Genomic DNA, 55969 nt, shown 5'->3' with positions numbered 1-55969 from the left:
CGTTGTAGAACACGACTTCGCAAGCCATGCCGTCTTCGAGGTAGTTCAGCGCTTCGCCCATCATTTCCGCTTCGACTTCGAACTGGTTGTAGTCGGCGTCCATGAACACGTACATCGGATCGGCGAAGTACGAGTACGTCACTTCCTTGCGGTCGAGCACGACGACGTCGAACTTGTCGTCAGCCTTGTAGACCGCTTCCTGGCCTGCGTTCGTCAGCAGGTTCTTCATCTTCATCTTGACGACGGCGGAGTTACGGCCCGACTTGTTGTATTCAGCCTTGGCGATGACCCATGCGTCGCTGCCGATCTGCACGACGTTGCCTACGCGGAGTTCCTGTGCGGTTTTCATAAAAAACTGTCCTGATCAAATCAAATAAATAGGTGCCTGAGCGTTGCGCAACGGCTGACGGCGCAAGCGGTGCGTTCCGGTGGACGCCAAAAGCGAGCGCTTGCCTGGTCAGCCGTCGGATAACCGCTTATTTTAACTGAGATTTTGCGTATTCCGCCAGCTTTCCGGCGAGATCGCCGACGGCCGCGAGCGCATCGGCCCAGCGGACCGCGTTGGCGTCCAGTGCGGCGCGGTGCTGCCAGAAATCGGCCCAGTCGGGCGTGCCGACGCCGTTCCATGCGTGCCAGAACCGCTCGAGCGCCGCGCGCGGCGCGTCGGCGAGGCCGGCCGACAGGTGGGCGAGCGCGGCGTCGAGCTTCGGCAGGTGCACGTCGTCGGCCTGCGGGTAGATGTGCCATACGAACGGTTTGCGGGCCCACTGCGCCCGGACGAACGAATCCTCGCCGCGCACGAAATTGAGGTCGGCCACCCACAGCAACGGATCGTAGTCGGCCTGGGGGACGAACGCGAGCCCGTGAGCAGTCAGGTTGCCGCTGCGCGCGTGCGTGCCCGCGCCGAACGACTCGACCCCGAAAAAACGCGCGACGGCAGGCGACACGCGACCGGCCGGCACGAGTGCGACGACCGGCGTCGGGCCGTCGCGCCACTGCGCGAGCAGCGCGTCGACGGCCGGATTCTCGTACGCGAACAGGCTGACGACGGTCGTGCCGGCGGTGGGCGGCGCGCCGCCGGTCGCGCGCTGCCACCAAGCGTCGCGCGCCGCCGCATCGGCTTCGAAGGTCGTGCGGCGCGCATCGAGGTCGTGTTCCTTCAGGACGCCGCCGGTGCCGGCCGACAGGCCGGGGAAGAAAAACGTCTTCAGCAGCGGGTAGCGCGGATGCGGCGACGGCCGCAGATGGAAATCGGCGACCCAGTCCTCGGCGCTCAGGTATTCGAGGTTGATCCACACGGGGCGCCGTTCGCGTCGCGCCATCGCCGCGAGATACGCGCCGGGCAGCTCGCACGCGAACGCTTCGATCACGACGTCGGCGATCTCCAATGCGTCGCCGGCTTCCGCATGCCAGTGCTCGATCACGATCGCGTCGACCGTCTGCCGCCCCGCGTCGGGATCGACCCCGGGCAGCAGGCGCGCGAACGTGCGCAGGTCGTCGACGAACAGGCGAACCTGCCAGCCGTGCTCGTGCGCGAGCTGGCGCGCGACGCGCCAGCAGACGCCGATGTCGCCGAAATTGTCGACCACCGTACAGAAGAGGTCGCAGGCGATCGGTTCGCCCGGCGCGAGCGGCGCGGCGGGCAGGGGGGCAGCGGTGGTGCGGGGCATCGAAGCGGGCCGGTGAATGCTCTAAACTGGCGATTCTAATAGACCCGTTCCGCGTTACAAGGCGCCCGGATCACGCATGACATCCCCTGAAGCTTCCGATACCCCGTTCGAACCGAAGAAGATCCTTGCGCAGTTGCCGCACATGCCGGGCGTCTATCGCTACTACGACACGGCGGGCGCCGTGCTCTATGTCGGCAAGGCACGCGACCTGAAGAAGCGCGTATCGAGCTATTTCACGAAGACGCAGCTGTCGCCGCGCATCGCGATGATGGTCACGCGCATCGCGCGCATCGAGACGACCGTCACGCGCTCGGAGGCCGAGGCGCTGCTGCTCGAGAACAACCTGATCAAGGCGCTCGCGCCGCGCTACAACATCCTGTTTCGCGACGACAAGTCGTATCCGTACCTGAAGCTCACCGCGCACCGCTTTCCGCGGATGGCCTACTACCGCGGTTCGGTCGACAAGCAGAACCAGTATTTCGGGCCGTTTCCGAGCGCCTGGGCCGTGCGCGAGAGCATCCAGATCCTGCAGCGCGTGTTCCAGCTGCGCACCTGCGAGGATTCGGTCTTCAACAACCGCACGCGGCCGTGCCTGCTGCACCAGATCGGGCGCTGCACGGCGCCGTGCGTCGGCGCGATCTCCGACGAGGACTACGCGATCGACGTATCGAATGCCGCGCGTTTCCTGCTCGGCCGGCAGTCCGAAGTGATGAAGGAACTCGAGCAGAAGATGCACGCGTTCGCGGCCGAGCTGAAATTCGAACAGGCGGCGGCCGTGCGCAACCAGATGAGCTCGCTCGCGACGGTGCTGCACCAGCAGGCGATCGAGGTCGGCAGCGACAGCGACGTCGACATCCTGGCCGTCGTCGCGCAGGGCGGGCGCGTGTGCGTGAACCTCGCGATGGTGCGCGGCGGCCGGCATCTCGGCGACAAGGCGTATTTCCCGACGCACGTCGAAAGCGCGTTGACGCTCGCCGAGGGCGGGATCGGCGACGACTCCGAACTGGCGGAGGCGGCCGATGCGTCCGCCGATACATTGCCCGACCTGCCCGCGGAAGAACCCGGCCGCACGCGCGGTGACGCGGCGGCGTCGGTCGAGGCCGAGGTGCTCGACGCGTTCATCGCGCAGCACTATCTCGGCAACCGCGTGCCGCCCGTGCTGGTCGTGAGCCATGCGCCCGCGAGCCGCGACCTGCTCGAGCTGCTGTCCGAGCAGGCCGGCCACAAGGTGTCGCTGGTGCGGCAGCCGCAGGGGCAGCGGCGCGCGTGGCTGTCGATGGCCGAGCAGAATGCGCAGATCGCGCTCATGCGGCTGCTGTCCGAGCAGGGCTCGCAGCAGGCGCGCACGCGTGCGCTCGCGGAGACGCTCAGCTACGAATGCGACGATCTCGCGACGCTGCGGATCGAATGCTTCGACATCAGCCATACGATGGGCGAGGCAACACAGGCGTCGTGCGTGGTCTACCACCATCACAAGATGCAGTCGGGCGAATACCGTCGCTACAACATCACCGGGATCACGCCGGGCGACGACTACGCGGCGATGCGGCAGGTGCTCACGCGTCGCTACGAGAGGATGGTCGAGCAGGCCGCGCAGGCGGCTGCCGCCGACGATGCGGCCGGCATCGACGGCGAGTCGACGCGCCAGGCCGAGGCATCGAGCCTGCTGCCGAACATCGTGCTGATCGACGGCGGCAAGGGTCAGGTCGAAATCGCGCGCCAGGTGTTCACCGAGCTCGGTCTCGACACGTCGATGCTGGTCGGCGTCGCGAAAGGCGAGGGCCGCAAGGTCGGCCTCGAGACGCTCGTGTTCGCGGACGGCCGTACGCCGCTCGAACTCGGCAAGGAAAGCGCCGCGCTGATGCTCGTCGCGCAGATCCGCGACGAGGCGCACCGCTTCGCGATCACCGGCATGCGTGCCAAGCGGGCGAAGGCGCGCCAGACGTCGCGGCTCGAGGAACTCGAGGGCGTCGGGGCGAAGCGTCGGCAACGGCTGCTCGCGCGGTTCGGCGGGTTGCGCGGGGTGGTGGCCGCGAGCGTCGAGGAACTCGCGAGCGTCGAGGGCATCTCGCACGCGCTCGCCGAGCAGATCTACAAGCAGCTTCACTGACGCGGCCGTGCGGCCGGCAGCCTTGCCAGCGTTCTTGTGGCAGGCCGGTCGACACGGCACAATTGCGAATCCTTTACTGTCCCGCATGCCATGCCGTTCAATTTCCCGATTTTCCTGACGTGGGTACGAATCGTGCTGATTCCGCTCGTCGTCGGCGTGTTCTATCTGCCGGACACGGTGATGGGCGGCGCGCATCGCAATCTTGCGGCGGCGGCGATCTTCATACTCGCGGCGCTGACCGACTGGTTCGACGGCTATCTGGCCCGCAAGTGGAACCAGACGTCGTCGTTCGGTGCATTTCTCGATCCGGTGGCGGACAAGCTGATGGTGACGGCCGCGTTGTTGATCCTCGTGCAGATTTCGCGGGTCGACGCGGCGATCGCACTCGTGATCGTCGGCCGCGAAATCGCGATTTCGGCGCTGCGCGAGTGGATGGCGCAGATCGGCGCGTCGAAGAGCGTCGCGGTGAACCAGCTCGGCAAGTTCAAGACCGCATGCCAGATGGTCGCGATTCCGATGCTGCTGTTCTACGGGCCGCTGCCGCTCGGCGTCGCGACGATCGACACGCGCGTGTGGGGCGAATGGTTGATGTATCTCGCCGCGGTGCTGACGATCTGGTCGATGCTGTACTACATGAAGCTCGCATGGCCGCAGATTCGCGAGCGCGGCGGCGCGTGATGCGTGCAGTCGAGCAGGTTTTTGTAAAAAGGGCTGGAAAAGCCCTTGACACACGAATGTGCCTTCGACATAATCTCGCTTCTCCGCTGCACGACGAAGTAAGTGTGTGACGGGGAAGCAGTAGCGCAGCAATACGCGGGAGTAGCTCAGTTGGTAGAGCGCAACCTTGCCAAGGTTGAGGTCGCGAGTTCGAGACTCGTCTCCCGCTCCAGATTTTCTCTGGCAGCGTGTTGGTCGGCAAAGCGCTGCAGATGCAGGACACATGCGGGAGTAGCTCAGTTGGTAGAGCGCAACCTTGCCAAGGTTGAGGTCGCGAGTTCGAGACTCGTCTCCCGCTCCAGATTTTTCTGGCAGCGTGTTGGTCGGCGAAGCGCTGCAGATGCAGGACAATGCGGGAGTAGCTCAGTTGGTAGAGCGCAACCTTGCCAAGGTTGAGGTCGCGAGTTCGAGACTCGTCTCCCGCTCCAAGTAATGGGGAAGCCACGCTTCCCCTTTTATTTGATGGACTTTCAGTCCTCGAATAAAAAATCTGTCGCTTGCCTCACGGCATTCGCACAGTCCGCTTTTGGCGCGATAGCAAAGCGGTTATGCAGCGGCCTGCAAAGCCGTTTAGGCCGGTTCGACTCCGGCTCGCGCCTCCAGATAAAGCCCCGCTTCGGCGGGGCTTTTCTTTTTTCTGCGCCCAGCGCCACTTTCCGCGACGTTGCAACCGCCAAGCGTCCGATGTTGGACTGCGGATTGAACATGAGTCGTCTGGAACGAAATTCACGTATGCGTTGCGAGACTGAAACGGAAGCATTCGTTGATGCGACGAATGACCTGACGCACGCGAAATTGTCTGCGACAGTGCGCATCGTACCGATGGTGTTGCGCAACCTCGATTGAGTGCCTCGCGCGAAGCAGGCAAGTGGCCGTATCCGATCGACGTCAGCTTGGAAGAACGTCCGCATCACGCGTCGTGCCGACACGTTCGTCACGATGTCGACGACAGCGTTGCAGGTCTGAAACACTTCATGCGATCAACACGACGGCGTTTTTTTTGCATACGCCTGACGTGTAATGACGGCGGGCGCTTGCTTCACATGGCACGCCGTTTGCGTTATCGAATTCAGAAATCGAAAGGCTCAAGGCGCGCCATGCGACTTCGGCGCCGCCTGGCCCATCGACCAGGCGGGGGACAGTTCAATGAAGTCAAACCGACGAGCGGACAGTGCGCGCGTACCGATCCGCAGCACGATCGTCATCGCAAACGGCTGCCGGATCCCGGCGGCCGGTTTCGAACGCGCGCCGTCACGAGAACCGTCCGGGGCAGGGCCGTATCGTGCCGACGACGATTTTCCGGTTGCCACGGCTCGCTTCGGCTAAGATCCAGCCACCGTCCCGATGCCGCTCATCATGACTGCACGTTCCCGCAATCGTCTGGCAGCGTGGCTTGGCATGTTTGCCATGCTGCTCGTCGTCATTGCGCCGCTCGTGAGCCATGCCCTGGTCTCCCATGACCAGAATGCGCCAGTCGCATCGATCTGTTCGGCCGACGGACAGCCCGACGCAGACAATCACGCACTTGCCGCTGACCATTTCGCGGCTTGCGGGTATTGCGACCTGCTCGTGCATCATGCGCCTGCACCGTCACCGTCCTTGCCGCAATGGCTGGCGGTTCCCGGCTATGCCGTCGCGCATCCACCCGCTTCACGCCCGTTTGTCCTTCGGGATATCCCCCGGGCGGGCCGGCCCCGCGATTCGCCGTTCTACCTCTGACGTAGTCACTCCAGCAGTTGATCCGCACAGGCTCCCCCCGCGGCGCGTGAAACGCCCGCGGCCAAGAGCCGGCAATCGGGTCATCTCGCACCGCGCGTCCGCCATGTTGCGGATAACGCGCATGCATGCACACGACATGAGAGGGGAACGACATGCGAATCGAATCGAAGAAGACCGTCGACGCGGCGTTGGCCGCGTTCGCCTGTCTGACGGGCTTGACCCTGCCGGTTGCCGCCCACGCCTGCGCGACCTGTGGCTGCTCGCTGAGCACGGATGCCGCGATGGGATATTCGGCCATGCCGGGCTGGCGTATCAGCCTGGACTACACCTTCATCCCGCAGAACCAGTTGCGCAGCGGAACGCATGCGGTTTCGGCCGTCGTACCGGCGGCGATCAATGCGGCAGGCGGCAGCCAGGAGGTCGAGAACCAGACGATCAACCGCTACTGGAACCTGGGCATCAGCTACAGCCCGAACCCCAAGTGGAACTTCAGCGCGATCGTGCCGTTCGTCGATCGGGGCCACTCGACGTACGGGAATGCCACGCCGGACCAGCTCACACCCGACAATCTGAGCGGCGTCACCAGCAAGGGGCTGGGCGACATCAAGCTGATCGCCAGCTATCAGGGCTTCCTGCCGACCCGCAATCTCGGCGTGCAACTGGGGGTCAAGCTGCCGACGGGAAAGTACGGCGGCCAGAACGTGCTGACGGGCGCCAACGTCGGGCGTAGCCCGGTGTTCTTCTCGTCAGGCCCGAACAACGCGAACGGCCAGGCCCTCGACACGAGCCTGCAGCCCGGGACGGGCAGTACCGATCTGATCGTCGGTGCGTACTACTATCAGCCGATCAGCCAGAATTTCGACGCGTTCATCAACGGTCAATTCCAGGCTGCGGTGGTCGAGAATCTTCGCGGCCTCGGCGAGGACTTCCGGCCCGGTAACCAGGCGACGGTCAGCGTCGGCCTGCGTTACGAGGAGAACCCGAGGATCGTGCCGCAGCTCCAGATCAACGTGACGCGCAAGAGTTCGGACCAGGGGGCGCTCGCCGACACCGGCAACACGGCCGGCACGGTCGTTTATCTGTCGCCCGGCGTGACGGTGAACGTCATGAAGAACCTGAGCGTCTATGCGTTCGTCCAGAAGGCGCTGTACAGCAGGCTCAGCGGCTATCAGTTGTTCCCGCGCTGGTCGGGCACGGTGGGGGCGAGCTATGCGTTCTGACGGTTTGGGGGGAAGCCGCGGGCGTCGCCGGGCGAGGCGCGACTGGCTGCGCATGGCTGGAGGGCTTGCACTGGGCGCCGGCGTCGGCGGATGGCTGCCGGCCGCACAGGCCGGCAGTCTGACGGTCGGCCGTCCGGCGCCCGGCCTCGTCCTGCACACGCTCGACGGACAAAGCATCGCCAGTGAGGATTTGCGGGGTAATGTCGTCATCCTGACCTTCTGGGCCACATGGTGCGAGCCCTGCCGGACCGAACTGCCGCTGTTGTCCGCGTATGCCGCGCGCCATGCGGCGAACGGCCTGCGCGTGCTCGGCTTCAGCCTGGACGGGCCGGACAACCCCGCGGAGGTGCGGCAGGTGGCGGCCGGCCTGAGCTTTCCGGTGGGGCTGTTGGGGAGTGCCTATGCCGGAGGCTACGGGCGCATGTGGCGGATCCCGGTGAACTTCACGATCGACCGGAACGGGCTCCTCGTCGACAATGGCTGGGACGATCCGCAACCGTCGTGGACTGCCGAGCGCCTCGAGCGCGTCGTTGCGCCGCTCTTGCGAAGATAGAATCGGTATCGATCACATTGTCAGGCGGCTCCCCGCCAGTCGCTATGCACCCCGACGGGACGCTTTCTCGTTCGGATTTGCACTGGCGGGGATAGGTCGCAAGTGATTGAATAAGCCTTGCGTTTATAGTTCCCTCCCCTGAACTACAGGAGGGACGGATACGTCATTCAGGCAGCAGCAGCTCGAGGACGGACTGGAACGTGTCGCGTTCTATGGGTGCAGAGTTTCGCGGATGCACGATGAAGCGCAAGTGTGCGTCACTTGTGTACTCTTGTTTCAGCGTGGCTAGCCGCTGTTGCGCTTTTTCGATGGGGCTCTTTGGTGTTATTTCGCCAGCGTTCTATACCGGAATGCGTGACACATTCACTGAATATTCGTCATCCAGTGCTGGGGATTCGATGCGAACAACAATTGAGCTTGTACGCTGCTCCTCGGCGAAGTCACAAGCCATCATGATATTTGTGCTGCCGTATTGGGCTATCGCATTGACCTGCGATGCTTGCACCGTAAAGCCACTGGCCTCCATGTGGGCCCTGAATAATTTCACGTAGTCGGAAAACAACTCATCGGCTGCCTGCCGAGCGCGAGAGTTCAGTGCCACTTCGAGTTGCTTTGCTTGCCGTACCAGATCGTCTAGTTGTTTCAGTCCGCCCATACACTGGAAAGGCGGTTAAGTTGGGCCGTTAAACATAATAAGTGATTGATATGAAATAAGATGTGACGGTCTGCAAAGCCGTTTAGGCCGGTTCGACTCCGGCTCGCGCCTCAAGGTAGAACGAGATAAAACCCCGCTTCGGCGGGGCTTTTCTTTTTTCTGCGTCGCTTTCGTCCTTGTAACGAAGTTGTTCAGAGTGGTAAAGAGTCGCCTGCAATCAACTAAAAACCGACGCCAACCATCCGTCAATCGGCTAGTTGGCAATCGAGGCGAGTTCATCTGGGCATGGCGAGCAAACGACTGCGGCCGTCCGGCACGAGGGATGCCCCATCAAGCGGGCGAACCTGCTACCAAAAGCCACTTTCCCAGACCTTTGACACTGAGGAAGAGGGCGACGCGTACGTTGACCTCCACCTGTAGTGGTCGACTCGTTCCGGACACTGCGTTAAGTTTTTCTTCCGCGACAGCCGGTGCCAGTCCGCCATTCGATCTGTTCTAGAAATCCAGGCGGTTCAGACCGCGAGCATTCTCACCTAAATCAGTGTCCGGATTCATTTGACCACTACAGTCGGCGGAGCTGATCGTTGCCGCGTTGTCGACAGTTCGGAAGCGGAGGCTCGGCACGATCCTTATCAGCATCAAGGATGAAGTGTTCTCGGCCGACAACGACGAACTGAACAACATTTCACGACTTCGGGTGTCGTACCCAACAAGCGAGAATGCCCGGCTTGTCGCGAGTTTTACATGCGCCGCTTAGAGGCGCCGGCGCAATCCGCAGATGGGGACGTGTTCGCAGCCCAGTCAAACTGGAACGCGTCCTCATATTCGAACGACATAGGACCGAACGCACCGCGCTGCGAACCTTCATCCCTCGCGAGCGAATGGCTCTCGAAGCCCTCGTCTGATCGTGTTGCTGGACAGCCCGGTACGTCGGGAAATATCCCGGAGAGGGACGCCATCGGGAAATGCTTTCGCCGGATTTTGGCCAACATGCTCACCGCAAGCGCTCCGGTTTTCCTGCTTGGCGTCCCAAGCCGGCATTCGAACATGTGGGCCTGTTTTCGATGAAAAAACCGGCTGCAAACGGAGCGGTTTTGCTCGCCTATCAACAGTTGAGATTCATTGTGAAGACTGGGGGGCGGAAATGGTGCAATTGCTAATGTAGCCGTATCCCTCTGTGCTCGCTCTTCCATTCGTTTGAATGGTTACGGGGCGGCCGGAATAGAGGCTGGCCATTAGTGCAACGTAAATGTGATCTATTGCGGATTGACCTCTTGATGGGTCGGCCAGAAATTGAAAATGGATTTCGTCGCCGTTTCGCTGGGCCAGTGTGGCGAGCAGATTGTTGGTGTAGATATTCGGACTTGCCTCGATCCGAATGACTCTTGCGTCTTTGTAAATTTCGAGAATATTCGGTTTGATCGTTTCCATTTTCGATTCCTTTCGATTGTTGATGAGGTGAAGCTCAGAATGATTCTAGATGATGAAAATGTTTCGTCAATCGAAGATCTCGTTTGATCGAATTTTGTTAATTGTCGGGTTAATTGATTCTTTTCGAGGGTTGATGGATGTTATTGGCTGTAATTGAAATTTTCATTGACGGGGTTAGTATCGACGGTGCAGGAGTTGTTTCTGGTTGTGGCGGGTATTTGAGGTTTGGAGTGGCTGCTTTGTGGTGATTTTGGCTCGAATCAATTTATGATCTATTTTTTATAAATGAGGGCGTCATGGCAATCCGTTATGTTCTGGTGGTCGTCAATGTTAGCAAGGCTCTTCAGGAGAAGAATCTTGCCAAATACACGTATATGATCGATTCGACCGGGTACGTTGGAGTCAATGGAGAGGGCGGGAATGAGTTGCAGACGACATGCAAGGTCAAGGATACGATTCAATGGACTGTTACATCAATTAATCCTGGGAATGATGTTTCAATAGCTGGAATTAACGGGCAGGCTGTAAATTCTGGCATGATCAATGTTGATCATATCCCGCCGGGTGGCGTGACTAGCACACAGGCGTATGTTGCGAAGGCGGGTACCAAGGTCCAATATAGTATGAGTTTGATTCTTGATGATTCGCCTCCTATGAGTTTCGATCCGTTTATTACTGCAACTCCTCGCGCGTCCGAAGATGAGAGCGAGTAATTGAATTGACGACTCTAATTAATTGCTGATCGCCAAAATTGGTTGCTTGTCTTGAGTTGGGGCGATGTGGCGTGGCCCGTCAAGTTGTTTTGACGGGCTAGCAGTGTGGTGGCGAGCATAGCCCGCCAGCGGCTGGCGGCGATGAGTCAGTCAAATCTCGCGAACCTGCAGAAAAGTTGCTTTGGCGGGAAACTGGGGGCAGATGTTCCGGACGCGGACTGAACGTCCGCCGGCTTCGAATCCGTTGCGTTTGGAGGCGGAATTGTCGGTCGCGCATCTGCCGCTCGCGAGCGATTACCTCAGTCTCAACGACCATCGGTCGCTTTACCAGAGCCGACGTCGTTGAACGTTGCGGACGACCGCGATGCGATCGGCGTCGCTCCGCATGCGGCTTTCATGCCATCGATGGCGGGTTCCCGGCCATTGAACGGGCGAGAGTAATGCCACCCTGTGACCGGCAGGACCGGAAAGGCGCTGTCGCCCCGCGGGGAAAAAGTACTTGTGGCCGACGCCGGTGTGGGCTTTCCATCAATGGTCGCCGTCGTGCGGCCCTCCAACGTTCGGTGCACATGCACGCGTTCCGGCACGAAGCGTTGTTCGAGCGTCATTTCCTGAAGGTGGTTGTGCTCCAGGCGTCGAGCAACTCGTCCTGTCCCACGCGTTGGCGGAATTCGGGCAACTCGTTTGGAAGGCCCGCCTATGGCATGACCAGACCGTGCGACCGTAATATCGGAGGACACTAAAAAACCCCCTGCCACAACGAGGGAAGTGGCAGGGGCTGCGAACGCACCGTTCAGGCACGAGGTGAAGGTGCGTCATAAATATAAAAGCAGTTGTTGGGATGTTAAATAATTATGCGATTCTTCCTGCTATTACCTCGTGTGACGAGGTGGACTCGTTTTTAGAGGCGATTGCCCCATCAATCGTTCACATTCTCGCAGCTCTTCGGGCCTTCGCCCCAGCTCTTTCCTCCTCCGTTCGTGCATTGCCGCTTGGTGTATTGCTCGGGCAACTGACCTTTCGGCAGCTTTCCGTCGGCAGGACAATTGTGATGGTAATAGCAGAAGGATTTTTCGGCGGCGCCGGCTTCACCGTTGAAAAAAAGGCAGGCCATCAAGGTCGGAAAGAGAATCTTGGCAATGGTGCGCATATCGATTGTCTCGGTCGAAAAGTAATGGGTAACAAAATAGGCACCGTTACGGTACTTATCTCTCGCATAACAATGGCACGCAGCCATTTAGTTACCGTATTCGAGCAAAATCCCGGACCGCGCTGGTTGCGCAGCAATGATTCTTTCCGCCACATTATTTTCGACAGCAACTTGCTGGCCGTATGTGACGTTGAGCTTGATCGTGTTGCCGTCCATGTATGCGTTGACAGTCGCGAGATTCTGCCCGCTAGGGTAGGACAGCTGTAGCGGACCCACCACGACATTGCTTGAAATCACTTCGCCGAGGACGAGTGAATTGAACAAGCCGACCCAATAAGTCGGTGTCACCTGGAACTGAGCCGATGCGCCGCTGACCACGCCCTTCTTGAACACCGATCCCTGACCGCTCATGCCGATGCCAAGGTTCGCGAGATTGGTCGACTTGTTATTGATCAGGACGGAATCTCCCGGTACGGAACCGGACCCCGGCACCAATTGCTGGACGTTATCTTGGAAAATGCAGTCCCATGCCGTTCCCAATTCCGTCTTCAACGTCTGACTGGCTTTGTAGACTCCAATACCACCGATCTGCTGGTAATTGGCAATGGCGACGTTGTAGAAAATATCCCACGTCACACCGCTGGCGCCACTTTGAGGGACGGTCGTTTGCTTCCACGACACGCTCTCCAGTCCAATTGAACTCGGCAGGGTCTGGTATACAGCCATAGTCCAGGTCTGCTTGGTATCATTGTTGAAATCAACATAATAAGAAGTCATTTTCTGTCTCCACGATGAAAGATGGATTTTGTGCCTCGCTGCACTGGGTTCATGGGTGGCTTGATTTTTTACATAAATGTCTCCGTAATCTGCGATTGACGGTCTGATACTCTTTGGTAGACAAAATCTACAGCGCCCGGGATTCGGGTTGTATATTTTTTGACAGGCATCCAGTGCTCGTGCTCGGAATGTTTGTCGTCGGCAATAGGTCTTTCCGCCCCATTGGCGACTGCCGGAGGCTCTGGTGAAATTTCTCAATAGTTTTTAAAAAAGAAGTGCCGTAATGATTTTCCGGTGGCAGGAAATAATCCAGTCCGTCATCCCCGTTAGATCATCTTAGGAAATTTCCTTAAATAAGGTGTGGTAAACGATTTATCGTTTACCCTTAGGTGTCAATTTTATGATTTTATATTTAATTAAATTGAGCGTTTCTCTGTTGGCAATAGCGGATGTTTTTGTCAGCGCCGAGCGTTGTAGTTTCGGTTTCGGATCCGAGTGCCGATCACGATGAATATTCGGTAAATGAAACTACGGCTGCCGTTACCGCTCTACTGCAAATTGCCCGTTCCGCTCGCGCCGGGTTGTTACATAGCGCGTCGGGAGACTGGTAAGGGGAGAGCGTGCTCCGCGGCAAAGAGGTGCGGATTGAATTGATTCACGAGTACGCACCTGATGCTCGGGGAACAAAGTTCTTGGTTGCCGCGAAAAGGCGGTTGGAGGAATGCGGCGTTGAGCTCGTTGCAGGAAATCTACCTAGGGCTATTGAAGGGGCGCAGCCGCAGTGTATCTGCGATGCGCTCAACGATTGCTTCGAAGGTCTGCGCCAGAGCGTTGCGGGAGACCGCAGTGGGTCGGCAACGGCTCGTCCCCGAAAAGGCGGGCGTAGGTCGCGGCGTCGCTTTAGGCGCGAACCTTGTCAGACAGGGCGCAGGCACTGTTGCACCATCGGGGTGATGATTGCAGGTGCCGCGGGGGTTGCGTGCTCATGTGACCGGGAAGTGCTTTGGAACCCGAGTTGCCCAGCGGCCCTGACGAGCAGGCGAGAAGCGCGCTTTTTGGGCCAAGAAGAGGAGGTGGCGGCACGCTTGCACGCTACACGTCTCCGCATCGCTTGGTGGCCGACGCGCACGGCGCATGCAACGGCCTCCCGCCGATCACCCATCCACCGGCTGCGCCGGCGTGTCGAGCGTCAGCTGATAGAACGCCGCATCGAGCCAGCGGCCAAACTTGAATCCCGCCTCCGCGATCGTGCCCGAGTGCACGAAGCCCAGTTTCGTATGCAGTGCGATGCTTCCCGCATTGGTCGCATCGATGCAGCCGACCACCACGTGTACCTGCGCTTCGCGCGCGCGCCGGACCACTTCGCGCAGCAGCACCTCGCCCAGCCCCCGGCCGCGCTGGTCGCGATGCACGTACACACTGTGTTCGACCGTGTACTTGAAGGCGGGAAACGCGCGGAACGTGCCCCAGCTCGCAAAGCCCAGCAGCGTGCCCGACGCATCGACCGCGCCGATGACCGGGAAGCCGCCCGCGCGCTTCGCCGCGAACCACGCGACCATCGCTTCCGGTGGACGCGGCTTGTAGTCGTACAGCGCGGTCGAGTTCGCGATCGCGTCGTTCAGGATCTCGAGGATGGCCGGCGCATGCTCGGCCTCGCTGCAATCGATCAGGCGCACGTCGTCGCGCTGTTTCGGGGAATTCATATCGGCTCCTGTGGGCAATGGATAGGGCGCGCGCACGGCAACTGCGACGACGCGTTCATCAGAGGTTCCGCACGCCGGCGGCGGCAGACGCATCGCAGATCGCGACGACATAGCGGGCGGCATGCGACGACGGATTGCTGAAAATCAGCGGCTGGTCGAGCCGCATGGCCAGGCAGTCGCCTTCGTGAAGTTCGTGAAGCGTGTCGCCGAACGTGACGTCGACGCGGCCGCTGATGACCCACACCTGCTGATGCAGCGCGCTTTCGCGTCCACCGCTGTCGTACGCGACGCGTGCGCCGGGCGGGAAATCCACCTCGACGAGCTGGATCGGCGACGGCCAGCCGGCCGGGGAGAGGTTGCGGCGCACATAGCCGGACGCCGGATCTCGCCATTCGGCCTGCTGCGCGCGGCGGGCCAGCGGCTGCGCGGGCGTGTCGTCCGGATCGCCGCCGAACAGGCCAGCCAGCGATACGCCGAGCCCGGCCGCGAGCTTGTCGAGCACGACGGCCGTCGGGCTGGCCGATGCGCGTTCGATGAGCGAGATCATCGAACGGCTGACGCCTGAGCGCGCGGCCAGCGCATCGAGCGTGTAGCCTCGCCCGGTGCGCAGGTCGCGTACGCGCCGGGCGATGCGTTCGTTGATGCCGGTGTCGTCGGTAACGGCGGTCGCTGGTTCTTTCATGATGGATTTATTTTCCAGCAAACTGGAATTTACTGTCAACGGGATCGACCTCAGACGCTCGACGGAATTCCAACGGCTTGCCCGGCAGTCGTGCGCGGCGTAATATACGAATCGACTACGTTTCGTTTAATTGGGGATATATGGGCATCATCAAGATTTCCGAGCACATGCACGAGCGGCTGCGCTCGACCAGCACGGCGCTGAGCCGCTCGATCAACGCGCAGGCCGAACACTGGCTGCGCGTCGGGATGCTGGCGGAACTCAATCCGGCGCTGTCCTACGGTGACATCTGCCGGATGCTGATCGAGGCCGAAGCACGGGGCGGTGAGACGGGGCCGGCGGAACCGGTCGAGCACGGCATCGAGCAGGTGGCGTAATGGCGAAACGAGAAATCCCGATCCGCGGCGCCGCGGAAATCGCCAAGTCGCGCGAAGCCGCGAAGCTCGCGTCGCAGGTGCTGACGATGATCACCGAGCACGTGAAGCCGGGCGTCACCACCGATGATCTGGACGCACGCTGCCGTGAATACATCGTCGACGTGCTCGGCGCGATTCCGGCGAACATCGGCTACCACGGTTATCCGAAGACGCTGTGCACGTCGGTCAACCACGTGGTGTGTCACGGCATCCCGACGTCGCGGCCGCTGCGCGACGGCGACATCGTGAACCTCGACATCGCGGTGATCAAGGACGGCTGGTTCGGCGATACGAGCCGCATGTATTTCGTCGGCGAACCGAACGAGCTTGCGCGGCGCCTCGTCGCGACGACCTATGAAGCGATGCACGCGGGCATTCGCGCGGTGCGTCCGGGCGCGACGCTCGGCGACGTCGGCTACGCGATCCAGCAGGTCGCGCATCGCGAAGGATTCAGCGTGGTTCGCGAATACTGCGGGCACGGCATCGGCGATGTCTATCACGACGAGCCGCAGGTGCTGCACTACGGCCGTCCGGGCACCGGCGTGCCGCTCCGGCCGGGGATGATCTTCACGATCGAGCCGATGCTCAACGCGGGCAAGCGCGACACGCGCATGCTGGCGGACGGCTGGACGGTGGTCACGAAGGACCATTCACTGTCGGCGCAATGGGAGCACATGGTCGTGGTGACGGAAACGGGCTTCGAGGTGCTGACCGAGGACGCGAAGCCGCAGGCGTTCCCGGCGCTGTCCGGCACGCACGCTGCGTGATACCTGCCGTGCGCCACGAAGGGTGGTGCAGCGGCACAGTGAAACGGGCCCCTTTGCGGGGCCCGTTTCACTTTCGTTCGACGTTGCGCGGCGCGCGCGATTGACGCGCGAACGCGGCGACCGATTGCTTGGTGGGGGAGCGCGGTCTGGCCGCCGCTCAACCGCGCGCCTTCTGCCATGCGTGTTCGACGAACACGCGGCACAGCGCTTCCATCCCCTGGCGGTCTTCGTCGTCGAAGCGCGCGGCGACCGGGCTGTCGACGTCCCACACGCCGATCAGCGTGCCGTCGGCGGCCACCAGCGGCACGACGATTTCCGACTCCGATGCGGCGTCGCACGCGATATGGCCGGGGAAGTCATGCACGTCGCGCACGACCTGCGTCTCGCGCGTCTGCGCGGCCGTGCCGCACACGCCCTTGCCGAGCGCGATCCGCACGCAGGCGGGCTTGCCCTGGAACGGCCCGACCACGAGTTCCGTCCCGTCGAAGAAGTAGAAGCCGGCCCAGTTGAGACGGTCCAGCGAGTGGTAGACGAGTGCGGCGAAGTTGGCCGCGTTCGCGGTCAGATCGCGTTCGGATTCGACGAGTGCACGCGCCTGCTCGACGAGCGTCGCGTATTGATCGGCCTTGGAGGCGTTGGGGTCGTTGGACAGCGTGAACATGGCGGGAAAGCGATCAGGGTTGTGGAATGCGCGATGCGCGTACCGCAGTCTACGGCACGCGCGCAGGGTTTGCAGCGCCTGGTCACGCGTGAAGCGGCGCGCTCAATCGGGTTCGAGTTCGGCAAACCGCTCCGCGAGAAAATCCAGCAGTGCGCGCACCGCGGGCAGCAACCCTCGGCGCGACGCGAACACCGCATGCACGATCTCGCGGCGCGGCGCCCAGTCGGGCAGCACGGTCACCAGCTCGCCGCGCGCGACCTCATCGCGCACCATCATCGTCGGCAACTGCACGATGCCGACGCCCGCGACGGCCGCCGCGCGCAGCGCGAGCATGCCGCCCGTCACGAAGCGCGGCTGGTGATGAATTTCCGCGTGCGCGCCGTCGGGCCCGCGCAGCCGCCACACGTGCGCGGACTGCGGGGCGCCGTGATCGAGGCTCGGCAGGCGCGCGAGATCGGCGGGAACGGCCGGGACGCCCTGCTCGCGCAGCAGCGCCGGGCTCGCGACGAGGCACTGGCCGCGCTCGGCCAGCACGCGCAGCGCGAGATCGCTGTCTTCGAGCGGCGGCGGGCGTACACGGATCGCGACGTCGATCCCTTCGCCGACCACGTCGACGCGCCGGTTGGTCGCTTCCAGATGAATCTCGACGCGCGGGCACGCGACCATGAACGCGGCGATCATCGTGCCGACCAGCGAATCGAGCAGCACGATCGGGCAACTGACGCGCACGATGCCGCGTGGCTCCTCGTGCAGCAGCGCGATCGCCTCGTCGGCCGCATCGGCTTCGACGAGCATCGCGCGGCAATGCGCGTAATAGGTCTGGCCGACGTCGGTGACCGTGAAGCGGCGCGTCGAGCGCTGGATCAGCCGCATCCCGAGCCGCGCCTCGAGCAGCGCGATGCGGCGGCTCAGCTTCGATTTCGGCATGTCCAGCGCCCGCCCGGCCGGAGCGAAGCCGCCGTGTTCGACGACCTGCACGAAGTAATAGAGATCGTTCAGATCCCGCGCTTTATCGTTCATGAAATGGAACGCTGAGTGCGATTTTGGCAGTCTACCGGATCGATCGTTCCACCACTATATTTCTACCCAGGATGCGAAACACGTGTTTCGCCGCAATTCGGAGAAGGCAATGAAGAAGATCCAGGGTGTGTACAGTGCGCCGCGCGGCCATTGGGTCGGCGACGGTTTCCCGGTGCGTTCGATGTTCAGCTACCAGTCCCACGGCGCGCACCTGAGCCCGTTCCTGCTGCTCGATTACGCCGGCCCGACCACGTTCGAGCCGGGCTCGGCCGCGGCACCGCGCGGTGTCGGCCAGCATCCGCACCGCGGGTTCGAGACGGTGACGATCGTCTATGACGGCGAGGTTGCGCACCGCGACTCGACCGGCGCGGGCGGCGTGATCGGCCCGGGCGACGTGCAGTGGATGACGGCCGCGAGCGGGATCCTGCACGAGGAATTCCACTCGGAAGGGTTCACGAAGCGCGGCGGCCCGCTCGAGATGGTGCAGCTGTGGGTGAACCTGCCCGCCGCGGACAAGATGGGGGCGCCCGGTTACCAGACGCTGCTGAACGCCGACATCCCCGTGGTCGAGCTGCCGGGCGGCGCGGGGCGTGCGCGGATCATCGCGGGCGAACTCGACGGGCGGCGCGGCCCGGCCCGCACGCATACGCCGATCGACGTGTGGGACGTGCGGCTCGTGGCCGGCGGCCATGCGCGGTTCCCGGTCGCCGAAGGGCGTACGCTCGCGGTGGTCGTGCTGAGCGGTACCGTGCAGGTGAACGGCGAGACGGTCGCCCGCGAAGCGCAGTTCGTGCAGCTCGGCCGCGACGGTAGCGACGTCGAGATCGAAGCGAACGGCGACGCGAAGCTGCTGATCCTGAGCGGCGAACCGATCGACGAACCCGTCGTCGGTTACGGGCCGTTCGTGATGAACTCGCAAGCGGAGATTCGTACCGCGATCGAGGACTTCAACAGCGGCCGCTTCGGCCAGATGCCGGCATGACGGACAGGCCCCGCGCAATGCGGGGCTTTTTTGTGCGCGGGCAGTCGGTCGCGCGGCGAGTGCGCTTCGAGGCATAATCGTCGATTGCCGCGCGCCGGCCGGCGCGCCCGAATCAGGACCGACCATGAACGCATCCGCTGCATCCCCGAGCGCCGCCGATCTCGACTGGCGCTGGAAATTCTTCGACGCGCTGACGGCGCGCGAAGTCTATTCGATCCTCGAAGCCCGCAGCGCGGTTTTCGTCGTCGAGCAGAACTGCGTGTATCGCGACATCGACGACGCGGATCAGGCCGCATGGCACCTGGCCGCCTTCGATCCGGCTGGTCGCGTGGCCGGCTATCTGCGTGTGCTGCTGCCCGATGCGCAGAACACCGACGTACGCATCGGCCGCGTGCTGACGACCGCCGCGTTTCGCGGCGCGGGCCTCGGCAACGGGCTGCTGTCGCGTGCGCTCGAGCATATCCGCGCGCAGTGGCCGGATACGCCGGTGAGCCTGCATGCGCAGGCCCACTTGCAGCGTTTTTACGGGGCATTCGGCTTTACGCCGAGTTCGGACGTGCACGACGAGGACGGCATCCCGCACGTGTGGATGAGCAGCGCACGCGCGTAATGCGCGATGCGCCGCCCAGCCGTCAGTGGGCAGTGTGCGCCACCGGCGGCCGGGCCGCGCGCTGCGCGGCCCGTTCATCGATCAGGCGGCCGCGCGCGGACAGCCGCAGCCAGTGGCGCAGCGCGATCAGCGCGCCGATCACGCTCATCATCGAGCCGGGAATCCACAGCAGCAGGCCGCCGATCTGCTGGTCGCGCAGCGGGCTCAGCCATGTGAACGCACGGCCGCAGATCGAATAGATCGGATACAGCTCGTGCGGCGTGAAGAAGATCAGCGCGCCGAGCGCGATCTGCGGCGGGATCGCCGCGACGACGATCAGGATCCGGCGGCCCGGCGACAACCGCGCGGGCGGCGCGGGACGCGGATCGACGACGAGCCACCAGAACAGCAGCCCGTCGATCACCATGCTCCAGTTCATCACGCGATAGAGGCGCCAGTCGAGCATCGCGATGAAGTGGATCGGCGACAGCAGCCAGAAATAGATCAGCCCGACGAACAGCACGACCGCGACGACGGGATGGAACACCACGTCGAGCGTCGCGCGCACGGGCGCCCACGCGAGCGCGGGACGCACGAAACGCTGCCGCCAGCGGAACGGAATGCCCGCGCGCATTGCGGCGCCCGGATACGACAGCGCAATGAAGAACGGCCCGAGGTGGTGCAGCACGAGGTGCTGCGCGCGGTGCAGGAAGAACTCGTGCTCGAAGAAATAGTCGAGCCGCGTATGCAGCGCGATGTAGAGCGCCGTCAGCCCGAACCAGAACGAGAACTGCCGCAGCGGCGACACCTTCGCCTTCTTCGCGCCGCGTGCGAACAGCACGGCGGCGGTCAGCACCGCGATCACCACGGTGGGAGACGGTTCCCACGGATCGAGCCAGTACAGGAGGTTCATCGCGCGCGCATCACTTCGCCTGGGCCGGCGATTTCACGGCGAACGGCGCATCGACCGTTTCGCCGTCGGAGAACTTCAGGCGCAGGTGCACGGTGTCGCCCGGCTTGATCGCGTGCTTCGGCTCCTCGAGCATGAAGTGGTAGCCGCCCGGCGCGATGTCGACCTTGCCGCGCGCGGGGATCGTCAGCTTGTCGACCATTTCCATCTTCTGCGTCGAGCCGTTCGAGACGGTCTGGTGCAGCATCGCCATCCCGTAGTCGGGGCTGCCGACGTCGACGAGATCGACCGGCTTGTCGCTCGTGTTCACGAGCGTCACGTAGCCGCCGGCCGGCAGCTTGTTCGGCAGCCAGCGCACCCAGGCGTTCTGCGCGGTGATCGCGCCGGCGGCATACGCATGAGCGCCTGCGCACAGCGCGGCGAGGAGGGCGAGCGTCTTGAGGGTCGTTTTCGTTTTCATGTCGGGATGAATTCAGGTAGTGGAGGCGGTGTCGATGATCCGGCGCAGATCGGCGGCGATGGCGTCGGGCGAGTCGCGGTCGGTCGCCAGCAGGCGGGCGCGGCCGCTCGCGTCGAAGATGTAGACGGCCGAGCTGTGCGTGACTTCGTAGCCGCCGGACGGATCGCGCTTTTCCATCTGGTACGCGACGCGATAGCGTTTCGCGAGCGACTCGATCTGGCGGTCGGTGCCGGTCAGGCCGCGTGCATGCGCGGCGTCGAACGCGGCGACATACGATTGCATTGCCTGCGGCGTGTCGCGCGCAGGATCGACCGAAACGAACAGGATGCGCACGTTGTTGGCCTGTGGGCCGAGCTTCGCCAGCACTTCCATCAGCCGCGCCATCGTTTCGGGGCAGACATCGGGGCAGTGCGTGTAGCCGAAGTAGACGAGCGCGACCTGGCCCTGGAACGCATCGGCGTCGACGGGATGGCCGTCGCCGCCCGTCAGCGTGAACGACAGGTCGGGCAGGTGGCCGGTAACGTTGGTCAGGTTCCAGCGCGGTTCGTCGTGCGTGCACGCGGCGAGCGCCACAGCGGCGGTGAGGGCCGCGGCCGTGCGGATGAGGCGGGAGAAGCGCCGGTGCGGCGTGGTGCGGGCAGACGACATCTTAGGGACTGTTTCCATATGGAACGCGCATGCGTTGCCACGAGAACGGCCGCTCGCGAGGCGCGCGACGCTGCGAATACTGACGTATTCGCAAGGAGCGCAACGCGGCGAGCGGCCGTTCTCGTGGCAACCCCAAATTAAAGAAAATCATGTCACGGGAATGCCCGAAATCGCCCGTATGGCGGCGTCGCTCGTCGCTTGTTTGGCTCGGCCAAACGGCGCTCCTCACTCCTTGCCATACGGGCGATTTCGGGCATTCGCATGTGCGTTCCATATGGAAACAGTCCCTAAGGCTCGATCAGACGAAATGGTGGCCGGTGGCGCGGCGCCATGCGTCGCGCGGCAGGCGGTTGCGACTGTAGCGCAATTCGCGCGCCCGCGTCCTTTCGAAACCCGTACGCCGCGGGCGAGCGGGGCAATATGTCGCAGTTGACGCGCGCGGCGGCGCGGCGCCGGCGCCGCACCGGTTTCGCCCATCTCGATGCGCAGGCGCGGTAAGATGCGCACAATTCCATTCGCGCAGCGGCCGCCCGGTGTTTGCCGGCCGGCCCTCACACTATCGAATCGATGCAATCCGTTCCGGCTTCCCTGTCCCTGACCGACACCGCGTTCTTCTTCGACTTCGACGGCACGCTCGTCGAACTGGCGCCGACGCCCGACAGCATTCATGTTCCGCCGTCGCTGCTGACGCTGCTCGACGAGCTGCAGCGCCGCTCGCACGGCGCGGTCGCGATCGTGTCCGGGCGCGGCATCGACAACATCGACACGTTCCTGAAGATGCCCGGCATGCCGATCGCCGGCCTGCACGGCGCGGAGCGCCGCGATGCGAACGGCGACACGCAGCGCATCGGCTTCAACGACGAACGCCTGCTGCGCATCGAGCGCGAGCTGGCGGCCGTCGTCGACCGTCATCCGGGCATGCTGCTCGAAATCAAGGGCGCGGCCGTCGCGCTGCACTACCGCAACGCGCCCGAGCGCGAGGCGGCTGCACGCGCGGCCACCGAGCGCCTCGTCGCCGACTACGCCGATGCGTATGTGCTGCAGCCCGGCAAGATGGTCTTCGAGATCAAGCCGAAAGGCGTCGACAAGGGGCGCGCGCTCGCTGCGTTCCTCGACGAACCGCCGTTCGCGGGGCGTATGCCGGTGTTCGCGGGCGACGACCTGACCGACGAGAAGGGCTTCGCGGTGGTCAACGCGCGCGGCGGCCTGTCGATCAAGGTCGGCGCGGGCGAGACGTCTGCCCGCACGCGGCTCGATTCGGTCGACGCGCTGCATGAGCAGATCGCGCGCTGGCTCGGTGCGGGGCAACCGGACGCATGAGTCGCCTCATCATTGTTTCAAACCGCGTCGCGCCGATTTCGGAAGGCGAACCGGCGGCGGGCGGTCTCGCGATCGGCGTCTACGATGCGCTGAAGGAGACGGGCGGCATGTGGTTCGGCTGGAGCGGCGAGGTCGTCGCGTCCGGCGCGCCGCAGATCCGCGTCGAGGAGCACGGGCCGGTCACGTTCGCGACCATCGGCCTGTCGCGGCGCGACTACGACCAGTATTACCGCGGCTTCTCGAACGCGACGCTGTGGCCCGCGTTTCACTACCGCACCGACCTGATCCAGTACGACCGTCACGAGTTCGAAGGCTATAGCCGCGTGAACGTGTGGCTCGCCCAGCAGCTCGTGCCGCTGCTGCAGGACGACGACGTGATCTGGGTGCACGACTATCACCTGATCCCGTTCGCGCGCGCGCTGCGCGCGGCCGGCGTGAAGAACCGCATCGGCTTCTTCCTGCACATCCCGTTTCCGGCTGCGCAGGTGCTCGTCAGCGTGCCGCCGCATCGCGACCTCGTCGAGTCGCTGTGCGCGTTCGACCTGCTCGGCTTCCAGACCGAACCCGACCTGCGCGCGTTCTGCGACTACGTCGAATCGGAAGCGGGCGGCACGATCGAGCGCGACGGCCACCTGGCGACGGTGCGCGCATTCGGCCGGACGCTGCGCGCGGCCGCCTATCCGATCGGCGTGCATCCGGACGAGATCGCGTCGCTCGCGCAGGCCGGCGAGCACGGCAAGGCGGTGCGTACGCTCGCGACCTCGCTGCGCGGCCGCAAGCTGATCATGAGCGTCGACCGGCTCGATTACTCGAAGGGGCTCGTCGAGCGCTTCCGCGCGTTCGAGAAGCTGCTCGAACACGAGCCGTCGCATCGCAATCGCGTGTCGTTCCTGCAGATCGCACCGTCGACCCGCGCGGAGCTGCGCGCGTACCAGGACATCCGCCTGCAGCTCGAAGGGGAGTCGGGGCGCATCAACGGACGCTTCGCCGAACTCGACTGGGCGCCGATCCTCTATATCCATCGCCAGTACGACCGCCAGCTGCTCGCTGCGCTGTACCGGCTCGCGCGGGTCGGCTACGTGACACCGCTGCGCGACGGGATGAACCTCGTCGCGAAGGAGTATGTGTCCGCGCAGAATCCGGAGGATCCGGGCGTGCTCGTGCTGTCGCGCTTCGCGGGTGCCGCACGCGAGCTGACGGGGGCGCTGATCGTCAATCCGATCGATATCGACGGGATGGCCGATGCGCTGTCGCAGGCGCTGACGATGCCGCTCGCCGAGCGGCGCGCGCGTTATACGGACATGATCGCGCAGCTTCGCGAGAACAACGTGTCGGTGTGGCGCGACAACTTCCTGCGCGATCTGCAGCACGCGTAACGGGCGGTTCACCGAGTAATAAAAAAGCCGCAGTGCGACGCGCACTGCGGCTTTTTTGTCGGCTGCGGACCGGTGTGTCAGGCCACGCGTTCGCCGGTCGGCGTGCTGCCGTCGGGGGCCGGGTGATGGCGGCCGTGCTGTTTCGCGAGCAGGTCGCGGTACAGGCCCGGGCGGTTGCGCAGCACGTCGGGCGGGCCGTCGTCGATCACCTTGCCGTTGTTCATCACGATGATCCGGTCGAAGTTGCGCAGCGTCGACAGGCGGTGGGCGATCGCGATCACCGTGCGGCCGACCATCAGGCGGTCGAGCGCGCTCTGGATCGCTTCCTCGGAGGCGCTGTCGAGCGCGGACGTCGCTTCGTCGAGCAGCAGGATCGGCGCATCCTTCAGGATCGCGCGCGCGATCGCGATACGCTGGCGCTGGCCGCCCGACAGCTTGACGCCGCGGTCGCCGACGATCGTGTCATAGCCTTCCGGCATCGCTTCGATGAACTCCGCACAGCGGGCGTCGCGCGCGGCGGCGAGCACTTCCTCGCGGGTCGCTTCGGGGCGGCCGTACGCGATGTTGTCGTAGATCGTCCGGTGCAGCAGCGAGATGTCCTGCGGCACGAGCGCGATCGCGTGGCGCAGGCTGTCCTGCGTGATCGTCTTCACGTCCTGGCCGTCGACCTTCACGGCGCCGTCCTGCGTGTCGTAGAAGCGCTGCAGCAGCGCGAGCACGGTCGACTTGCCGGCGCCCGACTTGCCGATCAGGCCGACGCGCTGGCCCGGCTCGATACGAAGGTCGAAGTGGTCGAGGATCGCGCGGCGGTGCGGATAGGCGAACGTCACGCGCTCGAAATCGACGCGGCCGCCCTTGGCCGACAGCGGCTGCGCGTCGGAGCTGTCCGGCATCCCGTGCGGCTCGAGCAGCGTCTTGACCGCCTCGGACAGGCGCGCGATGTGCTGCGTGACGTCGACGAGCGCGACCGCGAGATCGCGCGTGCCGTGCAGGATCGTGAAGCCGAGCGAGCTGACGAGCACGATGTCGCCTGACGTCGCGCGGCCCTGGTCCCACAGCCACAGCGCCCAGCCGAGCAGGCCGGCGGACAGCATCGCGGTGATCACCGCGTGCAGCAGGCGCAGCTTCTCGAGATAGAGCAGGCTCTGCTGGCGCGCATCCATCTCGGCCTTGACCGTCGCGCCGAAGCGCTTCTGCTCGCGCAGCGTCATCCCGAACGCACGCACGAGGCCCATGTTGCCGATCACGTCGACGAGCTCGCCGTCGACCGCCGCGGCCTTCGCCGCGAACGCGTGGTGGCGGGCCGAGCCGCGCCCGGCGAGCTTGAACAGGATGACGGACAGCACGGCCGAACAGCCGAGCAGGCCGGCCGCCATCATCGGATTGACGACGATGATCATCAGGATCGCGCCCATCACCGCGATGCACGGCGGCAGCACGTTCCACGCCATCGTGTTCTCCGACGTGTAGACCGCGTTCGACGTGGCCGTGATGCGGCTCGCCAGCGTGCCGGGCTGCTTTTCGGCGTAGTAGGTGGGCGAATGGCCGATCAGGTACTGGAACAGGTCACGCCGCAGGTCGCCGGTGACCGCGACGAACGTGTGCGCGGCGAACCAGCCGCCGACGCGCCAAAGCAGGTTGTCGGCCGCGATCAGCCCGACGAGCAGCGCGAACGCGCTCCACAGCGGGCCGGGGTGATGCCGCCCGGTCGCTAGCACGTCGATCAGGTGCTTGATCGCGTATTGCGAGCCGAGCGCGCAGCCGACGGCGGCCAGCACGCTGCCGAGCACGATCAGGTGGGCGACGGGATGCAGGCGGATGTAGCGGAACAGGAACGCGATTGGTCGATGCGCGTAGCTCGACAGCTTCGCGTTGTGGGCGTTGCGCTGGGCAGGGGTGAGAGATTCCAAAATATGCGTGCGGTGATTCGGTGAGTGAGCGTGGCGGCTGGATCGCAGGCCGTCGTTCGCCCGGACTGAATAATCCGGCATTGTAAACAAGCCCGCGTGTCGCGCTGCGCGAATCTTGCCTTGGCCAGGGGCTTGCGGTCGATTTTGAGATAAAATCCGGCATCCCGTCCTGCCTCATGTGCCGGAATCACGCTGCCGGCGGTCACGGGGCCAAGGAATGCCAAAAGGGCCTTCCACTCTAGAACGGACACCCAAGTCCGCGGGTTGCAAAGTGTTGCACCTTTGTAACAAAGTAAAGTGTTTGAAATGTTGTGCGCCGTATCGGGATTAACCCTAGATAATCGGCTCCGGGTTCGATTCCAGGTTTTTTACGAACCCCTGTCAACGGGTCTTCGTTTCAAACGTTCTATGCCTGTCGCGTCGCCGACGCTCCTTGAGCAGCGCGGGTTTGACGCCCCCGGCAGGCTGATTCGTCCGATCTTCGGACGACATGCATCCAGCCCGGACCGCCGGCAGGTTGCCGACCCATACCTGGTTTTTAGCCGATTTTTTAGGAGTTACGCATGCGAATCGCCCAAATCGCTCCGTTGCACGAAGCGGTGCCCCCGAAACTGTACGGTGGTACCGAGCGAGTGGTGTCCTACCTCACCGAAGCACTTGTCGAGATGGGGCATGACGTGACGCTCTTCGCGAGCGGCGATTCGCAAACCTCCGCGAAGCTCGAAGCCTGCTGGCCGCAGGCGCTGCGCCTCGACCCGACGATCCGCGACGTGATGGCGCCGCACATGCTGCTCCTCGAGCAGGTGCGCCGCCGCGCGGAAGAGTTCGATGTCCTGCACTGCCACATCGACTACTACCCGTTCTCGCTGTTCTCGCGCCAGCCGGTCCCGCATCTGACGACGATGCACGGCCGTCTCGACCTGCCGGAACTGCAGCCGATCTTCAACGCATTCAGCGACGTGCCGGTCGTGTCGATCTCCGACAACCAGCGCATCCCGCTGCCGCAGGCGAACTGGCTGTCGACCGTCTACCACGGCCTGCCGGAAAACCTGCTGACGCCGATCCCGAACGTCAAGCCGAGCTACCTCGCGTTCCTGGGCCGCATCTCGCCGGAGAAGCGCGTCGACACGGCGATCCGCATCGCCGAGCAGGCCGGCCTGCCGATCAAGATCGCCGCGAAGCTCGACAAGGCTGACCGCGCGTACTACGAAGAGAAGATCAAGCCGCTGTTCGCGCTGCCGCACGTCGAGTACATCGGCGAAATCAGCGAGTCCGAAAAGACCGAATTCCTCGGCAACGCACACGCGCTGCTGTTCCCGATCGACTGGCCGGAGCCCTTCGGCCTGGTGATGATCGAGGCGATGGCCTGCGGCACGCCGGTGATCGCGTTCAAGCGCGGCTCGGTGCCGGAAGTGATCGACAACGGCGTGTCGGGCTTCGTCGTCGAAGACGAACTGTCGGCCGTTGCCGCGCTCAAGCGCCTCGATACGCTGCCGCGCGAGAAGGTCCGCGCCGCGTTCGAAGCCCGCTTCTCGTCGAAGGTGATGGCGCAGAACTACGTGAAGGGCTACGAGGAACTGCTGCGCCAGAAGCGTCGCACGGTGCTTCGCGAAGTCAACGCAAGCTGATCGCGGCCGCCGCCGCGCTGCGGCGGGCGGCTTGCCATCGACGCCCCGTCCGGGTTCCCGGCGGGGCGTTGTCACATCCACGGCGCGGATCTGTTGTATTCTCGCCGCGCCCGACGCCGCGAACGGCCCCCGAAGCGGCCCGGCAGGGCATCCGTCCGTCTGTCCAGACGGTAATGTCCCTATAATGGCCGTGCCGTGAAATCCGGCCCCGCACGAATATCCAGAGGAGAGCAGTCTTGGCGAGAACGAAATCCACGCGCGCAGCGCCGGCCCCCGGCGCCGGTGTGATCTTCGCGTTGCGTGCGATCGGTCTCGTGCTGCTCGCGCGCTGGCTGTTCTCGATGTCCCAGATGGGCTATCGCTCGTCGCTGTCGGCGATGGTGTCGTCGCCCTGGGCATTCGTCTACCTCCTGCTGATCTTCCTGTTGCTCGCGCTGCCGGGCGCCGTCGCGCGCGCCGAACGACCGTTTCATCCGCTGCCGCAATGGCTGCGCCAGGCGCTGCGCGTCTTCGCGCTGATCGGTTTCCTGTTTGCCGTCTGGTCGATCGGCGTGTTCGTCTGGGTGGACGGCTGGCGCCTCGCGCTGCATGCGGTGACGGCGACCAACGGCTGGCTCGTCGCCGCACCGGCGCTTTATGCGGCGATCGTCTGGATCTGCCGCCCGCGGCCGCTGTGGCGGACCAACGTGGCCGCCCGGCGCTTCGCGGTCGGCCGTTATGCGATTTCGCTCGACGTGCTGACGCGCACCGCGATCGTATGGATGGAAAGCCGCAAGGTCGGCCAGTACGATGCACGCGAACTATCGGTGCGCTGGCCCGGCCGGGCGGCGCCTGCCGCGGGCGAGGGTGCCTCGGACGCGCAGCCGGCCGTCGTGCCGCCGCGCCGCGGCAGCTTCTTCAATCGACCGAAGGTCGAACTGCTGTGGGATTCGCCGGCGGCCGTCGGCCATAACCGGCAGATCGTCATGCGTGCGCCGCTCGCGACCGAAGGCGACCGCGTCGCGGTGCTCGCGCTCGACGCCGCGCTCAAACAGATCGTCTGACACGTCCCGCGCACGGCATGCGGGCGACAGGGAGGCGTGATGATCGTCCACTGGTTGCTGGCTGCCATTCACCTGAGTGCGTTCGGCGTCGCGTTTGCCGCGATCGCGGGGCGTAACCGCGCGTTGCGCCGGCTCATCGCGTCGGCGCAGGCGGCCGACCTGCCCGGCGTATTCAAGGCGGATGCCGCGTGGGGGCTGTCGGCGCTCGTGCTGATCGTGACGGGCCTGATGCGCGCGTTCGGCGGTTTCGAGAAAGGCGCCGCGTACTACCTGCACGAACCGCTCTTTCACCTGAAGATGACCGCGCTCGTGCTGATCCTGCTGCTCGAGGTCGTGCCGATGCTCGGGCTGATCCGGTGGCGCGTCGCCGTGCGGCAGCAGCAGATGCCCGAGCTTGGCCGTGCGCGCACCTATGTGCGGATCGGCCATTGGCAGGCGGTGCTCGTGATCGTCATCGTGTTCGCCGCGTCGGGGATGGCGCGGGGGATTGGGGCGGCCGGCTAGGCCTGGCCGGGTAGGTGCGGCCGGCTAGGCGTGGCCGGGTAGGTGGGGCCCAGGCTCGACCGGGCGACCCTGCCGCCCGGCGCGCCCACGCTCAGCGCACGAGGCAGGGGCGCTTGTTGTTGAAGGTCCAACCGGGAATCAAATACTGCATCGCCGCCGCGTCGTCGCGGGCACCCAGCCCGTGCTGCTTGTACAACTCGTGCGCGACCGCGACGGCATCCATGTCGATATCGATGCCGAGCCCCGGCCGTTTCGGCACTTCCACCAGCCCGTTCTCGATCTTCAGCGGTTCGCGCGTCAGCCGCTCGCCGTCCTGCCAGATCCAGTGCGTGTCGATCGCGGTGACCTGGCCTGGTGCTGCGGCCGCGACGTGCGTGAACATCGCGAGCGACACGTCGAAGTGGTTGTTCGAATGCGAGCCCCACGTGAGGCCCCAGTCGCGGCACATCTGCGCGACGCGCACCGAACCCTGCATCGTCCAGAAGTGCGGATCGGCGAGCGGGATGTCGACGGCCTGCAACTGCACCGCGTGACCCATTTGCCGCCAGTCGGTCGCAATCATGTTGGTGGCCGTCGGCAGCCCGGTCGCGCGGCGGAATTCCGCCATCACCTCGCGGCCCGAGTAGCCGTTCTCCGCGCCGCACGGATCTTCCGCGTACGCAAGCACGTGATGCTGGTCGCGGCACAGCCGCACGGCCTCGTCGAGCGACCACGCACCGTTCGGGTCGAGCGTCACGCGCGCGTCGGGGAAGCGCTCGGCGAGCGCCGTCACGGCCTCGATCTCGCTCGCGCCTTCGAATACGCCCCCCTTCAGCTTGAAGTCGTTGAAGCCGTAGCGCGCATGTGCGGCCTCGGCAAGCCGCACGACCGCCTCGGGCGTCAGCGCGGCTTCGTCGCGCACGCGCGTCCAGTCGTCGGTCGCGCCGCGGCCGTCGCGATAGGCGAGCGCAGTCTTCGTGCGGTCGCCGATGTAGAACAGGTAGCCGAGCATTTCGACGCGCTCGCGCTGCTGGCCCTCGCCGAGCAGCGCGGCGACTGGCACGCCGAGATGCTGGCCGAGCAGGTCGAGCAGCGCGGCTTCGAGCGCGGTGACCGCGTGGATCGTCGTGCGCAGGTCGAAGGTCTGCAGCCCGCGGCCGCTCGCGTCGCGGTCGGCGAAGGTGCGCCGCACGTCGTTGAGCACCGCGTGGTAATTGCCGACCGGCTGGCCGACGACGAGCGCGCGCGCATCGTCGAGCGTGCGGCGGATGCTTTCGCCGCCCGGGACTTCGCCGACGCCGGTGCGGCCCGCGCTGTCCTTCAGGATCACGAGGTTGCGGGTGAAGAACGGGCCGTGTGCGCCGCTCAGGTTAAGCAGCATGCTGTCGTGGCCGGCGACCGGAATCGCTTGCAGGTCGACGATACGCGGCGTGTCGTGGGAGGGCGAGGCAGTGACGGCGTTCATGGGCGGCGATGGCGAAAGGGTGGGCAATGCCGTGCGGCAAAAGCTTTGCCGCGCGCGACGGGAGGTGCGATCATTCGACAACCGACATGCGCGGCGCGCAAGCCCCGCAGGTCGACGCAACCCGAAACGGGGTGGGAGCGACAACCTGACCAGCGGCGCGCAGAACGCGAACGCTGGCCGATCGTAAGGCATGGGACCAGGCGGCGCTGGACTGCGCGCTTGAGTCGACAGGAGATCCGTGTTTCGATCATCAGTCGTCGGATGACTTGTGACGCAGTATAATGAATCATCGGCTTTCGCTCAAACCCCGCGTAAACCCTCGGCTCACATTACGATCATTCAAAAAGGAACCGGCCTCATGTCCGTGCCTACGCTTCCCGCAGCGCCGCGCCGTCGCGCACGCAGCCTCGCACAAGATGTCGTCGACGCGCTGACCGCGCAGATCGAAAACGGCACGCTGCGTCCCGGCGACAAGCTGCCGACCGAAACCGAAGTCATGGCGGCGCAGGGCGTGAGCCGGACGGTCGTGCGCGAGGCGATCTCGCGGATGCAGGCGAGCGGCCTCATCGAAACGCGCCACGGCATCGGCAGCTTCGTGCTGGAGCCGTCGCGCCGCCAGACGCTCGGCATCGACCCGGCGACGATCACGACGCTGCGCGACGTGCTCGCGGTGCTGGAACTGCGCATCAGCCTCGAAAGCGAATGCGCGAGCCTTGCCGCGCAACGCGCGAACGATACCGACCTGGCCGCGCTGCGGCGCGCGCTCGACGCGATCGCATCGGGGGCGGGCGGCGGCCGCGACACGGCGCAGCTCGACTTCCAGTTCCACCTGCAGATCGCGCAGTCCACCGGCAACCGCTATTTCGTCGACATCATGACGCAGCTCGGCACGTCGATCATTCCGCGCACGCGCGTGAATTCGGCCCGCTTTGCCGGCGACGATCTGGAGCGCTACGTCGGCCGGCTGAACCACGAACACGAGGATATCTACGAGGCGATCGCGCGCCACGACCCGGAAGCGGCACGCGCGGCGATGCGCACGCACCTCACCAACAGCCGCGAACGGCTGCGCCGCGCGCACGAGGCCGCCGAGGCCGAGGCCGGCTGACGCACCGGGCGGCGCGGCCCACAGTGCCGCCGGCCCGGTCGAATCGCCTCAACATCAGTCGTCATACAAGATCGATTCCATTCATCGATCACCGGGGCCGGGCGGCGTTGCCGCCGCCGGCCGCCGGCGCCGCCGATCAGCCTCCCTTCGTCGTGATCGTCTTCCACGCGCCGCTCTTCACCTGGTACAGCGTCGACATCCCGCTCTTCAGCGAGCCGTCGTTCGCGAACGAGATGCGGCCGGTGACGCCTTCGAAGTCGATCTTCTTCAGCGCCGGGCGATAGACCTTCGGGTCGGTCGAGCCGGCTGCCTGCATCGCCTTGATCGCCGCCCACGCTGCGTCATAGCCGAACTGCGCGTACGACAGCACGTCGACGCCGAAGCGTTTCTTGAAGCGCTGTTCGAAATCCTTCCCCTGCGGCAGCTCGTCGAGCGGCCGGCCGTATTCCCACGCCATCGCGCCTTCGGCGGCCGGGCCCGCGATCTTGATGAACTCGTTGTCCTTCACGCCGCCGCCGCCGACGAACTGCGCGTTCAGCCCGAGCTGGCGCATCTGCTTGATGAAGTTCGCGGCGAGCGAATCGAGGCCGCCGAAGAAGATCAGGTCGGGGTTCTTCGCCTTCAGGCTCGTGATCTGCGCGCGGAAGTCGACCGCCTGGTTGCTGGTGAATTCGCGGCCGATGAGGTTGCCGCCCGCGGCCTTCACGGCCTTCTCGAACTCGTCGGCCTCGCCCTGGCCGAACGCGGTGCGGTCGTCGATGATCGCGATGCGCTTCGCCTTCGTCACGTCGACCGCGTACTTGCCCGCGTTGCCGGCGTTCTGGCCGTCGGTCGCGATCACCATGAACATGTTCGCGAGCCCGCGCGCGGTGAGCGTCGGGTTGGTCGCGGCCGGATCGATCACCGGGATGCCGGCCTTGTCGTAGACGACCGACGCCGGAATCGTCGTCCCCGAGTTGAAGTGGCCGACCACGACCGACACGTTCTGGTCGACGAGCGCCTGCGCGGCCTGCACACCGATACGCGGGTCGGCCTGGTCGTCCTGCACGACGAGGTTGAAGTGGGCAGGCTTGCCGGCGATCTGTACCTTCTGCGCGGCGGCATCGTCGAGCGCGAGCTGCACGCCGTTCTGCAGATCCTTGCCGTAGCCGGCGTTCACGCCCGTGAGCGGCGCGGCGAAGCCGACCTTCACGTCGGTCGTATCGGCGGCCTGGGCGGCCTGTTGCGAGAGAAGGGCAAGCGCGGATGCAATCGACACCGACAGCAGGGAATGACGGAATTTCATGTTGTTCCTCTTGTTCGATACCTGCGAGTGAGTACCGCATGCGCCCGGGCGGGCCGGACGCGTGCGACGGGCGGGCGGTTCGACCGCTTCTCGGAATCGGGCGGGGAGGTCGGCATCGTTATCCTCGGAAGAATCTCCCGTCAGGCTCCGCGAAGAAGAGCCCCGATCGCCTCGATATATAGGTCGCCGATATGCCCGGGTCTTGGCAATTCGCCGCGCATTCGGTGCGGATTTGCGCATAGCTTCCGCGCGTGCGGCGGCAGCCGGTATCGGGAGTTTCCCGTCGCGAACGGAGCGGGCCGAGAGGAGGGGGGAACAGGGAGGCGGCGCGGCCCGCCGGGGCCGCGCCGCGCACGGGATGCCGTCAGTCGGACAGGGCGTCCGATGCGGCTTCGGCATCGTCGTGCGATGCGTGGGTGCGGATCAGCGGATCACTGGTGCTCGGGCGGCCGGTTTCGACGTGACCCGCGAAGCGACGCAGGAAGCCGAGCAGGCGGCCGTCGCTGACGGTCAGGTCGTACCAGCCGTGGCTGCCGCGCAGATCCCAGTAGTCGTCGACCTGCTGGCCCGGTGCGAGGTCGAACGTGCGCGCGTGGCCGTGGCCATACGCGTTGGTGACCTTGAGCCGCACGGCCTTGTGGCCGCGGTTCATCAGGCGCAGCGTGATGTTGCCGTTCGCGACGTCGTAGCCGTAGATCACCTCGGGGTTCACGTTCGCGCTGCCGACGCCGGTCGCGAACGGGCCGCGGAAATGGCAGTAGAAGCCGTTCGGGCCGTACACGTCGAGGTCGTACAGGCCGAGCGACGCCGCGGCGCTCCACGTGTCGGCGATCCGCTTGCCGGCTTCGACCGTGTACGCCCACGGGCCGTCGAGGCGATTGCGCGACTGCACCTGGAACGCGGCGCCTGCCCGGCCCGTGTTCGCGAAGGTCAGCCGGAACAGGCCGTTCACCGATTCGACGCGGCCGTGCACGAACAGCTCGTACGGCAGCGCGCGCGCCGGACGCAGCCCGGCCTCCTGCTTCGGCAGCTTCTGCAGCACCGGCGGCACGGGGATGTAATCGGGATGGCGCAGGCGGTCGGGCGGCGCATAGCCGCTCGTGTCCGGCAGCTTCGGCCAGCCGGCATCGGCCGTCGCGAAATCGAACGCGGCGGTCAGGTCGCCGCACACCGTGCGGCGCCACGGCGAGATGTTGCCGGCCTTGACCGGGTATTGCGCGCCGAAACGTGCCTCGATGAATTGCAGCAGCGACGTGTGATCGTAGGTCTGCGAGCAGACCCAGCCGCCCTTCGTCCACGGCGACACGACGAGCATCGGCACGCGCGGCCCGAGCCCGTACGGGCCGGCCATGTGCGATGCGTCGCCGGGGCACACCTCGTTGGTCGTCGCGACCGTCGACAGCCCGTTGTCGCGCGACTGCGGCGCGAACGGCGGCGGCACGTGGTCGAAGAAGCCGTCGTTTTCGTCGTACGTGATGAAGAGCGCGGTCTTGCTCCATACCTCCGGATTCGACACAAGCGCCTGCAGTACCTGCTCGATGTACCACGCGCCGTAGTTCGCCGGCCAGTTCGGATGCTCGGAATACGCTTCCGGTGCGCAGATCCACGACACCTGCGGCAGCGTGCCGTTCTTCACGTCCTGCTGCAGCACGTCGAACAGCGTGCCGCCCGCGCTGATGTTGGTGCCGGTGCGCGCCTTCTCGTACAGCGGCGTGCCGGGCAGCGCGGTGCGGTACTGGTTGAAGTAGAGCAGCGAGTTGTCGCCGTAGTTGCCGATGTACGGGTTCTGCGTCCAGCCCCACGACCCGGCGGCGTTCAGGCCGGTGCCGACGTCCTGGTAGATCTTCCACGACACGCCGGCGTTCTCCAGCACTTCCGGATAGGTCGTCCAGCCGTAGCCCGCTTCCTCGTTGCCGAGCACCGGGCCGCCGCCCGTGCCGTCGTTGCCGACGTAGCCGGTCCACATGTAGTAGCGGTTCGGATCGGTCGAGCTCGGGATCGCGCAGTGGTACGCGTCGCAGATCGTGAACGCGTCGGCGAGCTGATAGTGGAACGGGATGTCGTCGCGCTTCAGGTACGCCATCGTCGTGGTGCCCTTGTTCGGCACCCACTGGTCGTAGCGGCCCTTGTTCCAGGCGGCGTGCATGTCCTGCCAGCCGTGCGGCAGATCCTGCAGGAACTGCAGGCCGAGCTTGTCCGCGCCCGGGTGGAACGGCAGCAGCTCGGCCGGGCCGACCGGCTGGTGGAACACCGACTTGCCGTTCGCGAGGCGCAGCGGACGCGGGTCACCAAAGCCGCGGACACCGCGCATCGTGCCGAAGTAGTGGTCGAACGAGCGGTTCTCCTGCATCAGGATGACGATGTGTTCGATATCGCGGATGGTGCCGGTGCGGCGGTTCGCGGGAATCGCAAGCGCATCGCGAATCACGGGGGGGAACAGGTTCAGCGCGGCGGCGCCGGCGGTGCCGGCAGCGACGCGCAGGAAGTCACGACGGTTCGATCGGGTCATGGTCGTTATCGTGCGGTAAAGGGGGGAGCCGATTGGCAGGACCTGCTGGAAGGGCGCGCCCGGATCGCAGGATGCGGCTGCGCCGGGTGGTGCCGTCGCGAGCATAGCGAGAAATCGGTGTCATTCATGTGAAGTCCGGAAACGTTTGCATCCGCATCGAAGCGATAACGAAGCGGCATCGGGATGCATGTCGACAGCGGTCGCGGTGCGGCGGGGGTGAGGCGGGAAAGCGATGCGGCGCGGGATGCGCACCGGTGAAGCGGAGGGCGATGCCGGCGTGTCAGGCGTCCGTGACCCACGCGCCGAACCATTCGCTCGGGCGCGCGATTTCGTCCTGCGCGGCGACGAGTTCGAGCTCGTAGCGGCGCGCATCGTAGGTGGCCTTCACGACCGCGTGGACGGCCGCGAGCGTGTGCTCGAACGCCGCGCGCACGGAGTCGCCGCGCAGCCGGCATGCGACGAAGATCGCGCTGGTCAGGTCGCCGACGCCGACCGGATGGCGCGGAAATGCGTACAGCGGGCGCTGGCCGATCCACGCTTCGGTTTCGGTGACCGCGAGCATGTTGAAACGATCGGCGGGGCTGTTGCGGTCGTGCAGGTGCTTGACGAGGATGATCTGCGGGCCGCGACGGATCAGCGCGCGACAGGCTTCGACGGCTTCGGCGACGGTTTCGATGCGCCGCCCGGCGAGCTTCTGCAGTTCGGTGTGGTTCGGCGACATGCCGTCCGCGAGCGCCGGCACCTCCTGGACCATGAATTCCTCGACGCCCGGCTCGGGCCGGATGCCGCCTGTCTGGCCCATCGCCGGATCGCAGAAGTACCACGCGTTCGGGTTCATCGCCTTCACCGAGCGGACGATCTCGATCGCCGCACGCGCCTGCGGCGGCGAACCGAGGAAGCCGGACAGCACGGCGTCGCAGCGCTTGAGTGCGCCGATCGCGGCGATGCCGTCGACGAGCTGCTCCATCTTCGCGGCATCGATCGCGCTGCCGGCCCAGTTCCCGTACTGCATGTGATTCGACAACTGGACGGTATTGAGCGGCCAGACGTTGACGCCGAGGCGCTGCATCGGGAACACGGCCGCACTGTTGCCGGCATGGCCGTAGATGACGTGCGACTGAATGCTGAGGACGTTTTTCATGGGAATCGCCTGCACGCGTTTCAGGGTCACGTCACACGATACCCGAGTTCGTCGCGCGCGCGGAAGTCGCGCGGCTCCGGAGTGTTGCGCGCCGTCGTCAGCGCGACCGCGTAGAATCGCGGGGCGCGAGGCGGCCCGGCCGCCCGCGTGCGTCTCCAATCACCGTGATCGCCATGCTTTCGATTCGCAAGATGTTGTTTTCCGTGCGCACCGCCGTGCTCGGCGCGGGTGTCGCCGTCGCGTGCGCCGTGCCCGCCATGGCGGCCGCCGCCTCGCCCGCCGGCAACGACGGGCCCGTGTATGGCCCGCGCCTGGAAGGGTTCACTTATCCGGCGCCCGTGCATCTCTACACGTTCGTGTCGCAGCGCGAAACCCTCGAGATGGCCTACCTCGACGTGCAGCCGGCACACCCGAACGGCCGCACCGTCGTGCTGCTGCACGGGAAGAACTTCTGCGCGGCGACCTGGGAGGACACGATCGGCGTGCTGAGCCGCGCCGGCTATCGCGTGATCGCGCCGGACCAGATCGGCTTCTGCAAGTCGTCGAAGCCCGATCGCTACCAGTACAGCTTCCAGCAGCTCGCACGCAATACGCATGCGCTGCTCGAATCGATGGGGGTGAAGTCGGCGACGATCGTCGGCCATTCGACGGGCGGGATGCTCGCGATGCGCTACGCGCTGATGTATCCGAAGGCGACCGACCAGCTCGTGCTCGTGAACCCGATCGGCCTCGAGGATTGGAAGGCGCTCGGCGTGCCGCCGCTGCCGGTCGACTACTGGTATGCGCGCGAACTGAAGACCACGGCCGACGGCATTCGCCGCTACGAGCAGGGCACGTACTACGCGGGCAAGTGGGCGCCGTCGTACGAGCGCTGGGTGCAGATGCTGGCCGGGATGTACCGTGGCGCCGGTCGCGACGCGGTCGCGTGGAACTCCGCGCTGATCTACGACATGATCCTCACGCAGCCGGTGGTCTATGAACTCGGCGCGATCCGCGTGCCGACGCTGCTGATGATCGGCGACAAGGACACAACCGCGATCGGCAAGGACGTCTCGCCGCCCGACGTGCATGCGAAGCTCGGCCGCTACCCGGAACTCGCGAAGCGCACGCAGGCGGCGATCCCCGGCGCGCAGCTCGTCGAGTTCCCGGCGCTCGGGCACGCGCCGCAGATCCAGGATCCGGACGCGTTCCACAAGGCGCTGCTCGACGGGCTGGAGGCCGTGCACCTGCAGTGACGCGGGGCAGGCCGCAGGCGGCCCGGGCGCGCCGTCAGCGCGTTTCGCTCGCGAGCTCGTCGCGGATCTGCGCGGTCAATTCGAACGAGCGCAGCCGTGCCGCGTGATCGTAGATCTGTGCGGTGACGATCAGCTCGTCGGCCCCCGTCTGCGCGATGCGGTCGCGCAGCTTGTCGCGCACCGTGTCGCGCGAGCCGACGGCCGCGAACGACAGCGAATGCGCGACGGTCGCGAGTTCGAGCTCGTTCGCCTCGAGCACGTCGACCGGCGGCGGCAGCTTGCCCGGCGTGCCGCGCCGCAGATTGATGAACTGCTGCTGCAGCGACGTGAACAGGCGCCGCGCCTCGTCGTCGGTATCGGCGACGAACACGTTGACGCCGACCATCGCATGCGGCTTCGGCCACGCGGCCGACGGCCGATACTGCGCACGATAGATCTCGAGCGCGCGCATCAGGTAATCCGGTGCGAAGTGCGACGCGAACGCGAACGGCAGCCCGAGCATCGCGGCGAGCTGGGCGCTGAACAGGCTCGAGCCGAGCAGCCACACTGGCACGTCGAGCCCTGCGCCGGGCACCGCGCGCACGCGCTGGCCGGGCACCGGCTCCGCGAAGTAGCGCTGCAGCTCGGCGACATCATCCGGAAACGAGTCGGCGCTGCCGATCAGGTCGCGGCGCAGCGCGCGCGACGTGGTCTGGTCGGTGCCGGGCGCGCGGCCGAGGCCGAGGTCGATGCGCCCCGGATACAGCGACGCGAGCGTGCCGAACTGCTCGGCGATCACCAGCGGCGCGTGGTTCGGCAGCATGATGCCGCCCGACCCGACCCGGATCGTCTGCGTGGCGCCCGCGACATGGCCGATCACGACGGCCGTTGCCGCGCTCGCGATGCCGGGCATGTTGTGATGCTCGGCGAGCCAGTAGCGCCGGTAACCCCAGCGTTCCGCATGCTGCGCGAGATCGACGGTATTGCGGAATGCCTGGGAGGCGTCGGCGCCGGCCGGAATGGGGGCGAGATCGAGTACGGAAAACGGAATCATCGGATGGCCTTCGAAAGGGGCGCGCGCGGTGATGCGCTGACGCAACAAATGCCAAGGATTTTGCCAAAGGGTTCCGGAACGTGCTGGAGGCGGCCCGATACCCATGCGCCTTTCAGGGGTGCAGGGTCGAATTCGGTGATCGTTGCAAAAATCAATCTAATTGGTGATTAATTACCGCTCTTTACGGCGATTGGATGTGAATTCGCATCGACGTACAAATTTGCACGAAACGTATGATTTTCAAGACTGCAATACGCCTGCAAACCGCTTACGCTAACGTGAACGCGGGTGCGCCCAAATGGTTCGCCGACAGCACAGCTTTGCCGGAATTGCACCAGTCCGTTTCTCGTAGTGCCAAGCGCGGGGTGCCGCAGGCTGCTAAAATCCGGCGCCTACCCATGTTGTGCCGAAGGTAGCCATACGAATCTTCCCGCATCCCGTCCGGGCGTCGCGCGGAGATGCACCACGCGAAGCCGGGCATGGCCGTATCCGAAAGATGGGTCGAGCCTCCCCCATACACAGACGCTGCTGGAACAAGGAGTCGGGTCGTGCCCGCGTTCGTCGTTGCCGGAATATCGAATCACGCTCAATCATGCTCAAGCGTTCTCCATGGCGTTCAGGTCGCCGGGAGGCGTCGCGCATGACGGCAACCGCAACGATGCTCGACTGGCTCCTGATCGTCTTCACGCTGGCCGCGGCCGGCTATGCGCTCGTCGCCGCGTTCGCGCCGCGGCCGCGTACGCCGCGCACGGCCGTGCGCGACGGCTTCGAGCCGGTCAGCGTGCTCAAGCCGCTGTGCGGCGCGGAGCCGCACCTGTACGAAAACCTCGCGACGTTCTGCGAGCAGCGCCATCCGCGGTATGAAGTGCTGTTCGGCGTCGCATCGGCGGCCGATCCGGCGATTGCCGTGGTCGAACGGCTGCGCGCCGATTATCCCGAGTGCGACATCACGCTCGTGATCGACGCGCGCGTGCATGGCAAGAACCTGAAGGTCAGCAACCTGATCAACCTCGCTGAGCGCGCGAAGTACGGCCGCATCGTGATCGCGGACAGCGACATCGCGGTGAAGCCCGACTATCTGGAGCACGTGACGGCGCCGCTCGCCGACGTGTCGGTCGGTGTCGTCACGTGCCTGTATCATGCGCGCAGCGTCGGCGGGTTCTGGACGCGGATCGGCGCGCAATTCGTCGACGCATGGTTCGCACCGTCGGTCCGGATCACGCACCTCGGCCGCTCGAGCCGCTTCGGCTTCGGCGCGACGCTCGCGCTGACGCGCGACACGCTCGACCGGATCGGCGGCTTTCCCGCGCTGAAGGACGAACTGGCCGACGATTTCTGGCTGGCCGAGCTGCCGCGCCGTCTCGGGCGACGCACCGTGCTGTCGGAGGTCGAGGTCGCGACCGACGTGATCGAACCGTCGTTCGGGCCGCTGTGGCACCGCGAGACGCGCTGGCTGCGCACGATCCGTTCGCTGAACCCGGCCGGCTTCGCGTTCCTGTTCATTACGTTTACCGTGCCGTGGCTCGCGATCGGCGCGGCGCTCGCGCTGCGCCTCGACGGCACCTTCGCCGGCTCGCTGGCGGGCTGGGCGGCCGTGGTGGGCGCGTTCGGGCGGCTCGTGCTGCACGCCCGCGGCGAGGATGGCTGGCGCGCGTTCTGGCGCGACCTGCCGCTCGTCGCGGTGCGCGACACGCTGCTCGCGCTCGAGTGGCTCGCGGCCGTGTTCGGCACGCACGTGGTGTGGCGCGGCGCGAGGATGACGGTCGTCGGCGGCGAACGCGCGACGGCGGCAGTGGAAGCAGTGGACGGCCGCTAGGGCCGTTCCGACCGAACCCGGCCCGAGGGCCGAGACGCGTTGCACGGCGAGGCCGTGCGGCGCGACATGACAGAGAGGCGGGCGCCGGTACGGCGGCCCGCGGTTTTTTGACTGAATCGTTGTGACGAATCGAACTATGCAGGCTACCGGAGCATTCATGAAAACGCTGTTCTTGCAGGCCCCTTCGTATGACGGCTTCGACGGCGGAGCCGGGTCGCGCTATCAGGCGAAGCGCGAAATCCGTTCCTTCTGGTATCCGACGTGGCTCGCGCAGCCGGCCGCGCTCGTGCCGGGCAGCCGCGTCGTCGACGCACCGGCCGACGGCCTGTCGGTCGAGGAAACGCTGAAGATCGCGAACGACTACGACCTCGTGATCATCCACACGAGCACGCCGTCGTTCCCGACCGACGCGATGTTCGCGCAGGACCTGAAGAAGATGAAGCCGTCGATGCTGGTCGGCATGGTCGGCGCGAAGGTGATGGTCGATCCGCACAACTCGCTCACGGCGAGCGAGGCCATCGACTTCGTGTGCCGCGAGGAATTCGACTATACCTGCAAGGAAATCGCCGAAGGCAAGCCGTTCCCCGAGATCAAGGGCTTGAGCTGGCGCGCGAAGGACGGCTCGATCGAGCACAACGAAGCGCGTCCGATCCTCGAGAACATGGACGAACTGCCGTTCGTCGCGCCCGTCTACAAGCGCGACCTGAAGATCGACAACTACTTCATCGGTTACCTGAACTATCCGTACGTGTCGATCTACACGGGCCGCGGCTGCAAGTCGCGCTGCACCTTCTGCCTGTGGCCGCAGACGGTCAGCGGCCATCGCTACCGCACGCGCTCGGTCGAGAACGTGCTCGCGGAAGCGAAGTGGATCCGCGACAACATGCCGGAAGTGAAGGAACTGATGTTCGACGACGACACCTTCACCGACGACCTGCCGCGCGCTGAAGCCATCGCCATCGGCCTGGGCAAGCTCGGCATGACGTGGTCGTGCAACGCGAAGGCGAACGTGCCGTACAAGACGCTGAAGGTCATGAAGGAAAACGGCCTGCGCCTGCTGCTGGTCGGCTTCGAATCCGGCGACGACCAGATCCTCGTGAACATCAAGAAGGGCGTGCGCACCGATTTCGCGCGCCGCTTCAGCGCGGACTGCAAGAAGCTCGGCATCAAGATCCACGGCACCTTCATCCTCGGCCTGCCGGGCGAGACGCAGGAGACCATCAAGAAGACGATCGAGTACGCGAAGGAAATCAATCCGCACACGATCCAGGTGTCGCTCGCCGCGCCGTATCCGGGCACGACGCTCTACAAGCAGGCCGTGGAAAACGGCTGGATGGAAGAGAACAAGACCATCAACCTGGTCAGCAAGGAAGGCGTGCAGCTCGCGGCGATCGGCTATGCGCACCTGTCGCGCGACGAGATCTATCACCATCTCGAGCAGTTCTATCGCCAGTTCTATTTCCGCCCGTCGAAGATCTGGGAGATCGTCCGCGAGATGCTGACGAGCTGGGACATGATGAAGCGCCGCCTGCGCGAAGGCGTCGAGTTCTTCCGCTTCCTGCGCGCGCACGAGGCCTGATTCGTGGCGACGCACCCGGCGGCGCGGGCGCTGATCTTCACCGCGGACGACTTCGGGCTGCACCCGCGCGTCAACGCGGCGGTCGAGCGCGCGCACCGCGACGGCGTGCTGAACGCCGCCAGCCTGATGGTCGGCGCGCCCGCCGCGCAAGACGCGATCGAGCGTGCGCGGCGGCTGCCGTCGCTCGCGGTCGGCCTGCATCTCGTCCTCGCGGACGGGCCGGCCACGCTGCCCGCACGTGAGATTCCCGCGCTCGTCGGCCCCGACGGACGCTTCGGCGATGCAATGGCGAAGGACGGCTGCCGCTTCTTCTTCCTGCCGCACGTGCGCGCGCAGCTGCGCCGCGAGATTCGCGCGCAGTTCGACGCGTTCGCGGCGAGCGGCCTGCCGCTCGACCACGTGAACGCGCACAAGCATTTCCACCTGCATCCGACCGTACTGTCGCTGATCATCGAGATCGGCCGCGACTACGGGCTGCGCGCGGTGCGGCTGCCGTACGAGACGAGCGCGCCCGCGCTGCTCAAGCCGTGGATCGCGCTCGTGCGCGCGCGGCTCGACCGCGCGGGGCTTGCGCACAACGACTACGTGGTCGGGATCGAGCATACGGGCGCGATGGACGAGGCCGTGCTGCTCGACGCGCTCACCAAGCTGCCGCCGGGCGTCGGCGAGATCTACTGCCATCCGGCCGAGGCCGGCGACGGCCCGATCACGCCGACGATGGCCGGCTACCGTCCGGTGGACGAACTCGATGCGTTGCTGTCGCCGCGTGTCGCGGCCGCGCTGAAGGCCGCGGGCGTCGCGACCGGCGGCTTTGCCGACGTGTTCGGCCAGGCCGCCGCACGGCGCGGCACGCCGGCGTCGCGCGCACCGGGAGCGCAGCCGTCATGACCAAGTGGATCAAATGGCTCGGCTGGCCGCTCGGCATCGGCATCCTGCTCGCGCTGGGGCTGCACGAGGGCATCGGCGACGTGTCGCAGATGCTCGCGCGCGCCGGTTACGCGCTGCTGTGGCTCGTGCCGTTCCATGCGCTGCCGCTGCTGCTCGACGCCTACGCGTGGCACCTGCTGCTCGACAAGCGCTCGTCGCTGCCGTTCCTGTGGTGGATCGCGACCGTGCGCGAAGCGGTGAACCGGCTGCTGCCGGTGGTCGGGATCGGCGGCGAGATCGTCGGCATCCGCCTCGCGCGCTGGCAGGTGCCCGACGCGAGCCGCGTGACGGCATCGGTGATCGTCGAGGTGCTCGTGACGATCGTCGTCCAGTATGCGTTCGCGGCGCTCGGCCTCGTGCTGCTGCTCGCGACGACGGACAACATGGGCGGCGGCACGATTGGCCTCGCGCTGCTGCTGACGCTGCCGCTGCCGGTGCTCGGCGTCGTGCTGATGCGCCGCGGCGGCATCTTCCATGCGATCGAGCGTTTCGCGGGCCGCCTGCTCGGCGATTCGCACCGGCTGCTGCAGGGCGTCGACGGCAAGCGGCTCGACGCTGACATCGACGGGCTGATGTCGCGCACGGGCCTGCTGTTCAGCGCATTCTTCTGGCAGCTGGCCGGCTACGTGCTCGGCGCACTCGAGATCTACTGGGCGCTCGCGCTGCTCGGCCATCCGGTGTCGATCGGCGGCGCGATCGCAATCGAGGCGATGACGCAGGCCGTGCGCCATGCGGCGTTCATGGTGCCGGGCGGCCTCGGCGTACAGGAGGCGACCGTCGTGCTGCTCGCGCAGATGTTCGGCGTCGACCGGGAGACGGCGCTGTCGCTCGCGCTCGTCAAGCGCGGCCGCGAGGTGCTGTTCGGCTGCCTGGCGCTCGGTTCGTGGCAGCTGGCCGAACTCGTGCGCACGCGGCGCCGCATCAGTGCGCCGCCGGCCGTGCCGCGCTCGCCCCAAGCGGCGAGCCGCGTGGCCGAGACCGAAACCGAAACGACGCACTGAATACGAGACGGGCCGCGCGCCCGTCTCGCGCTTTTGGCGTTGCGCGGGTATCCTTGCCGCGTGTTTTCTCGACGCGCATTTCTTCCGATGAATTTCCGTTTCCGGCTGCTTCCCGTGACGATGCTGGCCGCTGTGCTGGCGCTGACCGGCTGCGACGACAAGCAAGGCAACCTCGACGTGCAACGTATCAGGGACTTCTTCAACGCGATCAAGCCCGCGCCGCTGCTGCTGAAGGGGCTGAAGGTCGGCGAATCGACCGAGGCCGACGTGCGCGGCACGATGGGCAAGCCCGAGACCGAGCGCGACTTCACCGACGGCTCGAAGCGGCTCGAATACCCGCGCGGCCCGATGGGCAACCAGACGTGGTTCGTCGATCTCGATGCGAACGGCCGCTACACGGGCGCGACGCAGGTGCTGACCGCCGAGAATTTCGCGAAAGTGCGCCCGGGAATGAACGAGGACGAGGTGCGGCGCCTGCTCGGCAAGCCCGGCGACATCGCGCAGTATCCGCTCAAGCCCGAGATCGTCTGGAGCTGGCGCTGGCTCGAGGACGGCGTCAACACCGACGCATTCTTCAACGTCCATTTCGGCCCGGACGGGCTTGTCTATACGACTTCGCGCTCCGACATCCTGAAGGGGCGGTAGGCGCAACCCGTCTCCGGCGCTATATCGAAAAAGCGACCGGAAAATTGCAAAAAGTCCGCTTCCCCGCCGGTTATCCGGTTGTCAGGGAGCGGCTTTTTTCCTTTTGAAACAGCGCCGTAGGTCGCAGTTGCAAATGATGGGACGGATTGTTGCGATGCAGCAATCGCGTGCCAGGTGGTTTGAGGCAATCAATTTCGCTTGCGACTATCCGCGTCAGCCCGGCGCGGGACAGGTAGACGCGTCGGCATCCATTCCAACTCTGGAGACGCGCGTGTTCCTTTACGGCTTTGGTCCTGTCCTCTGGGCCGGCACCGTGCAGACCATCGAGCTGTCGGTGCTGTCGCTCGCCACTGCGGTGGCGCTGGGGCTGATCGGCGCGGTGGCGAAGCTGTCGCACAACCGGGTGCTGCGAGCGATCGCGACCGGCTATACGACGCTGATCCGCTCGGTGCCCGATCTTGTCCTGATGCTGCTGTTGTTCTACAGCATCCAGATCTGGCTGAACCAGTTCACCGACTTCGTCGGCTGGGACCAGATCGACATCGACCCGTTCGTGGCCGGCGTGCTGACGCTCGGCTTCATCTATGGCGCGTACTTCACCGAGACGTTCCGCGGCGCGTTCCTGTCGGTGCCGCGCGGCCAGCTCGAAGCCGGTGCGGCTTACGGGATGAGCGGCGCGCGCGTGTTCGCGCGGATCATGTTTCCGCAGATGATGCGCTTCGCGCTGCCCGGGATCGGGAACAACTGGCAGGTGCTCGTGAAGGCCACCGCGCTGGTGTCGATCATCGGCCTCGCGGACGTCGTGAAGGCCGCGCAGGACGCCGGCAAGAGCACGTTCAACATGTTCTTCTTCATCCTCGTCGCGGCGCTGATCTATCTCGCGATCACGACCGTTTCCAACCTCGTGCTGATCCAGCTCGAGAAGCGTTATTCCATGGGCGTGCGGCACGCAGAACTATGATCGAGATCCTCCAGGAATTCGGCCAGGCGTTCCTTTACTGGGACGGCCAGCGCCTCTCCGGCCTCGCGGTGACGCTGTGGCTGCTCGTCGCGTCGATTTCGCTCGGCTTCGTGTGCGCGGTGCCGCTCGCGGTCGCACGCGTGTCGAAGAACAAGTGGGTGTCGACGCCGGTGCGGTTCTACACATATGTGTTCCGCGGCACGCCGCTCTACGTGCAGTTGCTGCTGCTCTACACGGGCATGTACAGCCTCGAGTTCGTGCGTTCGCATTCGCTGCTCGACGCGTTCTTCCGCAGCGGCTTCAACTGCGCGATTCTCGCGTTCGCGCTGAACACCTGCGCGTACACCACGGAGATCTTCGCGGGTGCGATCCGCGCGATTCCGCACGGTGAAGTGGAGGCTGCGCGGGCGTACGGGATGTCGCCGTTCACGATGTACCGCCGCGTGATCCTGCCGTCGGCGCTGCGCCGCGCGCTGCCGCTGTACAGCAACGAGGTGATCCTGATGCTGCACGCGACCACCGTCGCCTTCACCGCGACCGTGCCGGACATCCTGAAGGTCGCGCGTGACGCGAATTCCGCGACCTACATGGCGTTCCAGTCGTTCGGGATCGCCGCATTGATCTATCTTGCGGTATCGTTCGCACTCGTCGCGGCGTTTCGTCGCGCGGAGCGCCACTGGCTTGCGTATCTCGCGGCCGCCCGTCATTGAATCACTTCGAGGAGAGCCAGTTGGCCGAGATCACTCAAACGAGCGCTGCCGCTTCCACCAAGCTTGCCGCGGTCGACATTCACAAGCGCTACGGTGACAACGAAGTGCTCAAGGGCGTATCGCTGAACGCGAAGGCCGGCGACGTCATCAGCATCATCGGCGCGAGCGGCTCGGGCAAGAGCACGTTCCTGCGCTGCATCAATTTTCTCGAGCGGCCGAATGCGGGGCAGATCGTCGTCGACGGCGAGGCCGTGCGCACGAAGACCGACCGCGCCGGTGCGCTCGAAGTCGCCGATCACAAGCAGTTGCAGCGCATCCGCACGAAGCTCGCGATGGTGTTCCAGCACTTCAACCTCTGGGCGCACATGAACGTGCTCGAGAACGTGATGGAAGCGCCGGTGCACGTGCTCGGCATTTCGAAGAAGGAAGCCGAGGAGCGGGCGCGCGAGTACCTGGAGAAGGTCGGCTTGCCGCCGCGCGTCGAGAAGCAGTATCCGTCGCATTTGTCGGGCGGCCAGCAGCAGCGCGTGGCGATTGCGCGTGCGCTGGCGATGCATCCGGACGTGATGCTGTTCGACGAGCCGACGTCGGCGCTCGACCCGGAGCTGGTGGGCGAAGTGCTGAAGGTGATGCAGAAGCTGGCCGAGGAAGGTCGCACGATGATCGTCGTCACGCACGAGATGGGTTTCGCGCGCAACGTGTCGAACCACGTGATGTTCCTGCATCAGGGGCGGACCGAGGAAGAGGGCGATCCGAAGGAAGTGCTGGTCCGCCCGCAGAGCGAGCGGCTGAAGCAGTTCCTGTCGGGCAGTCTCAAGTAACGCGACAGGGCAGGTTTCAACCGTGGTACCGGTGTCTCGTCCCGCAGGCGCCACCCGCACGACGCAGGTGGCGATCGTTGCATTGCCGCCCGTGTCGATGTCGGGCGTGGGTCCGATCGTCGATGCGCTGAACCTCGCGAACGAGATTGACGGGCGGCTGCTGTATCGGTGGCAGGTGTGTTCGTGGGACGGGCGGCCGGTGCCGCTCGCCGGCGGCGCGCAGTGGCATGCCGATGCGGCGTTCAACGATGCGATCGCGTGTGACTGGGTCATCGTCGTGTCGGAGCGGTTTCAGCAGTTTGCCGACTATCGGTTGTTTCTCGCGAGTCTCGCGAGGGTGGGGCAGCGGACGCCGGTCGTCACCGGCATTCACCACGGCGTGTGGTGGCTGGCCATGGCCGGGCAGCTTTCCGGGTATCGCGTGAGCGTGAACTGGGAGACGTATCAGCAGTTCGCCGAACAGTTCGAGCGGTCGATCGTCACGCAGCAGATCTTCGAGATCGATCGCGATCGGGCTACCTGTGCTGGTGGGCAGGCCACCGTTGACTTCATGCTGGCCATGATTGGCCGGGAACATGGGCCCGATCTCGCGGAGCGGATTGCCGATGCGCTCGGGGCCGGGACTTTGCGCAGTGGCGAGGAGCGGCAGCGGATTCCTTTTGTTACTGCGCCGGGCGAGCGGCATCCTCGGTTGAACGATGCTTTGCTTTTGATGGAAGCCAATGTCGAAGATCCGTTGACGACCGATGAGATCGCCGAGCTCGTTGGCGTGTCACGCCGGCAACTGGAACGGCTCTTTCGACAGTATCTCGGGGCGATGCCCTCCAAGTATTACCTCAATCTTCGGTTGCTCAAGGCCCGGACTCAGTTGCAGCGGACCAGCAAGTCGGTTGTGCAGGTTTCTCTCGCTTGTGGGTTTTCTTCTGCCGCGCATTTTTCTAATGCGTACCGCGAACGGTTTGGTGTGACGCCGCGGGAAGATCGGAGAGCCTGGCTCGAAAAGCAGACCGGCGGTGGCGGAGAGCCTCGGGGCGGCGCGCTTGTCGAGCGCGGTGCGAAGGATTGATTTTTTTTGTGGTTCGCTTGCGTTTGGCGTGAAGCACCTGTGGTCTTGTCGGTCTATTAGCGTCGCCCCTGCGCGGGGCGGCGGTTACTTTTCTTTGTCTTGCCAAAGAAAAGTAACCAAAAGAAAGGCGCTCGGAAAACGCATGACTTCCCGGTGCCATGGCACTCAGAGTGGACCGCGCCTAAGTGTCCGCGCCAGTCACGAACACGGAGTGGTTCGAGCAATGGTTCTGACACCTCCCACTACCCAACAGAGCGGTATACCGCCCGCCAGCTCCATCCTCGCTACGCTCGGCTGCAAGGTACTTCACGTCGCATTGCATGCGCTCACATGCTTCTGTCGGCGCTGCATCGGCAAACCGTCAACGCTCTTTTTTCACACCATTCGTACCTATCGGACTGCTTGCCATCGGTGAGTGTTTGATAACGTCGTGAGTGCGTAAAGTGCGTGCTGCGTCCCTTTTTCCTGGCGAATGAGGGCATGCTTTGATTCGCTGAATTCGGGGTGCTCGCGAGCGATTGCTGGACCTAATTGACCTGAAGCGTTACTGGAGGGGGTGTCCCTGTCGGCCGAGCGAAGCGAGGGCGGAGCTGGCGGGCGGTATACCGCTCTGTTGGGTAGTGGAGGGTGTCAGAACCATTGCTCGAACCACTCCGGGTTCCCGACTGGCGCGGACACTTAGGCGCGGTCCACTCTGAGCGCTATGGCACCGGGAAGTCATGCGTTTTCCGAGCGCCTTTCTTTTGGTTACTTTTCTTTGGCAAGACAAAGAAAAGTAACCGCCGCCCCGCGCAGGGGCGACACTAATAGACCGACAAGTCCACAGGTGCTTCACGCCAAACACAAGCGAACCACCCAAAAAGCCTCAAAATACCGACACTCAACGAACCAGCCCCGCCCGGAAGGGCAAAAACAAACCGCACTAACCGCTTCCGATAGAACCCGTCGCAATTCCGCAAGACGCTTGCGTCACCCTTACCTAAACTTGATCCTGTTGAACCCTCTTACGAAACCGAAAGGAACGACCATGACGACCTCGACCGTGACCCGCCAGACATTCGACGAAGTGATGGTGCCGGTATTTTCCCCCGCCCCGTTCGTGCCGGACCGTGCAGAGGGTTCCCGCGTGTGGGACACGGCCGGCCGCGAGTACATCGATTTCGCGTGCGGCATCGCGGTAACGTCGCTGGGCCACGGCCACCCGGAACTGCTGAAGGTGCTGGACGAACAAGGCCGCAAGCTCTGGCACATCGGCAACGGCTACACGAACGAGCCGGTGCTGCGCCTCGCGAAACGCCTCGAATCGCTGACTTTCGCCGACCGCGCGTTCTTCGCAAACTCGGGCGCGGAAGCAAATGAAGCCGCACTGAAGCTCGCGCGCCGCGTCGCGTTTGACCGCCACGGCGCCGACAAATACGAAATCGTGTCGTTCGTGCAGTCGTTCCACGGCCGCACGTTCTTCACGGTCAGCGTCGGCGGCCAGCCGAAATACTCGGAAGGCTTCGGCCCGGTGCCGGAAGGCATCAAGCACCTGCCGTTCAACGACATCGAAGCCGCGAAGGCCGCGATCGGCCCGCAAACCTGCGCCGTGATCGTCGAGCCCGTGCAAGGCGAGGGCGGCGTGATCCCGGCCGATCCGGCCTTCCTGAAGGCACTGCGCGAAGCGTGCGATGCGCACGGCGCGCTGCTGATTTTCGACGAAGTGCAAACGGGCGTCGGCCGCACGGGCCAGTTCTACGCGTACATGGATACCGGCGTCACGCCGGACATCCTGACGACCGCCAAGGCGCTCGGCAACGGTTTCCCGATCGGCGCGATGCTGACGACGAACGAACTGGCCGCGCACTTCAAGGTCGGCGTGCACGGCACGACGTACGGCGGCAACCCGCTCGCATCGGCGATCGCCGACAAGGTCGTCGAACTGATCGGCGACCCGGCACTGCTCGAAGGCGTGCGCGAACGCAGCGTGCGCCTGAAAGGCGCGCTCGAGCGCATCAACGCGCGCTTCGGCATCTTCAAGGACGTGCGCGGTAAGGGCCTGCTCGTCGGCGCCGAACTCACCGCGGCATTCGACGGCCGCGCGAAGGACTTCGTCACCGCCGCCGCGGAAAACGGCCTGATCATGCTGATCGCCGGCCCGAACGTGCTGCGCTTCGTCCCGTCGCTGGTGATCCCGTTCGACCTGCTCGACGAAGGCATGAAGCGCTTCGAGAAGGCCGTCGAACAAGTGCTCGCCGCCCAGGAAGCCACCGCGCGCTGATCGGCGCGCCCATCGCAGACAGGAACGACGATGCTATTTGTTCGCCCCGGCAAACTCACGGATCTCGATGCGCTCGCGCACATGGCGCGCACCGCGCAGCCGGTCCTGCACTCGCTGCCGCACGACCGCGCGGCGCTCGAAGCGCGCGTGGCGCTCTCCGAGGATTCGTTTCGCGCGGACGTCGACTTCGCCGGCGAGGAGTTCTACCTCTTCGTGCTCGAGGATTCGTCGACCGGCAAGCTGCTCGGCACGGCGAGCATCGTGGCCGCGGCCGGCTACTCGGAACCGTTCTACGCGTTCCGCAACGACGCCTTGATTCACGCGTCGCGCGAGCTGCACGTGAACCGCAAGATCCACGCGCTCACGATGTCGCACGAGCTGACCGGCAAGAGCCGGCTGGCGGGCTTCTACGTCGATCCGTCGCTGCGCGGCGACGCGGCCGCGCACCTGATCTCGCGTGCGCGGATGATGTACATCGCCGCGAACCGCCGCCGCTTCACGCCGGAAGTGTTCACGCTGCTGCTCGGCGTGAGCGACGGCAACGGCGCATCGCCGTTCTGGGAAGCGGTGGGCCGCAAATTCTTCGGCCGCGACTTCACCGACGTCGACATCGCGTCGGGCGGCCGCAGCCGGACCTTCATCGCGGAAGTGATGCCGGCCTATCCGCTCTACGTGCCGCTGCTGCCGGAAGCCGCGCAGCGCGTGCTCGGCGAGCCGAACGAATCGGCGCTGCTCGCCTATGACATCCATCTCGAGGAAGGCTTCGAGCCCGACCGCTTCGTCGACATCTTCGACGCGGGCCCGGTGCTGACCGCGCAGGTCGACCGCACGGCGTGCGTGAAGCACGGCGCCGAGCGCATCGTGCGCGAGGCCGCGCACCAGCAGGGCGATGTCGCCTACATGGTGTCGACGGGCAGCGGCGAATCGTTCCGCTGCGTGCTGGCCGACCTGCCGGGCGATGCAGGTGATGCGCCGCTGGCCGGCGACGTGCGCGCAGCGCTCGATGTGAAGGATGGCGATGTCGTGCGCTGCGTGCCGCTGCACCGCCGCGACGATGAAGATTTGAAGGGAGACGCAGCATGATCGTCGTTCGGGTCGTACAAACGGGCGACGTCGACGCGCTCGTGTCGCTCGCGAAGGAAACCGGGCCGGGCCTGACCACGTTCAAGCCCGATCGCGACGCGCTCGCCGCGCGCATCGAGCGCACGCGCCGCACGCTCGCGGGCGAGGCGGCGGCCGGCGAGGCCGGCTACTTCTTCGTGATGGAAGAATCGAAGACGGGCGACATCGCGGGCGTGTGCGGGATCGAGACGCAGGTCGGCCTCGAACAGCCGTTCTACAACTATCGCGTGAGCACGGTCGTGCACGCGAGCCAGGAGCTCGGCGTGTGGACGCGGATGTCCGCGCTGAACATCTCGCACGACCTGACCGGTTACGCGGAAGTGTGCTCGCTGTTCCTGAGCCCGCGCTATCGCACGGGCGGCGTGGGCGGCCTGCTGTCGCGCTCGCGCTTCATGTTCATCGCGCAGTTCCGCGAGCGCTTTCCGGAACGCATCTGCGCGGAACTGCGCGGCCACTTCGACGAGGACGGCACGTCGCCGTTCTGGCGCGCAGTCGGTTCGCACTTCTACCAGATCGATTTCAACGCGGCCGACTATCTCAGCTCGCACGGCCGCAAGTCGTTCCTCGCGGAACTGATGCCGCGCTATCCGGTGTACGTCGACCTGCTGCCGCAGGACGCGCAGGACGCGGTCGGCCTCACGCACCGCGACACGCTGCCGGCCCGCAAGATGCTCGAGGCGGAAGGGCTGCGTTACCAGAATCACGTCGACATCTTCGACGCGGGCCCCGTGCTCGAATGCCATGTGAACGACCTGCGCACGGTGCGCGAGAGCGTCGTCGTGCCGGTCGCGATCGGCGTGCCCGACGCACGGGACGACGCCCCCAGGTCGCTCGTGTCGAATACGTCGCTCACCGACTTCCGCGTCGGCGTCGCGCCGGGCGTGGTCGCGAATGGATCGTTCGTGCTGTCGGCCGACGATGCAGTCGCGCTCGACGTGAAGGCCGGCGATCCGGTCCGCGTGCTGCCGCTCAAAGTCAAACAGGGATAAACGAATCATGACGGAACTCTTCATCGACGGCGCCTGGGTCGCAGGCTCGGGCCCCGTGTTCGCTTCGCGCAACCCGGGCACCGACGAGATCGCATGGCAGGGTGAAAGCGCGTCGGCGGCCGACGTCGATCGCGCGGTCGCAAGCGCGCGCCGCGCATTCGCCGGCTGGTCGGCGCTCGACTTCGAATCGCGCTGCGCGATCGTCAAGCGTTTCGCCGCGTTGCTCAGCGAACGCAAGGAAGCGATCGCGACCGCGATCGGCCGCGAGACGGGCAAGCCACTGTGGGAAGCGCGCACCGAAGTCGCGTCGATGGCCGCGAAGGTCGGCATCTCGATCCAGGCTTACCAGGAACGCACCGGCGAGAAGCGCCAGGACATGGCCGACGGCGTCGCGGTGCTGCGTCATCGCCCGCATGGCGTCGTCGCGGTGTTCGGCCCGTACAACTTCCCCGGCCACTTGCCGAACGGTCATATCGTGCCGGCGCTGATCGCCGGCAACGCGGTCGTGTTCAAGCCGTCGGAGCTCGCACCGGGCGTCGCGCGTGCGACGGTCGAAGTGTGGAAGGAAGCCGGCCTGCCGGACGGCGTGCTGAACCTCGTGCAGGGCGAGAAGGACACCGGCATCGCGCTCGCGAACCACCGGCAGATCGACGGGCTGTTCTTCACCGGCAGCTCGGATACCGGCACGCTGCTGCACAAGCAGTTCGGCGGCCGTCCGGAAATCGTGCTCGCGCTCGAGATGGGCGGCAACAACCCGCTCGTGATCGGCGAAGTCGAGGATATCGACGCGGCCGTCCATCACACGATCCAGTCGGCGTTCCTGTCGGCCGGCCAGCGCTGCACGTGCGCGCGCCGTATCTTCGTGCCGCAGGGCGCGTTCGGCGACCGCTTTCTCGCGCGCTTCGCCGACGTCACGTCGAAGATCACGGCCGACGTGTTCGACGCCGATCCGCAGCCGTTCATGGGCGCGGTGATTTCGGCGCGTGCCGCGGCGAAGCTCGTCGACGCGCAGTCGCGCCTGATCGAGCAGGGCGCGAAGCCGATCATCGCGATGACGCAGCGCGATCCGCGCCTCGGCTTCGTGAACGCGGCGATCGTCGACGTGACGGGCGTGGCGAACCTGCCGGACGAAGAGCACTTCGGCCCGCTCGCGCAGATCGTCCGCTACGCGACGTTCGACGAAGCGATCGAGCGCGCGAACGACACGGCGTTCGGCCTGTCCGCCGGCCTGCTCGCCGACGACGCGAACGCATGGGAACACTTCCGCCGCACCATTCGCGCCGGGATCGTCAACTGGAACCGGCCGACCAACGGCGCATCGTCCGCTGCGCCGTTCGGCGGCACGGGCCGCTCGGGCAACCATCGCCCGAGCGCGTACTACGCGGCCGACTATTGCGCGTATCCGATGGCGTCGGTGGAAAGCACGCAACTGACCTTGCCCGCGAGCCTGTCGCCGGGCCTGCATTTCTGATCGAGGGAACGACGATGAACGCACAAGAAGCCAATTTCGACGGGCTCGTCGGCCCGACCCACAACTACGCCGGGCTGTCGTTCGGCAACGTGGCGTCGCTCAACAACGAAAAGTCGGCCGCGAATCCGAAGGCCGCCGCGAAGCAAGGGCTGCGCAAGATGAAGCAGCTCGCGGATCTCGGCTTCGCGCAAGGCGTGCTGCCGCCGCAGGAGCGGCCGTCGCTGCGCCTGCTGCGCGAGCTCGGCTTCTCCGGCAAGGACGCGGACGTGATCGCGAAGGCCGCGAAGCAGGCGCCCGAACTGCTCGCCGCGGCGAGCTCGGCATCGGCGATGTGGACCGCGAACGCGGCCACCGTCAGCCCGTCGGCCGACACGAGCGACGGCCGCGTGCACTTCACGCCGGCGAACCTGTGCAGCAAGCTGCATCGCGCGATCGAGCACGAAGCGACGCGCCGCACGCTGTCGACGCTGTTCGCCGATCCCGCGCATTTCGCGGTGCATGAAGCGCTGACCGGCACGCCGGCACTCGGCGACGAAGGCGCGGCGAACCACACGCGCTTCTGCGCCGAATACGGCAAGCCGGGCATCGAATTCTTCGTGTACGGCCGCGCGGAATACCGCCGCGGCCCCGAGCCGAAGCGCTTCCCGGCGCGCCAGACCTTCGAGGCGAGCCGCGCGGTCGCGCATCGCCACGGCCTCGCGGAAGAGGCGACGGTCTATGCGCAGCAGGATCCGGACGTGATCGACGCAGGCGTGTTCCACAACGACGTGATCTCGGTCGGCAACCGCGACACGCTGTTCACGCACGAACGCGCGTTCGTCAACAAGCAGGCGATCTACGACACGCTGACCGCCGCGCTCGACGCCCGTGGTGCGCGCCTGAACGTGATCGAGGTGCCCGAGGCCGCCGTGAGCGTGAACGATGCGGTGACGTCGTACCTGTTCAACAGCCAGCTGCTGTCGCGCGCGGACGGCTCGCAGGTGCTCGTCGTGCCGCAGGAATGCCGCGAGAACGGCAACGTCGCGGCCTATCTCGACGAACTCGCGGCCGGCAACGGCCCGATCCACGACGTGCTCGTGTTCGACCTGCGCGAAAGCATGAAGAACGGCGGCGGCCCTGCATGCCTGCGCCTGCGCGTCGTGCTGAACGAAGCGGAGCGCGCGGCCGTCACGTCGAACGTGTGGATCAACGACACGCTGTTCGCGTCGCTCGACACGTGGATCGACCGGCACTATCGCGATCGCCTCGCACCGGAAGACCTCGCCGATCCGGCGCTGCTCGACGAATCGCGCACCGCGCTCGACGAGCTCACGCAGATCCTGCGCGTCGGTTCGCTGTATGACTTCCAGCGCTGATTCCCGCATGGCCGACGCGCTGCTCGACGACTTCCTCGCGTTCACGCTGGCCGGCGGCGCACCGTCCGCGACGGACGGCACCTGCGCCGCCGGCGCCGTGCGCTGGCAATGGCGCGGCGACGGTCTGCTCGCGCTCGAGCCGGCCGTGGCCGACGCC

At 65.3% G+C, this 55969-nt stretch carries 52 protein-coding genes, 4 tRNA genes and 1 pseudogene (1 of these 57 cut by a window edge); 37 read left to right on the top strand and 20 right to left on the bottom strand.

Annotation, left to right across the window (positions count from 1 at the left end; genetic code table 11):
* Nucleotides 1–349: the 5' portion of an elongation factor P gene (gene efp / locus F3J15_RS20300; protein ID WP_011351421.1), read on the bottom strand. Its footprint begins 209 nt before the window's first position; the window shows 349 of its 558 coding nt (coding positions 1–349); it begins with the start codon at nt 347–349; the stop codon falls past the left edge of the window.
* A gap of 127 nt (nt 350–476) precedes the next feature.
* A complete protein-coding gene (gene earP / locus F3J15_RS20295) occupies nt 477–1670 on the bottom strand; it encodes an elongation factor P maturation arginine rhamnosyltransferase EarP (RefSeq protein ID WP_166893624.1) in 1194 nt (397 codons plus the stop codon).
* A gap of 76 nt (nt 1671–1746) precedes the next feature.
* On the opposite strand from earP, the gene uvrC reads away from it, so the two are divergent.
* The 10 genes from uvrC to F3J15_RS20245 all read left to right on the top strand — a co-directional run bounded on the left by uvrC (nt 1747) and on the right by F3J15_RS20245 (nt 7989).
* Nucleotides 1747–3780 (top strand): excinuclease ABC subunit UvrC, encoded by a 2034-nt coding sequence (uvrC, locus tag F3J15_RS20290; RefSeq protein WP_166893622.1) that lies wholly within the window; start codon nt 1747–1749, stop codon nt 3778–3780.
* A gap of 90 nt (nt 3781–3870) precedes the next feature.
* Nucleotides 3871–4458, top strand: a complete 588-nt coding sequence (pgsA, locus tag F3J15_RS20285; protein WP_011351424.1) for a CDP-diacylglycerol--glycerol-3-phosphate 3-phosphatidyltransferase — start codon at nt 3871–3873, stop codon at nt 4456–4458.
* Between the two features lie 135 nt (nt 4459–4593).
* A tRNA-Gly gene (locus F3J15_RS20280) sits at nt 4594–4669 on the top strand.
* A 53-nt stretch (nt 4670–4722) separates the two neighbouring features.
* Nucleotides 4723–4798 (top strand) — tRNA-Gly (locus tag F3J15_RS20275).
* Nucleotides 4799–4849: 51 nt separating this feature from the next.
* Nucleotides 4850–4925: transfer RNA gene (locus tag F3J15_RS20270), tRNA-Gly, on the top strand.
* Between the two features lie 100 nt (nt 4926–5025).
* A tRNA-Cys gene (locus F3J15_RS20265) sits at nt 5026–5099 on the top strand.
* Between the two features lie 103 nt (nt 5100–5202).
* Nucleotides 5203–5343, top strand: coding sequence for a hypothetical protein (locus tag F3J15_RS20260; RefSeq protein ID WP_166893620.1), 141 nt, complete (start codon nt 5203–5205; stop codon nt 5341–5343).
* 510 nt (nt 5344–5853) lie between these two features.
* On the top strand, nt 5854–6216 hold the full coding sequence (locus F3J15_RS20255; RefSeq protein WP_089446039.1) for a DUF2946 domain-containing protein: 363 nt from the start codon (nt 5854–5856) through the stop codon (nt 6214–6216).
* A gap of 152 nt (nt 6217–6368) precedes the next feature.
* Nucleotides 6369–7436, top strand: a complete 1068-nt coding sequence (locus F3J15_RS20250) for a transporter (RefSeq protein WP_240159038.1) — start codon at nt 6369–6371, stop codon at nt 7434–7436.
* Nucleotides 7426–7989, top strand: a complete 564-nt coding sequence (locus tag F3J15_RS20245) for a TlpA disulfide reductase family protein (RefSeq protein WP_089445215.1) — start codon at nt 7426–7428, stop codon at nt 7987–7989. Before F3J15_RS20250 ends, F3J15_RS20245 begins: the two co-directional genes overlap by 11 nt.
* A 340-nt stretch (nt 7990–8329) precedes the next feature.
* Here F3J15_RS20245 and F3J15_RS20240 read toward each other — a convergent pair whose 3' ends face one another.
* Complete coding sequence (locus tag F3J15_RS20240) at nt 8330–8644, bottom strand: hypothetical protein (RefSeq protein WP_144020629.1); 315 nt, start codon at nt 8642–8644, stop codon at nt 8330–8332.
* Between the two features lie 1119 nt (nt 8645–9763).
* Nucleotides 9764–10075, bottom strand: a complete 312-nt coding sequence (locus tag F3J15_RS20235) for a hypothetical protein (protein WP_144020630.1) — start codon at nt 10073–10075, stop codon at nt 9764–9766.
* A 296-nt stretch (nt 10076–10371) separates the two neighbouring features.
* On the opposite strand from F3J15_RS20235, the gene F3J15_RS20230 reads away from it, so the two are divergent.
* Nucleotides 10372–10788, top strand: coding sequence for an AidA/PixA family protein (locus F3J15_RS20230; protein WP_089445216.1), 417 nt, complete (start codon nt 10372–10374; stop codon nt 10786–10788).
* A gap of 305 nt (nt 10789–11093) precedes the next feature.
* Here the strand turns inward: F3J15_RS20230 and F3J15_RS20225 are convergent, their stop codons facing one another.
* From F3J15_RS20225 to F3J15_RS20205, 5 genes are all read right to left on the bottom strand, one after another.
* The gene (locus F3J15_RS20225; RefSeq protein ID WP_144020631.1) at nt 11094–11396 is read right to left on the bottom strand and encodes a hypothetical protein; all 303 of its coding nucleotides are present in this window, start codon (nt 11394–11396) and stop codon (nt 11094–11096) included.
* Nucleotides 11397–11707: 311 nt separating this feature from the next.
* Nucleotides 11708–11938 (bottom strand): hypothetical protein, encoded by a 231-nt coding sequence (locus tag F3J15_RS20220; protein ID WP_069247495.1) that lies wholly within the window; start codon nt 11936–11938, stop codon nt 11708–11710.
* A gap of 87 nt (nt 11939–12025) precedes the next feature.
* The gene (locus tag F3J15_RS20215) at nt 12026–12715 is read right to left on the bottom strand and encodes a hypothetical protein (RefSeq protein WP_069247496.1); all 690 of its coding nucleotides are present in this window, start codon (nt 12713–12715) and stop codon (nt 12026–12028) included.
* A gap of 1154 nt (nt 12716–13869) precedes the next feature.
* Complete coding sequence (locus tag F3J15_RS20210; protein WP_089445217.1) at nt 13870–14418, bottom strand: GNAT family N-acetyltransferase; 549 nt, start codon at nt 14416–14418, stop codon at nt 13870–13872.
* Between the two features lie 58 nt (nt 14419–14476).
* Complete coding sequence (locus F3J15_RS20205) at nt 14477–15100, bottom strand: helix-turn-helix domain-containing protein (protein WP_166893618.1); 624 nt, start codon at nt 15098–15100, stop codon at nt 14477–14479.
* A gap of 140 nt (nt 15101–15240) precedes the next feature.
* Between F3J15_RS20205 and F3J15_RS20200 the strand changes: the two genes are divergently transcribed.
* Both F3J15_RS20200 and map read left to right on the top strand, forming a co-directional pair.
* Nucleotides 15241–15477, top strand: coding sequence for a ParD-like family protein (locus tag F3J15_RS20200; protein ID WP_039348336.1), 237 nt, complete (start codon nt 15241–15243; stop codon nt 15475–15477).
* Nucleotides 15477–16283, top strand: coding sequence for a type I methionyl aminopeptidase (gene map, locus F3J15_RS20195; RefSeq protein WP_069247500.1), 807 nt, complete (start codon nt 15477–15479; stop codon nt 16281–16283). Before F3J15_RS20200 ends, map begins: the two co-directional genes overlap by 1 nt.
* A gap of 157 nt (nt 16284–16440) precedes the next feature.
* On the opposite strand, the gene F3J15_RS20190 is transcribed toward map, so the two are convergent.
* A complete protein-coding gene (locus tag F3J15_RS20190) occupies nt 16441–16944 on the bottom strand; it encodes a GAF domain-containing protein (protein WP_089445219.1) in 504 nt (167 codons plus the stop codon).
* Nucleotides 16945–17046: 102 nt separating this feature from the next.
* Nucleotides 17047–17964: a LysR family transcriptional regulator gene (locus F3J15_RS20185; RefSeq protein WP_089445220.1), complete on the bottom strand. Its 918-nt coding sequence runs from the start codon at nt 17962–17964 to the stop codon at nt 17047–17049.
* A 109-nt stretch (nt 17965–18073) separates the two neighbouring features.
* On the opposite strand from F3J15_RS20185, the gene F3J15_RS20180 reads away from it, so the two are divergent.
* Entirely contained in the window at nt 18074–18946 is an 873-nt protein-coding gene (locus F3J15_RS20180; RefSeq protein WP_166893616.1) for a pirin family protein, read from the top strand.
* Nucleotides 18947–19070: 124 nt separating this feature from the next.
* The gene (locus F3J15_RS20175; RefSeq protein WP_089445221.1) at nt 19071–19556 is read left to right on the top strand and encodes a GNAT family N-acetyltransferase; all 486 of its coding nucleotides are present in this window, start codon (nt 19071–19073) and stop codon (nt 19554–19556) included.
* A gap of 22 nt (nt 19557–19578) precedes the next feature.
* On the opposite strand, the gene F3J15_RS20170 is transcribed toward F3J15_RS20175, so the two are convergent.
* Genes F3J15_RS20170 through F3J15_RS20160 form a run of 3 tightly spaced genes read right to left on the bottom strand, consistent with a single transcriptional unit; the run spans nt 19579 to nt 21553 of the window.
* Nucleotides 19579–20448 carry a cytochrome c oxidase assembly protein gene (locus tag F3J15_RS20170; protein WP_166893614.1) on the bottom strand — a complete coding sequence of 290 codons (870 nt, stop codon included), beginning with the start codon at nt 20446–20448 and terminating at the stop codon, nt 19579–19581.
* Nucleotides 20449–20458: 10 nt separating this feature from the next.
* Nucleotides 20459–20905, bottom strand: coding sequence for a copper chaperone PCu(A)C (locus F3J15_RS20165; RefSeq protein ID WP_166893612.1), 447 nt, complete (start codon nt 20903–20905; stop codon nt 20459–20461).
* 12 nt (nt 20906–20917) lie between these two features.
* A complete protein-coding gene (locus tag F3J15_RS20160) occupies nt 20918–21553 on the bottom strand; it encodes an SCO family protein (protein WP_166893610.1) in 636 nt (211 codons plus the stop codon).
* Between the two features lie 567 nt (nt 21554–22120).
* Here F3J15_RS20160 and otsB point away from each other — a divergent pair.
* Complete coding sequence (gene otsB / locus F3J15_RS20155) at nt 22121–22873, top strand: trehalose-phosphatase (RefSeq protein WP_069247507.1); 753 nt, start codon at nt 22121–22123, stop codon at nt 22871–22873.
* Nucleotides 22870–24249: an alpha,alpha-trehalose-phosphate synthase (UDP-forming) gene (otsA, locus tag F3J15_RS20150; protein ID WP_089445225.1), complete on the top strand. Its 1380-nt coding sequence runs from the start codon at nt 22870–22872 to the stop codon at nt 24247–24249. The genes otsB and otsA overlap by 4 nt, the downstream gene beginning before the upstream one ends.
* A 77-nt stretch (nt 24250–24326) precedes the next feature.
* Here otsA and F3J15_RS20145 read toward each other — a convergent pair whose 3' ends face one another.
* Nucleotides 24327–26159, bottom strand: coding sequence for an ABC transporter ATP-binding protein (locus F3J15_RS20145; RefSeq protein WP_069247509.1), 1833 nt, complete (start codon nt 26157–26159; stop codon nt 24327–24329).
* 563 nt (nt 26160–26722) lie between these two features.
* On the opposite strand from F3J15_RS20145, the gene F3J15_RS20140 reads away from it, so the two are divergent.
* The 3 genes from F3J15_RS20140 to F3J15_RS20130 all read left to right on the top strand — a co-directional run bounded on the left by F3J15_RS20140 (nt 26723) and on the right by F3J15_RS20130 (nt 29334).
* Entirely contained in the window at nt 26723–27787 is a 1065-nt protein-coding gene (locus F3J15_RS20140) for a glycosyltransferase family 4 protein (protein WP_006476459.1), read from the top strand.
* Nucleotides 27788–28023: 236 nt separating this feature from the next.
* Nucleotides 28024–28830, top strand: coding sequence for a hypothetical protein (locus F3J15_RS20135; protein ID WP_166893608.1), 807 nt, complete (start codon nt 28024–28026; stop codon nt 28828–28830).
* Between the two features lie 39 nt (nt 28831–28869).
* Nucleotides 28870–29334, top strand: a complete 465-nt coding sequence (locus F3J15_RS20130; protein ID WP_166893606.1) for a DUF2214 family protein — start codon at nt 28870–28872, stop codon at nt 29332–29334.
* Nucleotides 29335–29425: 91 nt separating this feature from the next.
* Here F3J15_RS20130 and gudD read toward each other — a convergent pair whose 3' ends face one another.
* A complete protein-coding gene (gene gudD, locus F3J15_RS20125; protein ID WP_069247512.1) occupies nt 29426–30778 on the bottom strand; it encodes a glucarate dehydratase in 1353 nt (450 codons plus the stop codon).
* 358 nt (nt 30779–31136) lie between these two features.
* Here gudD and F3J15_RS20120 point away from each other — a divergent pair, with 358 nt between their 5' ends.
* Nucleotides 31137–31886 (top strand): FadR/GntR family transcriptional regulator, encoded by a 750-nt coding sequence (locus F3J15_RS20120; protein ID WP_069247513.1) that lies wholly within the window; start codon nt 31137–31139, stop codon nt 31884–31886.
* 136 nt (nt 31887–32022) lie between these two features.
* Here F3J15_RS20120 and F3J15_RS20115 read toward each other — a convergent pair whose 3' ends face one another.
* The 3 genes from F3J15_RS20115 to pdxY form a co-directional block, all read right to left on the bottom strand.
* Entirely contained in the window at nt 32023–33171 is a 1149-nt protein-coding gene (locus F3J15_RS20115; protein ID WP_069247514.1) for a branched-chain amino acid ABC transporter substrate-binding protein, read from the bottom strand.
* 364 nt (nt 33172–33535) lie between these two features.
* Nucleotides 33536–35680, bottom strand: coding sequence for a phospholipase C, phosphocholine-specific (locus F3J15_RS20110; protein ID WP_166893604.1), 2145 nt, complete (start codon nt 35678–35680; stop codon nt 33536–33538).
* A 280-nt stretch (nt 35681–35960) separates the two neighbouring features.
* Nucleotides 35961–36821: a pyridoxal kinase PdxY gene (pdxY, locus tag F3J15_RS20105; RefSeq protein ID WP_089483610.1), complete on the bottom strand. Its 861-nt coding sequence runs from the start codon at nt 36819–36821 to the stop codon at nt 35961–35963.
* Between the two features lie 173 nt (nt 36822–36994).
* Between pdxY and F3J15_RS20100 the strand changes: the two genes are divergently transcribed.
* Nucleotides 36995–38056 carry an alpha/beta hydrolase gene (locus F3J15_RS20100; RefSeq protein ID WP_166893601.1) on the top strand — a complete coding sequence of 354 codons (1062 nt, stop codon included), beginning with the start codon at nt 36995–36997 and terminating at the stop codon, nt 38054–38056.
* A 34-nt stretch (nt 38057–38090) separates the two neighbouring features.
* Here F3J15_RS20100 and F3J15_RS20095 read toward each other — a convergent pair whose 3' ends face one another.
* Complete coding sequence (locus tag F3J15_RS20095; RefSeq protein WP_089446040.1) at nt 38091–39089, bottom strand: LLM class flavin-dependent oxidoreductase; 999 nt, start codon at nt 39087–39089, stop codon at nt 38091–38093.
* 640 nt (nt 39090–39729) lie between these two features.
* Between F3J15_RS20095 and hpnI the strand changes: the two genes are divergently transcribed.
* The 15 genes and pseudogenes from hpnI to F3J15_RS37805 all read left to right on the top strand — a co-directional run.
* Nucleotides 39730–40905, top strand: coding sequence for a bacteriohopanetetrol glucosamine biosynthesis glycosyltransferase HpnI (hpnI, locus tag F3J15_RS20090; protein ID WP_166893599.1), 1176 nt, complete (start codon nt 39730–39732; stop codon nt 40903–40905).
* 136 nt (nt 40906–41041) lie between these two features.
* Entirely contained in the window at nt 41042–42484 is a 1443-nt protein-coding gene (hpnJ, locus tag F3J15_RS20085) for a hopanoid biosynthesis associated radical SAM protein HpnJ (RefSeq protein WP_306426965.1), read from the top strand.
* 3 nt (nt 42485–42487) lie between these two features.
* A complete protein-coding gene (gene hpnK, locus F3J15_RS20080; protein ID WP_166893597.1) occupies nt 42488–43372 on the top strand; it encodes a hopanoid biosynthesis-associated protein HpnK in 885 nt (294 codons plus the stop codon).
* Complete coding sequence (locus F3J15_RS20075; protein WP_166893595.1) at nt 43369–44412, top strand: HpnL family protein; 1044 nt, start codon at nt 43369–43371, stop codon at nt 44410–44412. Before hpnK ends, F3J15_RS20075 begins: the two co-directional genes overlap by 4 nt.
* Nucleotides 44413–44499: 87 nt before the next feature.
* Nucleotides 44500–45057 carry a hypothetical protein gene (locus tag F3J15_RS20070; protein WP_089445235.1) on the top strand — a complete coding sequence of 186 codons (558 nt, stop codon included), beginning with the start codon at nt 44500–44502 and terminating at the stop codon, nt 45055–45057.
* Nucleotides 45058–45328: 271 nt separating this feature from the next.
* On the top strand, nt 45329–46018 hold the full coding sequence (gene hisQ / locus F3J15_RS20065; protein ID WP_043182060.1) for a histidine ABC transporter permease HisQ: 690 nt from the start codon (nt 45329–45331) through the stop codon (nt 46016–46018).
* The gene (locus F3J15_RS20060) at nt 46015–46728 is read left to right on the top strand and encodes an ABC transporter permease (protein WP_011351456.1); all 714 of its coding nucleotides are present in this window, start codon (nt 46015–46017) and stop codon (nt 46726–46728) included. The genes hisQ and F3J15_RS20060 overlap by 4 nt, the downstream gene beginning before the upstream one ends.
* Before the next feature lie 20 nt (nt 46729–46748).
* Nucleotides 46749–47549 carry an ABC transporter ATP-binding protein gene (locus F3J15_RS20055; RefSeq protein ID WP_039348269.1) on the top strand — a complete coding sequence of 267 codons (801 nt, stop codon included), beginning with the start codon at nt 46749–46751 and terminating at the stop codon, nt 47547–47549.
* Nucleotides 47550–47571: 22 nt separating this feature from the next.
* Entirely contained in the window at nt 47572–48615 is a 1044-nt protein-coding gene (locus F3J15_RS20050) for a GlxA family transcriptional regulator (RefSeq protein WP_039348267.1), read from the top strand.
* Nucleotides 48616–49642: 1027 nt separating this feature from the next.
* Complete coding sequence (locus tag F3J15_RS20045) at nt 49643–50875, top strand: aspartate aminotransferase family protein (RefSeq protein WP_089445236.1); 1233 nt, start codon at nt 49643–49645, stop codon at nt 50873–50875.
* A 30-nt stretch (nt 50876–50905) separates the two neighbouring features.
* Nucleotides 50906–51958: an arginine/ornithine succinyltransferase subunit alpha gene (gene aruF / locus F3J15_RS20040; RefSeq protein ID WP_089483616.1), complete on the top strand. Its 1053-nt coding sequence runs from the start codon at nt 50906–50908 to the stop codon at nt 51956–51958.
* Nucleotides 51955–52986 carry an arginine N-succinyltransferase gene (gene astA / locus F3J15_RS20035; protein ID WP_089483617.1) on the top strand — a complete coding sequence of 344 codons (1032 nt, stop codon included), beginning with the start codon at nt 51955–51957 and terminating at the stop codon, nt 52984–52986. The genes aruF and astA overlap by 4 nt, the downstream gene beginning before the upstream one ends.
* 7 nt (nt 52987–52993) lie before the next feature.
* Nucleotides 52994–54457, top strand: coding sequence for a succinylglutamate-semialdehyde dehydrogenase (gene astD, locus F3J15_RS20030; RefSeq protein WP_166893593.1), 1464 nt, complete (start codon nt 52994–52996; stop codon nt 54455–54457).
* A gap of 14 nt (nt 54458–54471) precedes the next feature.
* Nucleotides 54472–55812 carry an N-succinylarginine dihydrolase gene (astB, locus tag F3J15_RS20025; protein ID WP_047850485.1) on the top strand — a complete coding sequence of 447 codons (1341 nt, stop codon included), beginning with the start codon at nt 54472–54474 and terminating at the stop codon, nt 55810–55812.
* Nucleotides 55796–55969 (top strand): annotated as a pseudogene (locus F3J15_RS37805) (succinylglutamate desuccinylase); the annotation flags it as partial. The gene astB and the pseudogene F3J15_RS37805, both read left to right, overlap by 17 nt.

Origin of the sequence: Burkholderia sp. Ap-955, from assembly GCF_011753045.1 — a bacterium.
Taxonomy (GTDB): Bacteria; Pseudomonadota; Gammaproteobacteria; order Burkholderiales; family Burkholderiaceae; genus Burkholderia; species Burkholderia lata_D.
Note: the sequence above shows the minus strand (reverse complement) of the source record. Positions and strands in the feature narration are given on the sequence as shown.

What these genes read in the sequence shown, in the direction of transcription:
- F3J15_RS20225 (WP_144020631.1), bottom strand. Translation starts at nt 11,396, where the DNA reads ATGACGCTCGAACAACGCTTCGTGCCGGAACGCGTGCATGTGCACCGA.
- F3J15_RS20220 (WP_069247495.1), bottom strand. Translation starts at nt 11,938, where the DNA reads ATGCGCACCATTGCCAAGATTCTCTTTCCGACCTTGATGGCCTGCCTT.
- F3J15_RS20205 (WP_166893618.1), bottom strand. Translation starts at nt 15,100, where the DNA reads ATGAAAGAACCAGCGACCGCCGTTACCGACGACACCGGCATCAACGAA.
- F3J15_RS20165 (WP_166893612.1), bottom strand. Translation starts at nt 20,905, where the DNA reads ATGAAAACGAAAACGACCCTCAAGACGCTCGCCCTCCTCGCCGCGCTG.
- F3J15_RS20190 (WP_089445219.1), bottom strand. Translation starts at nt 16,944, where the DNA reads ATGTTCACGCTGTCCAACGACCCCAACGCCTCCAAGGCCGATCAATAC.
- uvrC (WP_166893622.1), top strand. Translation starts at nt 1,747, where the DNA reads ATGACATCCCCTGAAGCTTCCGATACCCCGTTCGAACCGAAGAAGATC.
- astB (WP_047850485.1), top strand. Translation starts at nt 54,472, where the DNA reads ATGAACGCACAAGAAGCCAATTTCGACGGGCTCGTCGGCCCGACCCAC.
- F3J15_RS20095 (WP_089446040.1), bottom strand. Translation starts at nt 39,089, where the DNA reads ATGATTCCGTTTTCCGTACTCGATCTCGCCCCCATTCCGGCCGGCGCC.
- F3J15_RS20210 (WP_089445217.1), bottom strand. Translation starts at nt 14,418, where the DNA reads ATGAATTCCCCGAAACAGCGCGACGACGTGCGCCTGATCGATTGCAGC.
- F3J15_RS20075 (WP_166893595.1), top strand. Translation starts at nt 43,369, where the DNA reads ATGACCAAGTGGATCAAATGGCTCGGCTGGCCGCTCGGCATCGGCATC.
- hpnJ (WP_306426965.1), top strand. Translation starts at nt 41,042, where the DNA reads ATGCAGGCTACCGGAGCATTCATGAAAACGCTGTTCTTGCAGGCCCCT.
- F3J15_RS20255 (WP_089446039.1), top strand. Translation starts at nt 5,854, where the DNA reads ATGACTGCACGTTCCCGCAATCGTCTGGCAGCGTGGCTTGGCATGTTT.
- F3J15_RS20240 (WP_144020629.1), bottom strand. Translation starts at nt 8,644, where the DNA reads ATGGGCGGACTGAAACAACTAGACGATCTGGTACGGCAAGCAAAGCAA.
- earP (WP_166893624.1), bottom strand. Translation starts at nt 1,670, where the DNA reads ATGCCCCGCACCACCGCTGCCCCCCTGCCCGCCGCGCCGCTCGCGCCG.
- F3J15_RS20175 (WP_089445221.1), top strand. Translation starts at nt 19,071, where the DNA reads ATGAACGCATCCGCTGCATCCCCGAGCGCCGCCGATCTCGACTGGCGC.
- F3J15_RS20245 (WP_089445215.1), top strand. Translation starts at nt 7,426, where the DNA reads ATGCGTTCTGACGGTTTGGGGGGAAGCCGCGGGCGTCGCCGGGCGAGG.
- F3J15_RS20230 (WP_089445216.1), top strand. Translation starts at nt 10,372, where the DNA reads ATGGCAATCCGTTATGTTCTGGTGGTCGTCAATGTTAGCAAGGCTCTT.
- otsA (WP_089445225.1), top strand. Translation starts at nt 22,870, where the DNA reads ATGAGTCGCCTCATCATTGTTTCAAACCGCGTCGCGCCGATTTCGGAA.
- F3J15_RS20200 (WP_039348336.1), top strand. Translation starts at nt 15,241, where the DNA reads ATGGGCATCATCAAGATTTCCGAGCACATGCACGAGCGGCTGCGCTCG.
- F3J15_RS20070 (WP_089445235.1), top strand. Translation starts at nt 44,500, where the DNA reads ATGAATTTCCGTTTCCGGCTGCTTCCCGTGACGATGCTGGCCGCTGTG.
- F3J15_RS20140 (WP_006476459.1), top strand. Translation starts at nt 26,723, where the DNA reads ATGCGAATCGCCCAAATCGCTCCGTTGCACGAAGCGGTGCCCCCGAAA.
- F3J15_RS20120 (WP_069247513.1), top strand. Translation starts at nt 31,137, where the DNA reads ATGTCCGTGCCTACGCTTCCCGCAGCGCCGCGCCGTCGCGCACGCAGC.
- F3J15_RS20235 (WP_144020630.1), bottom strand. Translation starts at nt 10,075, where the DNA reads ATGGAAACGATCAAACCGAATATTCTCGAAATTTACAAAGACGCAAGA.
- F3J15_RS20215 (WP_069247496.1), bottom strand. Translation starts at nt 12,715, where the DNA reads ATGACTTCTTATTATGTTGATTTCAACAATGATACCAAGCAGACCTGG.
- F3J15_RS20160 (WP_166893610.1), bottom strand. Translation starts at nt 21,553, where the DNA reads ATGTCGTCTGCCCGCACCACGCCGCACCGGCGCTTCTCCCGCCTCATC.
- gudD (WP_069247512.1), bottom strand. Translation starts at nt 30,778, where the DNA reads ATGAACGCCGTCACTGCCTCGCCCTCCCACGACACGCCGCGTATCGTC.
- F3J15_RS20185 (WP_089445220.1), bottom strand. Translation starts at nt 17,964, where the DNA reads ATGAACGATAAAGCGCGGGATCTGAACGATCTCTATTACTTCGTGCAG.
- astD (WP_166893593.1), top strand. Translation starts at nt 52,994, where the DNA reads ATGACGGAACTCTTCATCGACGGCGCCTGGGTCGCAGGCTCGGGCCCC.
- aruF (WP_089483616.1), top strand. Translation starts at nt 50,906, where the DNA reads ATGCTATTTGTTCGCCCCGGCAAACTCACGGATCTCGATGCGCTCGCG.
- F3J15_RS20260 (WP_166893620.1), top strand. Translation starts at nt 5,203, where the DNA reads ATGAGTCGTCTGGAACGAAATTCACGTATGCGTTGCGAGACTGAAACG.
- F3J15_RS20100 (WP_166893601.1), top strand. Translation starts at nt 36,995, where the DNA reads ATGCTTTCGATTCGCAAGATGTTGTTTTCCGTGCGCACCGCCGTGCTC.
- pgsA (WP_011351424.1), top strand. Translation starts at nt 3,871, where the DNA reads ATGCCGTTCAATTTCCCGATTTTCCTGACGTGGGTACGAATCGTGCTG.
- map (WP_069247500.1), top strand. Translation starts at nt 15,477, where the DNA reads ATGGCGAAACGAGAAATCCCGATCCGCGGCGCCGCGGAAATCGCCAAG.
- pdxY (WP_089483610.1), bottom strand. Translation starts at nt 36,821, where the DNA reads ATGAAAAACGTCCTCAGCATTCAGTCGCACGTCATCTACGGCCATGCC.
- F3J15_RS20170 (WP_166893614.1), bottom strand. Translation starts at nt 20,448, where the DNA reads ATGAACCTCCTGTACTGGCTCGATCCGTGGGAACCGTCTCCCACCGTG.
- F3J15_RS20060 (WP_011351456.1), top strand. Translation starts at nt 46,015, where the DNA reads ATGATCGAGATCCTCCAGGAATTCGGCCAGGCGTTCCTTTACTGGGAC.
- F3J15_RS20130 (WP_166893606.1), top strand. Translation starts at nt 28,870, where the DNA reads ATGATCGTCCACTGGTTGCTGGCTGCCATTCACCTGAGTGCGTTCGGC.
- otsB (WP_069247507.1), top strand. Translation starts at nt 22,121, where the DNA reads ATGCAATCCGTTCCGGCTTCCCTGTCCCTGACCGACACCGCGTTCTTC.
- F3J15_RS20045 (WP_089445236.1), top strand. Translation starts at nt 49,643, where the DNA reads ATGACGACCTCGACCGTGACCCGCCAGACATTCGACGAAGTGATGGTG.
- F3J15_RS20110 (WP_166893604.1), bottom strand. Translation starts at nt 35,680, where the DNA reads ATGACCCGATCGAACCGTCGTGACTTCCTGCGCGTCGCTGCCGGCACC.
- astA (WP_089483617.1), top strand. Translation starts at nt 51,955, where the DNA reads ATGATCGTCGTTCGGGTCGTACAAACGGGCGACGTCGACGCGCTCGTG.
- F3J15_RS20180 (WP_166893616.1), top strand. Translation starts at nt 18,074, where the DNA reads ATGAAGAAGATCCAGGGTGTGTACAGTGCGCCGCGCGGCCATTGGGTC.
- F3J15_RS20250 (WP_240159038.1), top strand. Translation starts at nt 6,369, where the DNA reads ATGCGAATCGAATCGAAGAAGACCGTCGACGCGGCGTTGGCCGCGTTC.
- hpnI (WP_166893599.1), top strand. Translation starts at nt 39,730, where the DNA reads ATGACGGCAACCGCAACGATGCTCGACTGGCTCCTGATCGTCTTCACG.
- F3J15_RS20115 (WP_069247514.1), bottom strand. Translation starts at nt 33,171, where the DNA reads ATGAAATTCCGTCATTCCCTGCTGTCGGTGTCGATTGCATCCGCGCTT.